A 57,671-nucleotide genomic window follows, 5' to 3' on the forward strand; every position below is an offset into this window, starting at 1 on the left:
AGTGATGTCAAGCCACTTTCAGGTGGCGTACTTTGCCCAGGAATTTTTGGCGACCTTTGCTCAGGAACACTGGCGTACTTTCGCAGGAATATCTAAAGGAATGAACGCGAGTAGCACAGACTTGTACTTAACCTTAAAGTTGGTTCATTAAAAAGCTAATATGGAAAAAACACGATTGATGGCCATGCTCATAGTGTAAGCTTTCCCGCATTTGTAAGCTTTCCCGATTTTGTAAGGCTTCAAAATTCCAAGAACACTTTTTACATTCGCGGCCGGGATCGTGATCTCACCGTCGCGACTGCGAGTGTTGTACGGAATTGAACGGTTCATCAAGAGGGACACTGAACCTGTTTGCTCCGGAATATGCAGTTACTTATTTAGCGGCAATAATAAGTTGAGGTTTCTAGGAATCTAAGATCGATTGTTGACATCCATCATCTTCCCCAGAAATGAATTCTCTTTCGAATGTTTTAGTGGCTGTACATGGTTATTCCATTCCCACATTTTATTCCAGAGGTGGACCCCATAAGTCCATTCAGTGAAAACCATGCCATCCTTCTCAGATAACTCTTTGTAATTCTCATAATCAATGGGACAAAACACTTCCGAGCTAACGATATAAGCTGTCAAACCAAGCGACGCAATGTGAGAGTCCAGAATCTTTGCCCCGATCTCGGTCCAAGGTATTTCTTCCGGGACGTCTCTCTCTAACCTTTCCAGAATATCCAACAAAACAAGCTCACCCAGCCGGCTTCCTTTCGGCATCTTTATGACAGCGTTGCATATCCGGAGATTTTTTTCCCCATAATAATCAAATACCTCGGTTGCAAAAACATAAGGTACATCAACATCGAATGGCCGAACACAAAATACGTCACAATCCACCCACCAACCTCCTTTTTCGTGTAATAGTTTTATTCTAAACCAATCGGAGAACGTAGCATAAGAATTTACAACATCCCTAAAAATGCAAGATCGGTCAACTATTTCATTTGCATCGAATACATCCACTCCATCAGGTAGATTCAAAATATTCGTGTAGGTGTACAGATGCACCTTAACACCCTTTTGAATAAAGGACGTCAGACACAACAATTGAAGATCACCAATCAGGGGCTCAATCCATAATGACTGAACAACAAGCTGCTTTACCATCGGTAATAAGTTATGATTATAATCAAGCTTTTTGAGGATGACATTTTTCACCTGTTTAGGTCAATATGGGCTTCGAGTCTATCCAGAACCTCACAATCAAGATTAACGTCAAATTTCCGAGCCCACAACTTATTGGAGCCAGTCAGCGATTCGAAATCAGACTCTACGAGGCATTCAGGGTGATCCTTCTCGTCTTCAAAGACTATGTATCTCAGATTGTCGTTGGTGACACAATCTTTGAATTCAGAATTTATGATAATTGTATGGAAGAACATTTCATCCGGTATCAAAGTCGTCTCAAAAAACTCTGAAAAAACAGGATTGTACTTTAAAAAACGCAGAATATATGCAATACATTCGGTTGTCAGGCACCACCACTGAGATCCTCCAAAGGGAGGGAAGTCATCAAAATAATTTCGAATCAAGCCATTCTCTTTCTGAAGAAAGTATAGGTTCCAACTTCTCTCAATTCCAATTTGGTCTACAAACCAAAAGTAACTGAATCTATCGACTCCTCCGTTATCCCATTTGTGATGCGGGATTTGCCAAAAGTGAAGATATTCGCTTCCATAATCCTTAGCGAGGCGGGTCCTTATGCTATCGTTATGCCGTAATGGGAAATCTTGACCACTCAACAGAACAACATATCCTTGTCTTCTTTCCGCAAGTGCCAGTCGCATTAAGTCAAGCGTAGCAGCTACAATGCTATAGCCACCCCAAGAAACATTTTTTCTGTTCTTAATAATTTTCACATCACTTCTGCGAAAGAAATCCGTTTTTTTTAATTCCCCGGCATTTATCTTTTTATCTACATGTACGTAGAAAGTTGTTTCTTTACCTTCCAACGCCCGTATCAGCCTGTCCGTCTGGTTTAAGTTTTTGTGGGCAAGGATAAGATAATGAATATGCATGGTGGACCAAATTTAAATTCTTGAGAAATTAATGGAGGCTGCTGCTCGCTGCCTGTATATTTTCAGATACTTTTCCCGTTCCGGATGTTCGAAATTAGCCGTTCCGTCAAACGTCTGTCAGAAGTAATGATCTCAGCAGTACCGGTCAGCCCGTTGCGGTATTCCAGCTTTTTTCCATAGAGCGTTGTTAAATTATTGGGCAACTGGACAAAACCCCAATAGACGCTATCGCTTCCCGGCACCACGGAGAGCTGAGACAAGACTCCCTCAACCATGCCGTACTCCCGAAACGGGAATCCATTTAATTTTATCATGACACGCTGTCCGCGTTGTAGTTTACCAACGCTTGCCTGAGCAATACGTACTAATCCCTGATACTGATTCCCTCCTGGTTCGATCGTTAAAAACTCCTGGCCAGCATGCAAATACTGCTGCTCTTGCCAGGGACCTGAAAATGAAACCTTTCCCGTGATTGGAGCGGAGACTACATATCTTTGTTTCCAGCTCTCAATTACACTCCTGAAAGTTTGAAGTGCATGTCGAAAACTCGCCTTTTGTTCGGCCACAACATTAGCCAATTCGAGTATTTCTCTGCTTTTTGCTGTTTGTACAGCTCGATTTTGGATTAACGCAGAGGTCGCATTTTTAAGTGGCATTTCCTTAGTGAGCAGTTTGGCCTTTTCACGATTAAATTCTAGTGGAGAAATAACTCTTTCATTCTGCAACTTTTCTTGTATACGGAATTCCTCCCTCGCCAATTTTAGATCTTCCGTCTGAAGACGGAGTTGCTCCTCTAAGTTATCCTCAAGTAGTTGCAGGTCAGCCAAATCTCGATCTAATAAAAGTCTCTTCTTTTCAAAAAGCCCCCCACGAAGCACTGTGGTAAGCTCTAGCATACGTTTCTGAAAGACTTCGTAGTCTTGCTGAATTTCACCCAACTCCTTGAACTTGTGAATACTTTGCCCTTCTAAGAACTTCCAATAATTGTTATCGACCGAACTTTCCAGTTTATCGATTAGCATAGCTAGCTCGAGTACCTGTACGTGGTCTGCTGTGCTTTCCAAGAAGGCTATGTTACTACCTCTAGTAACCACGTCATTATCCCTCACTAAAATTTTGGCTATCCTACCGTCCGACCTGACTATTACATGCCTTGGCGCATCTTTTGCAGTCAACGTGAAACTCGCATTTACCACATCGGGGAATTTGATCACCCAACTTCCAACAACCAAGAGAACGACGACTATGAAAAACATAGTCATTCCCCAGTTCAGCATCCAATGCGGCGGGCGGTCTATGATTTCATGTACCTCTTCACTACGAACTTCCTTGAATATTGTCTCTTTCATCCAGCACAGATATTTTGCTCCCCTATTTCACCCCCTTGCCAGTTCAAGCTGATTGCTCACCAACTCACGATATTTGCCGTTTAAACCCACCAAATCATTGTGAGTTCCGCTTTCCACTATTTCACCGTTCTCCAGCACGATAATCTGGTCGGCATTTCTTACAGTGCTAAGACGGTGTGCAACAACAACCACCGTCCTCCCCTGAAAAAAGTTTTCAAGGTTTTTTAGAATTACTGCCTCATTACTTGCGTCTAAGGCGTTTGTCGCTTCGTCAAAAAGAAGTAAGTCCGGGTTCTTGTACACTGCCCGGGCGATGAGTATACGTTGCTTTTGGCCTTGACTAATTCCATTTCCCTCCAACCCTATCTTCGTATTGTAACCAGCCGGCAGCGATTGGATAAAGTCATGAATGTTCGCAGTGACAGCCGCGTTGAATAGTCGTTGTTCACTGATAGTTTCCTCACCAACTGCTATGTTCCTAGCAATTGTATCCGAAAAAATGAATCCGTCTTGCATCACAACACCGGTCTTTTGTCTCCAAGCACTATGCGAAATAGTCTCCAATTGAAGATCATTCGTCCTAAACATCGCTAATCCTGCATTTGTTACGTCTCCCTTCGACAAAGAAATACCTCCCTCTTCCGGGCTATAAAACCTTAGCAGTAATTTCAGCAGAGTGGTTTTACCACTTCCACTTGTTCCTACTATAGCAGTTGTCTTTCCATGTGGTATGCGTAAATTAATATTTCGAAGCACGGCTTCATTTCCTGCGCCAGGATAAGTATAAGTTAGATTACTAATAACGATGTCTTGTCCAAAATCCCAATCGCTCCGATAGGTTGTGGTTGAAGGTTCTTCATTATCCAGCCGATGTATTTCATTAAGTCTTTCCATACTCATTTGTGCATCTTGCCATGATTGCAAAAAGCCTATGAGTTGCTCGATAGGTGCGTTGAACTGGCCTAGAATGTATTGGATAGACATCATTCCTCCTAATGTTATCTGCCCGTCCATTACAGCCTTTGCAGAGAGGAAGGTGATCAGAATATTTTTACCCTGATTTATCATTATTGCTCCAGCCTGTTGAATTTGCGATAGTGACAGACTTTTTATGTTCCATCTAAAAAGCTTAGCCTGAATTCGCTCCCATTCCCACCTCTTCGATGTTTCGGCTCCCGAAAGCTTGATATCTTGCATTCCGGTTATCAGTTGTACTAACTGACTTTGATTTCTTGATGAAACCTGAAACCGCTTAACGTCCAGTTTTCGACGTTGTGACAGAAACAAAAGGACCCAGATGCAATAAATACCCGAGGCAACGAGAGCGACAATGAAGATTGGAATACTATAAAAAGCAAGCACTAAACCAAAAATTCCAACATTAAATATCGAAAACATAATATTTAAAGTCGCACCAGTGAGGAAAGATTCAATTCGATGCTGATCCCCTATGCGCTGCATGATGTCACCAAACTGCTTAACATCGAAAAATGACACCGGCAATCGCATGAGTTTCCCAAGGAAGTCGGACAGAATTGTCAGATTCAATCTAGTACTAATATGTAGAAGAATCCAACTTCTTAGAAACTCGACAGATGTGGAACTCAACAATAAAACTACTTGAGCGGCGAGCACAATATTGATAAAAACCAAATTTTGCGTCCCAATGCCAACATCTACGATTGATTGTGTGAGGAAGGGTAAAATAAGGGAAAAGAGGGTACCTATCAACATTCCTAAACCTAACTGCAATATCAGCCGTTTGTACTGCCATAAATATTCAATAAGTTGCAAAAAGGTCGCCCCTTGACGAGCCTCGTCTTCCTCTTGATATAGTCTCGGTGTTGGCTCCAGCAGAAGTGCAACACCTTCCATTGTGTCGTCATTAAAGCCACTAAGCCAATTATCACAGAATTCTTCAAGATTGTATCTAAGCATACCTTGCGCCGGATCCGCGATACGAAAAGTTACTGTTTGCGAAAACGACGCGTTTTCCACCGATGCCGCATTGTTATTGGCTGATCGGCTACTAAGGAATGAATCAAGGTCCTCATTTTTTCTTCGACCTCCCCATATCCGGGCTAGCATTTGCCGAGGTATTGTATCCGAATTCTTCTCTATTTCATGTAGCACAACGAAATGATTCTGCCCCCAATGCAGAATACACGGTAGTGGCACATTCTTTAAAAGTTTGCTTAACGATAGCTTGACGCCGACTGTCTTGAAGCCGATTGACTCAGCGGCTTCTGCAATACCCAAGAGTGAAACCCCGTCTTTGCTTATTTTAGCCTTTTCTCGAAGCGTTTGGACGCTGAAATGCTTTCCATAGAATTTGGAAATCATTCTTAGGCAAGTCGGACCGCAATCCATCTGATCAGGCTGTGGATAAAAAGGAAACGCTTTCATAAAAACATGTTTCGACAAATTAGGATTACGCAGAAACGCTCATTTTCTGGCTGCCAGAATGATGCTCACAGTAGCCAAACGGCTCTCTTAACTAGTTTAACGCTGCAAGACTCTTCCTGAATTTTATTTCAGTCGCTATGGAATTTTGAAGGGCGATATCCCTTACTGCGTCATTGTTTTCATGAATCCTATAAACATAAACAATATCAGCGTTGAAGTATATTTTTTCGAACCCCGCAATTTCCATAAGCGGAGTCATCAGCGCCACATCATAGGTCATCTCAAAAAAACTCCCAGTAGAATTACGGAAACTATTCACTTCCGGATCCAGCTTAACAAATCGACTAAAAAGTGAGTACTTGAATGTTTTTAAATGCGACGCGCGCCAGTCCAGCTCTCTCAAATTTCCGAACTCTTCTTCGTTGTATGCCCGACAATGGCCGAGCTGGTTTGTAGTTGAACAATATTGACCATAAGTCAATAGGCACTGTTCGTGCTCGTAGATATAATTTATTTTCTTGAACACCTGATTATGTCTTAAAAAATCATCACCGTCGACAATAACTACGATGTCTTCGTCTTTAAAATCAAAGGAACACAATCCCATATATATGTTTGCCAAAGCATATGATCGCTGCGTTGATGTAATGAGACGGCAGTTTGGCAAATCAGGGATTTTAGAAATGCTATTGTCAGTGGAACTATCATCTAAAAAAATAACGGTAAAATCCGAATAATCCTGATTTACAATTGAATTGATACACTCATCCAAGTAGTTCTCAACATTGTAAAACGGAACTAGTACTACAATCCTATTGACTCGCTGCGCCGATGTAGCAGTTCCCAAATGGCTGATGAATTTAACATCCGAAACGGTCGCCTTCCCCATAGAGAGAAAGTGCTCTATCGCTCCAATATAATTCGGATATTCTCGGACATAGGTGTTGCTTAGTTCCGCGAGTTCACTGGCCTTCTTGCCGTCATAGTCCGGCAGGAACCTTTCTTTTACGAACTTGATTAGCTCAAAACGTTGTTTCGTCCCTCGCCTAATCCGTTCTAAAAGGCCGCCTCCCGGAACGGATTTCTCATCAGGATTGGAAATAAATGGATAGACGACGTGCATGTAGTCGGTCAGGGCAGAAATTTTGTCCTCAACGCGGTCTCCGGCATCTAATTCCGACGCTAAGATCCTGTCAAGTAATTCGCGGAAGACAACGACAAAGTCGAAACATATTAGGTGATTTATCCAAAAGATTGTGGAAGTGAGCGGGACTATCTGATCGAACGCGCCTATATTGAAAAAAATAGCTTCGGAACCTCTCTTGCGGCACTCTACAATTTTATCCAGAAAGGTTGCGGGAGCATAATGCTCCGAAAATCGATGTCGTTCACTACAAATTACAAACACGTCATCCTCGTTTTGAGCGGCGATTTTTGCTGCTTCTGTAATACCTGCCCACAAGGATTGTGCATTGACTTGCTGCCCGTTCAACGGGACATAGAATTGAGTAAATTCGGACCTATCCTCAAACTGAGCCCGAATTTCGTCCAGACGCACGCCATCCGGGTGAAGAATAAAAACAGGCATTTGAAATTCAAGCTCAGTATTGTCCATCTTTCTCAAAAGTAAGTTGATAGAAGTCAGAAACAGAGGCTAACTCTCTAAACGTTGCTTCGGCATTGTCAAACAAGGTCGTCACGGATTCAAGGCGTCGATATTCAGCAGGCAAAATATCCGAATAACCAAACTCTCGCTGCTTGGAAACAAAAGGGTAGACTAGCAAGGTGGTATCTGCCAAAGCCGACAGCTTCCCATCTGCTGAATCTATTTCTTGGAACTCTGCGTTAAGAATTCTAGTGTACATTGATCGGAAAACAACCAGGAACTGGGTTGCTCTAAACTGCTTTATCCAAAATAGTCCCGGCGCCACCTGAACGCCAAAATCGCAGAAGCTCACTCCCCCATGAAGGATATCCACATCCTGAAAAATGCAATAGTCGATATTGCTTTCAAAACTCTCACGATTATAGCTGTCGGTAAACACATGATCGTCCTCGCAGATTATCGCGTAGTCAAAATTGGAGGCCTGTGCTTGCTTTATTGCCAGTTTCATGCTCTCCCACAACCCAACCGCACCAGTTTTGTGCTCGACCGCCTCAATGAACGTAAGATAAAATTCTGATTTCGTTCCGAATTCTCTGATAATATGTTCCTTCCGGTCGGTCCTTGACCTTAAATTTATTACGTAGATTGGAATCAGAGAGCTGACTGAATTCATGACCTAGTCTTAAGAAAATGTTTACAAAAAAAATCATAAGATATCGCTTCATTCTTGCGAGGTCCTATGGGGAAAAGTCGGTTAAACGACATGTGAATAACGCTAAACACAACACTTTGATCGCATTCGATTCCCTCGATTTCCCTCCTGAGACGCACCTTCCGTTGATTCAATAGTTTACGAAGTGAAGCATAAGATTCATCGTTTTCATCCATAAATTTCTTAAACAACTCCTTCTTATCTGAAAAGAATTTATTTAACCTTTTAAACGAATCGATCGAGAAGTTGAACTCCGCTTTAAGCGAGTCCTTAATTCTAACGCAAAAATTCTCCCTTTCTTCATTCTCATGATTCGCAAAGAATAGTGAGGTGTACAAATCGATCGTCGCCATTCCTACCAACCAATTTAGTTCGTCATTCGGCCTGAACTGGTCAAACATTCTCCTAAATACCAAAACAAATTCGCTATCTATCTGAAAAATTTTTTCTATCGAGTCCATGTTTTGCATGCCGTAACGCTCCAGCTCAGGAACATACGAGTCATATAGTACTTTCCGAAGCAATCCCTGTTTCAACATTGGCCCAATCTCTTTGTTAATGATCCCAATTAGGCAGTTTAAAGAGTCATCAAACTTCTTCTTGACTCTGACCCTAATATGCGGTTCCGGATCCTCGTAGCGCATAAAGAACCACCTATCAATTAGGTTTTTCCTACGCCCTGCCTGGATCAAAGAATCCAGCATCTTCATGATCTGCTGTTCAGCTGCGGAAGAGCCGAAATAAAGCTTAAAGTAAACCCAATCATCTAGTGGAATATGGCTCGTATACCCAGCAGTAGCGAGCCTCTTTGGTAAAGTCGTTGCCTTTGGATGCGGGTTTTCAGTTGCGAACGAGAATAGAAATTCACTAGAATGAACCCCTCCCTTAGAGCCAACAAAGTTTCCACACTGCTGATGGATGTCTTCTATAAATAGTAGGTGCTCAGCACGCAATATATCTTTGTAGAGGATTTGAAGATACATAACGTTTTTAAGATCTAGCAGAAGAAGGTTGTCTGCGGCCCCATAGAGCACTCTTTGGACAACAGACTTGTTTTCGCAAAGCCGTTCAAAGCTCGTGACAAATGACGAAAAGCTTTTTACATCTAAGTCTCGCTTCCTAATTGTCCAGAAGGCGGGTGAAGCGACGACATTTCCATCAATCAAAACACGTGGCAAGTCGTCAAATTCCCGAAGCGGTCCCCAATCCCATAGTAGGTTATTTTGATTTCCCTGCTGTTGAAAATCCCCGATAAAACTCACAATAGGCAAATCATCTATACTGAAATTGTACGCAGACGTCATAAACGGAGAAATGTTCTCCTTCAACATTTTGGAATAAAGGAACAATCTGCCATCCATATGATGCAAATAAAGGTCGTCCAGCGGCAGGTAGTCATCGATCCGGTCTGGAACCGGACTGCAAGTGATATTTATTCTCTTCTTGCGAGAAATTCTTTTTAAGGCCACGTTGGCAGTTCTTACCTGGCCAATATGTTCGAATTCAACATCTATGTATTCCGAATCCTTCCGTTGCTCATTGATGAGCTGCCCTGCAAAGTCTTCAAAAGTCGTGTCCAAATGAGTAAATCGGGTATAGACATTTGCGGCAGAGGGTGCATGAGCATCAAACGCCTGGATCAAGTAATGTCCAAGATCCAGGTCCGACGCTGCAGAAGCGCTAAGTTTGCAAAGCACTGTAAAAGCTGGCGGAAGACTTTTTTTTCCTTCCACCTCAAAAGCCTTCAAATCGGCTAGCGAAAGTCGTATCTCATTTACCCTCATCAACTTGGCTTCCTGATACTTGCCAATAAGGAATCGGTGCCAGTCATTAAAGTAATATTGTAGAGTGTTTGAGCGATCCCTTGACGTACTGCTAACTATGGACAACAAAGGGTCATTCCCCTCATTTTGAATATTGTTGGCTACCGGATACCCTATGCCTATATCCGGATCCAATGCTTCCATTAGCTTTACCGGCTTACTATCGTATCGCTCGATGAACGAATTTTTAAACGCGTTAAAGTTTTCACTTTCGTAAAGTGGATTAATTTGGGAAACTGCATTCAAAACCGCCCCTAATCTATGTGGTATCTTTTTGCTAATTTTGGCGGAAAGGTTCTTAAACGTATCGACCTGAACAACAGATTTACTTGGATCAACGCGACCAAGAAGAGACGAAACAATCTCGCGTATAGCTTTGTAATTTGCTATCGCTTGAGTAGGAGAACAGGTTCGACTCGCCTCAGTAAGCTTTCGCAAGTTACTAATACTGTCCATCAAATAGGTATGAAAGTTAGTAGGCCTACCGTCATATCTAGCAAGAAAACTTTCAATCTTACAAAGAACGTCCGTATCCGAAACATTCAATCCAAAAGACGACACCAAAATATTATTGGCGATAATGTCTTCCAAGTAATCAGTAATATCCTCGGGATCTCCTTCGGGAAAGATATCATGAACGAATTGCCGCAGCGCACTTCGGTCCTTTCCCTTTTTGGCAAATTTCAGAATTCTCTTAACGACCGAATCAGAATCAACTGATGCAAGCTTATATTTGTTTGCCCCCCCGTTTCTAGTTGTCTCAACAAATCTCAATTTACCACCAATCTGATAAATCGAGTTGTTCGGGTAGAGAGGAATGGCATCAATATATTCAGGCTTCGCTTCAATCAAAGCCAACAGAGAAACAGCTATTTCACTGTCTAACCTGACAACTCGTTTTAACCCGTCAGTCTCAAGGTTAATATCACCAGAAGTATCCCCAAGGTCCAGAATAGATAGGTAAGCCATTGTACCAAATGGAGTTCCACGCTGGCACATCCGATTAACGTATTTCAGAACGCTCAACTTGATTTTCTCGTCACGGAAGATAAACCCGCTATCAAGGTCGTTCCTTATCAATTCATAGAACTCGGGCGAACCGATATACACCGCCTCCAACAAAGTATCCACCAGCTCAGAATCCAACGGTAGCTCATTTAAAATTCGATATTCCAAATCCTGCAGGCAACTCACAGGAAATATCGGTACACGTACAACCGATTTGCTAAACAATCTCATTTTTAAATTGATTTTGCAGTAACTCAATAATCATGCATTTTTCCGTATAGGTTCGGCCCAAATTCAAGAGAATAACCTCATCGAATTCCGCTTCTTCTTTCAGTTCTATAATATAATCTCTGGCTTCTTGGGGTGTCGCACAAAGCAAGTTTTTATGCACCACTCCTGGACGACTACGCAAGTCATTCTCAAAAGTGATATTTCGACCTCGATCCTCCGAACAGAAAAGAGCTATCGCCACGGCATTTCCACTCCCTCTACGGTTCCGAAGAATGTCGATCTCCGCCGGCCTTAAACGGCCCGAACTATGAAAAAGGCACCTGCAAAAGTTCAAACCCCTGTTAGGGTATTTGTTAATCTCCTCGAATGACGAATTAAGCATCCATAAAGAAGGCAATGCATGGCTCTGGAAAGGTGGTATTTTAACTGCCCCGTCTACTACAATAACACCTCTGTCATCTAGGTACATCTGCAGTTCGTCCAATTTCAAATCGAATTCCTCATTGTACTCATTAGATCCGCATCCCATCAAGATCCTAGCAAAATTGTTTGGAAGCGACGTCTTGCATAAACCAAGATCAATCCTATCTAGAAACATGTTAGCTAAAAGCTTGTAATGCGACGCGATACGATAAGGCGCATGATATTTTAGCAACATCCCACCTATGCCAAGCCTGATTCTTTCCGTGGCTACCGCTAGTGCTGGAAGCAATGGCTCGGGATTCGTAAAGGCCAGGTTGGATGAATAGTGTTCACCAAACCAAATTCGACTATAGCCGAGCGCATCCGCCCTTTTAACGTAGTCGAGTAAGCCATGATAATCGTAGCTCTGATCAATATCACCAAATTCAAGAAGTCCAAGTCTCACCTTCGAATTAGATAGAACGCCGTACATTTAAATATTGAATTAACTAGCTGAGCTTAAAGTAATATGATCTGACTCCAAGGGCGCGTCTCATTCGACAAATAGGATAGACCAGTAAGTCCGATTCCCGCATAACCATACAGTAATCCAAAGTCCTCAGAATTTCCAGACAGTTCGCTATATAAATTAGAATTGGTAAGTCGCTGTTTAACCTCCGCTTGTGTAAAATCTCTCCACCGCTCATAGGCTTCAAACAGAAAAGCGTCCTTATGGAACTCAAAAAGAGCTAAAAAAAGATATGAAATCCCACACGACCCGTGGCAAAATGACGGGTCAGAAGAACCATTTTCATTCATTACACCGGATTCCCAAAAATCGACTCTTGCAGCATTGAGAGCAATCTCCTTGGATTTATCAAATAGTACTTGCTGACCTAAAACCAAAGCAGCATTGTAAACAGCAATTGAAACAGCCAAATCACCATAACACCACGCAAGACGAGCATTGTACGGTCTACTTCCGGGGTCATCTGGATCGTCAAATTTCGCATATGGAAACATAAACAACCCATCATTTCGCTGCTGATCGAGAAGCCACAATGTAGACCGCTCAACCATCACTTTAACCAGCTCCCTCCGTTTCTGGTCTTCAATAACGCCATATAATCTTGCACAAAAAGTGATAATCCCGGAAACCCCATGGGCCAAACCGCAATCATAGACCACATGTGCTCTGCCACGCTCGTCAAGGTTACCGGCGTTTCTGACGTCCAACCATGTATAGTTGCCTTTTTTATCAACTATTTTCGTACGAAACAACGTATCAACTATCTGATTGAATGCTGTCTGCGCAAAAGGTTTTTCTTTCTTGCTTACAAAAAACAAACCCTTGCCAATATAACCGTAAAGTGGGTCATAATTCTCCGTTTCTATATCCATCCTCAGTGAATCAAGAATCAGTTTCTGAACCCTCTCATCTATAATTTCATCAAACTCTTCCTCGATAATTCGGCGTTCACATAAATGATTCAATGTCAACAGAAAACCCGATATACCACCACCATGACTAAAATCCATGAAACTTGAAGACTCAAGATGGGCTTCTATTTGATTTATTCCTTGCTCAACAAGTTCATATATTCTTTCATGATATTCATTATCACCAAACTCCTCATATAAATACGCATATAATAAAATCTGACCTGCTTTTCCTCCGAGAACATTTATCTGTTCCAGCCACCCATTTTGTGAAGCAATATGCGCTGCGACATCACGACTCATTCTTTCCATATTAATTATTTTCAATTAAGATAAAAGCTTCTGTTTCCTGTAGTCTTCTGAATGTGAATTAAATAATCAAAGTCTTCGAAAATATCTCCCCTAGTGAATTGATCTTGCGTATATCCATATACCATCATTTTATACTTACTCGGTCGCTCTTCCCTTCTCGTTTCCTTTAAAATTTTTGCGTTATTGACAAAAAAAACTTCAAATCCAATTTTCCCTGCATAATATTCGAAAGCATCAGGTTGGGGAGTAGCGATAGGATTAGTGTCAGTAATCTTACCATCGTTTTGATTAAAAGCAGTATATGTGCCCCGATATGTTGTTAATCCAATCGTTTGGTACTTTCCACCCAGACGCGTTCTTAAAAAAAATCCCATGGATTTCGAGAATACATTTTTTGTCTTTTGGACATGTCCATTGTGAGCAAGAACCACAACTTTTCCGCCACTAACTACTTCATTTTCAATATTTAGAGCCATAAGAGAATCTCTAATTTCCGATTGTATAGATCCATCATGATTTGTTATCGTTGGATCATTTAGGTGCAGAAATTGGTGATAATTTTTCACATATCGGAAAACCTTATTATCTCTTGAAGCGAGCTCTAAGCTAGAAAGTATCGGCTTACTAATATGTTTAAGTGAATCAAAGTCTTCCTCCGAGAAGTTATGAGAATATACCTGATCGTTAAGCATTGAATAATAATACAACAATTTCTTTATTGTGTCGGAAGGAATTTTATCCTTCTCAGACGACAGCTCATTTATTTTCTCTAACGACCGAAATGGACTCTGCATGTCGAACCCAAAAAAGGTAATTTTTTTCTTTCTTGATTGATTAATTTCTTTGACTTTGTTGATGAAATCTTTGAATTCTTCACATTCATAGCTGTATAGTCTCAGGCTTTTTAGAATTTTATCAACATTCCCCTGGCTTTCAAGTAGATAGAGGTTCAAGTCTTCAACCTCAGCCATAGGGGCCTCAAGACCAATTTTGGAAACTTGACTATCAGCGGAGAGCATCTCTATAAGCTGTGAACGTAACCGAAAAAACTCACTTGTACCATGAGACTGCTCTCCAATAGCAATCACACTAGCATCCAAAGTGATTAAAGTTCTTCTCATTTCATCTACACCACTGCTTTTGCTAGTTGATAGCAGTCCAGAGATATCCACAGAATTTTCTTTCAATGCGTAAAAGAATTTGTTATTGGATATCGAACAAAGAAAAATGGGTGCAATGAATAAGCACCAAAGTAATGATGTAGACCTCGAAAAATCATTCTTTTCTGCACCTGAATGAGCCATATCTTCCCTTATTTATGTTATGAGGCACCTGCCGTTAAAAACCAACGACAGGTGCTTATTAGTGCACTACGCTATTCGTAAGCCTACTATTAGCGAGGCTTACATGGACACCCGCTGGTGCAAGTTCCACAACCGGCAGGATTCGACGTGCAAAGTGTAATGGTTGAATTTGCAGTATTGCAACCACCACTACAGGTTCCAGTTATACCGCCTATCACATTCTTCATTATTTTTTTATCAAGGGTTTCAATAACCTCTTTGCTAATTGAAAGTTTTTTTAGCTTTTTCATCGTTTAAGTTTTAAAATTTCAAAATAACTAATTTCAAAGAGTCGTATTTCCTACCTGGAGGAAACTTGACATGGTTGGCTTTACTACTGTTTTTCCCGAAGTCAAGGTTTAAATGAATAAAAATTTACTACTGTACAGTTTCTTTGGAGTTTGCAGGACGACTTCCAATATCGTTACAAGAATGAGCCTTAGGGATCGGCGATTGACTAAAATCTTCGAGTTTCATTGCCATGGTTCTCCCGCCATTTAAACACGTGTCACCAAATTTTAGAGCTAACAGTCGTGTCGACTAGCGATGCGATTGATACTCCGATGTAACAAGCAGATTATTAAGCAAAAAGAATTTCTACTAGTTTGACGATTGTCAGACCAGAGTCAGCATTAACGAATTCCTAGTTTAGGTAGTTGATAGATTCCAAGAATACTTCAGGATCTATCGTTTGGGATTGTGAGTCGCAGAAAATAACGCTCACATATATACGAAATATAGTAACCCATAGAGGATTCGAACCTCTGTTTTAAGAATGAAATTCTTATGTCCTAACCCCTAGACGAATGGGCGATAACAAGTAACTGTGTGTGCAAATTTATTAATCAAATTTATAACAGCAAGTTTTGTAACTTTTTTTTTACAAAATATTGTGAATTTTATTTCTACATTTTGTAACGAACTATAAATCAATAATTATCTGATGAACACTTTAACTATTATACATTCACGTGATTTCCGCAACAGAGTTAAATAGTTTTGATTGATAAACTCTACTTCGTTCGAATATCGCAAGTTGTACTATATAATTAGTTTACAGTGGCTATAATTTGACAAATTCTTGCTCTATTTTTACTATCCACATGGAGAGGACAAACGAGTTATACTGAAATATCGGAAAAATTAAACAGTATCAGCCAACAAGAGCAGAATAGTAAGTCCCGGCTTTTAAAAATCTAATTAGCAATAATTTCCTTTCAAGAATGAAATAATATCGACAAAAGCTATATACTAAGAGTGTATTGGGAATTAGATTTGGCCTCCTTTCGGAATGCGCTGTAACATTAACTGAATATTGGCCAAATATAGCCAACTAACAGAAGAAGATACTGTGTACTCATAGTCTTTGACAACACGTTGGAAATAATTAGTCCAGGCAATTGTTCGCTCTACGACCCACCGCTCAGCTACTGGGACAAAGCCGCGAGATGATTCAGGCCGCGTCGCTTTTTTGAAATCGATACTCCATTTGGCCAACTCGCTAGCGAAGACCCCTTGTAGGCCTGATTACGAATTCGATTCGCGACGAAAATTGGTCAAAGTGCCTTTGCAGAGGAAAAATTGATCCAAAAGTGATACAGAAAGGTCTAAATGCGCTCCAAAGGAGTCTTTAAGGGGCATTAAGAGTCAAAAAGCGCTCCAAAGAGTCAAAAAGTAATCCAGAAAAATCATTTAAAGGAATATTTGAGCCAGAAACGGTCAGGAAAGATCCTGCGCGGTGGTTTTCTCCTTAGCCAGCTATCGCCGGTACGTCGCGAAATGCGACTCCCCGGCGGGAGCTGGCCATGGGAAAACCCCTGGACCCCTGCTATTCGCCCTGCGGCTCATAGCTTATCAAGAAAGACATATGGAAATGAGAACCCCAAAGCCAAGACCGCATAAGGAGAAAGGCACTGCCCAAAAAGATCATTTCACGGTCTGGGTAAGTGCTGACCAGAAAAGCCAGATCAACGAGCTTATCAAAAAGTGGGCTTTCAGCAAGCCAATTCTTTTTGACATTAGCACTGGACATGCGTTCAAACGGCCGGAGAAAAGGAGGCTTCCGAAGGCAACTGCTGACACGATCTAAATCCTTGAACAACTTGCAGGTGTCTTGTCGCTGGCAGCCCTAAAGACCAAAGGTCACCTGATGCTTTCGGCGCAGTGGGAGCATAGCAGTCGAGGCTTCAAGCTCCTTACAGGTTTAACCAGACTTTTGGTGTTTGAAAGTTTTGAGATACGAAGTTTACAAAAAACGCTTTCTCAGATTTGCCGATTGACTGGTGAGCTAGCAGTTTACTTAAACCATAACATGGGCGAACCAGGGAGCAAACAGCTAATACTGCAAAGAATTAAGTCGACACTCCATCATCAGACCTATCCGTAAATAAAAGCATAGGCCACTATAGCCTGTACGCCGGAGCAAAGGTCGTTGAGCTCCGGGAGATAATTTGCCAGTTTGCTCCTCAGCACTTCCCTAAAAGTGCTCAATGCCGTCGAAACCATCAAAGAAGTATTCAAAGCCCGCGGTTTGTGTGTTGGCGGCGATTGGTGGCATTGAGTGGCAGAATGTTGAAAGTCAAATGAACATGAATCGTATTTCAAGCCGTAGAAGTTGACCTTATTGCAAATTGCTATCTCCTTACACGTATCCTAGCTTCTGATCTCTCTCCGCATGAATAAGTAGTAAGAATAGGCAAAGCAAAGAAAAGTTGCGGCTAATAACCCGGATAATTGGGGGCAGACCACCATCAGGCTTTCCGTAAATGGAAGAGGTGAAGGAATAGCGCCCGCCATCTGCTCCATTGTCATCGGGCCGAGGCTTCGCACCGACGGCATCAGCAAGGTAGTCGTCGCATCGGAAAACAGCTGGCTTGGCGCCAGGCGGAGTATATTCAGTACCATTTCATTATAGCCGACCATTTCCGCTTCGGTTTGTATGGTTTGCCTGGGAATGAAAGCGGCGACTGCCAAATTGACAACAATCTGATAAAATACGGTAAAGAATAGCCACACGCCGATCGCTGCGAGTGCGGACGTGGCCGTTTGTTTGAACGCGATCGAAAACAATATCGACAAGCTCAGCCAAAATCCGACGTAGACGACAGCCACGACGGTGAAGGTGAAAATTCGGAGTACCTCGACCGGTTCGATCAAAACACCTGTGATATACAAGCCTGCGCCAATCATAAGCAAGACGAGCGTAAAAAACAGGGTGCCTACAAGGATTAACGCACTCGCAGATTTTGCCAGGATCAGGTTGTCGCGGTATACAGGCTGAGCCATTAGGCGAATCAAGGTGCCGTTATTCTGTTCGGAATTGATCGCATCGAAGCCCAGCGCTATCCCGAGCAATGGGCCGAGAAAATTCAGAAATACATGAAAGGGGGGCATCGCGCCGTCTGTACTGGTAAGCAGTTTTAGGTAAAGAAATGTGCTATCCGGGTCCTGAGCATTTGAAACTACGCTTCTGATATTGTTCAGTGAAACATACAAAGCCCCGAAAAATGTGAGCGCCAGCAAGGCCAGCAGTAGGATAAGCCGCCAGCTACGGATATGATCGGTCATTTCTTTGTCAACCACCACCCGAAAGGTGGTGGTTGAGTCCGCGGCCAGCTCACTTTTTATTGATGTACCTTTTGAAAATGCTGCGAGACTTTTCATCGGCATTGTGTTCAATTAAATGGTTGTCAAAGTATTTTTGATAAATCTCATCGAGTCCGAATTCCCGCTTATGGACACCCATTACATCCAGGCCCTTGGCGACAAAGAAGCGGACAATGTCGGGCGTAGCATCCGGACTGCACGCAATCTGCACGAGGTTTTCAGTAATGCGCAAACCTTGTACGTCCCGGATGTTTCGCAGTCCGTCACTATGCTCCCAAGAGGCTGGTAAAGGTTCTCTCACTGTGATGCTCACCGAGTAGGAGTCGTCGGCAAAAAGGGCCTGTGAAAGCTTGTGAATATTTCCCTCCATCTGCATTTTACCGGCAGCGAAGATACCCACACGGTCACAAACCATCTGCACCTGGTGCAAATGGTGGGAAGAAAGCAAGACGGTCAATCCCTGTTCCCTGCTCAACTGGCGTATCAGATCAAGGAATTCTTTAACGCCCGCTGGGTCTATCCCGAGCGTGGGCTCGTCGAGAATGATTACTTCTGGCCGCTTGATTAAAACTTCCGCGAGCCCCAGCCTTTGTTTCATGCCGCGGGAAAAAACGGACGTTCTTTTGTTGGCCGAATCGCCCAGGCCGACCAGATCCAGCAGATCCAGCCCGCGGCGGTGTGCCTCATTTCCAGGGACACCGTTGAGTTTTCCGGTGTATACCAGGTTCTCAAGGGCTGTCATGTTTTCGTAAAAGCCGACGCTGTCGGGCATGTAACCCACTTTACGTTTTACCAGGATGGGGTTGGTCGTTGCATCGATTCCGCAGACCAGCGCTTTGCCCGAAGTGGGTTCGGTAAGCCCGAGCATCATCAGGATGGTTGTAGTCTTTCCTGCTCCGTTTGGGCCTAGCAAACCGAATATCTCGCCTTTTTCGACTTTCAGGTTGAGATCATCGACTGCCTTCAGAGAACCATAACACTTAGTCAACCCCTTTAAATCAATGACAGGATTTTCCATACTGTTTATCGTCTGCCGTACTTTCTTATTAACCTGAATATTAGTCCAATAGCAAGTAAAATGACGAGAATGCCAAGCCAGCCGGATAGTAAGGAAGTCTTAACGGTGATCCGGAAAGCAGCATCGGCATTGGCGTTCTGGGTTTTAGCCGTAAAGGTGGAGACGTAATCCCCGGCAATTGTTTTGTCCGGAACATGCACCTTGGCCGTTACATCGATAGAACCGGAGGGGTCTATACGCTCCACTTTGGCCGGCTCAAAGGTGACCTGCCATTTCGGGGGTGTCTGGGCTGACAATTCCACATTAGTAAGCGGCAGGGTGCCCGTGTTCTTGATGGTGCATACGATCTGCTCTAGGCTACCTTCGGTAACATTTTCACTGAGTCGTCCCGAAGGGGTCGTTAGTTCCATCTTGTAAGCCCCTTTGAGAACTGCTTCAAGATTGAGCCTAAGCGTGTCGACCGGCGAAACAGCCGTTACGGGAATGGCATACTTTCCCGGCTTGGAATAAGGGCTTGCGCTCAGTTCCACGGATATCTCCTGCGTTGCGCCCGCTTCGAGACGGACCGAGGTGACGGGGCTGCCCAAGGTGCGAAAAGATGCTAGCCAGCCGGGGGGCACTTTCGCGTCCAAAGCATAGATCTTTGGCTGACCAGCCCCATTTTTTAGTGTTGCCGAATACCGGAATGGCTCATTGGCGCTGGCTTCCAGATTAAATAAGTTGGTTTGAAAAGAACTTCCGATAGGTTTACCCGAAGACTGTGCCTGTGCATTTGCCGTGAGTCCGGCCATGAAAAGTAAACCGCAAATGGAATAAGTGTTGTACTTTTTGAAAATTGGACAAAAAAGAGACATAATCTAACAAACAAAAGTTATCACTAAGTTTCATTTATTAAAGAATGGCTGCAATGCCTCATTCGGCCTACGCACTCTTCTTGCCGCGAAAATAAAAAATGAATGAATTTTTCAAAAACCTGTTTAACAAAAATTTCCGATACTGCCAAGTTTGTCAGTTTTCTGCAGTGTAAAAATGTCAGAACCCTGAAAGAATTTCCGCCAAATCCAGCTTGGAACACACTTTGAACTAGCAGGGTTAGGCGGGCGATCAACGCCGGCCGAAAGTTCATTACTCATTGTTTAACTTTTTAAAAAGGAGGTTGATTATGTCACTCATCAAAAGGAACGGGCTATTGCCCACAGCATTCCCGGCGCTGTTCGACGATTTCTTTGGCCGCGAACTTTTTAACTGGGGCAACAATAACTATTCAGCTACCAGTACAACGGTGCCTTTGGTAAACATCCGTGAGACAGGGGATAATTTCGATGTTGAAATGGCCGCTCCTGGAATGGACAAAAGCGACTTCAAGGTTGAGCTGGACGGCAACATGCTTTCTATCAGCTCTCAAAAAGAGCACCAGCAGGAGTCTGATCAGGATGGTTACAGTCGCAGGGAGTTCAGCTACCAGTCTTTCCAGAGAACCTTCGTTCTTCCCAAAGACGTGGTCGATGTCGAGAACATAGCGGCAAAATATGAAAACGGCTTGCTGCACCTGACGATTCCCAAGCAGGAAAAGGCGAAGCAAAAAGGCCCAAGGCTGATTGAGATAGGCTAGTAAATAAGAGGGCTTGCGTTTGGCAAGCCCTCTTATTTTTTATTGGCTTGAGGAATCTGACACAGCAAGAATCATCGCTATGACAGAAACATTTTTTGTGAAATATCGGTAAACGTGAAGGCGCCGGGTGGTAAGTAACCCTTTGGCTATTTCCACGGTCTACTCTTATGCCATTGGCAGCTTTGGACATAAGGCAAGAGAAAAGTACACAAAGTAAACCCGTTGTGCGGTTGAAATTTGAAAAGAAAAATATTGTTCATTTTTCTGAAATTCAGTAAATTATGTGAGCGCCAAACCGTATTGACAATGCACATAATCGGGGACCCTTTTCTCCCAATTCTGCGACGAAAATTACTCAAACGCAACTACGCTGAAACCTCGGAAGGGTTATTCGCCCGAACTGTCTCCCAAATAACTGTTGTTCCAATCCTGAAGGCGATCAATTTCCTTGTTCCAGCCGCCAATTCAGATCAGACGTTTTCGTTCGAAAAAAGTGGACGGGGACACGTAATTCCGCTTGCTGTTATATTGAAAAAAGGCGGAGTTGATTTTGAAAGCCAAAAGTTGATTTTTAAAATCTCGACATTTGATTTCGATCAATCTACCAAAGGATTCGAGCTGGCTATTGAGACAGAAGCACCAAAGCCTGAATACATGGGCAAGCCGCGCGGGAGAAAGCGTCGTCAGTAGGTAGATTCTCATCAATAACAAAAAAGCCGCGTTGATGCGGCGTCTTTGTTATTGCTTGTTTCTAAGTAGCTCAACTTTTTCTCGCTCGCTTTCGAGTAGTCTCTCATAGAGCTTTTTGTTTTCCTCGAAAAGTTCAACCAACTTATCTATCGGGTTGAACGTGGGGAAATAATTGAACAGTGAACCATTATCATGGTTGTTAACTGTATTGCCAATGATGTTAAACACAGCGTCTTCGCTAAAATTTTTGATTCCTTCAGCAGGAACCCCAAGGATCTTACCGATCTGTTCGAGCAATTCTTGATCAACAGTTTCACTCTGTTCGATCTTCGACACCGTTTGCTGACTGACCTTCAGTTCGTGTGCCACGAACTCCTGCTTCAGTCCGCGTAGTTCGCGGATGCGTGAGATCTTATGACCAATATGATTGGGTTTTGTTGCTGTGCTCATGGTTACAAATAAAGGAAATATCTGCGCGAAGGTCAACAGGCAATAGAAAGTGTTTTATCAATGACCATTGGTAGTATACAACTTGTTGTGGTTCGGTACGTGGAGTCGCGGCTTCTTTTTTGCCAAAAAAGAGAAACCTATGGAGACGGTAAACTTAGCAACAGACGAAAACCGAGGTTCGCGTGAGCAGAAGCTTGCCGGTGCTTGTATACGGATCTGCTGATTATGTTTGCCGATGATAGCCAAAAGCCCTTTAAAGAACACCAGTCCATAATTGAGCTATTTAGTATGAGTGATGAAAAGCTCTGCTGCTCAGTTCACAAACTGTTGGATATTTATCAGGCGCTAACCAGCGGAGAAGTATATTTCTCTTTGGCCTGTACGACCGAAAACCTGGTATACCAACGGAGCGCTAAGCCACTACCCAAAATGCTCCCCGAAACCCTCAGCCAATTCATCGAGAAATCAAAACACGCGTTTACAACCGGAATGAGCAAAGCCAGAAAGTTTTTTGACGGAGCAGCGTACTACTATCAAGTAAGTGAGTATGTGCTATCGATGTTTATGCTGCAGCAAGCTGCTGAAACGACATTTCGTAGCACTGCTATTGCGCTCTACGGAAGCGAACGGCGCACGCATTCCATCAGATCACTTAAAAGGTTTAATCATAGATTAGCACCTCAGCTAAATGATATCTTTCCTGGCGGCTCACTGGATGAGGAAAGGCTTTTAGAGCTTCTGGAAGACGCATATCTCGGGGCCAGATACAATCCGGACTATCGGACCAGCGAACAAGAAGTTCATTCAATTTCCTATCGGGTGTTACGCCTGTTGGAATCGGCTGAGGCGGTATTTGAAGAGCGGATGGCAACGATTAGAATTTAGCGGAAGACGCGACTAAATAGCCTATTGCGGGATGCCCAGACTGCTGGTAAGAATCACTAAAGGATGCGATCAGTTCAAACGAAATTTACAAAGCAAAAAATGACGATTGCAAGCCTGCACTTTCGTCATCCGGCTTTTTAGCTGAACCCGCATTAGCCAGCCGCACCTTAAACCGCCCGATGGGCTTGCAATCAAGGGGACGAGCCCCATCATTTTTTCATTGAGTGGAAGGCAGCGATTGCCCTGAGCACAAAGCCGGGCCAAAAGCACTTAAATGCCTTTCAATCATGAGAAATCTCGAAAATGCTCCAAGAATCTATGTTGGAACCTATGGCCAGTACAACAATGGCTCACTGTTTGGTAAATGGTTTGAGCTTTCATATTATGAAAACTTGAAAGAATTTCTGCAAGACTGCTACGAGTTCCACCGCAATGAATTTGATCCCGAGCTCATGTTCCAGGACTGGGAAAACATCCCGGATTTCTTGATATCGGAATGTAGCCTTCATAAAGAAGCGTTCGCTTATTTTGAAGCCACCGGTGAAATGGACGAAGAGACTGCCGAGGCATTCGAGATTTACTGTAAACAGATCAACTATTGGCCGTCCAACGGGTACGAGCTTGATGACCAGCTCGAAAGCTTCCAAGAAAGCTACCGGGGCTTCTTCGGCGGCTCAGGGAAAGACGCTACACTCGAATATGCTTATCAATATGTCGAAGACACGGGACTGCTGTCTGGCGTGCCATCTACGCTGGAAAAGTACTTTGACTACGAGGCTTTCGCCCGCGACCTGTTTTTAGATGGGTACAGCGAATATAATGGTCATGTGTTCGCGGACTATTAAGACTTCTCCTAAAGGGCTTCGATCTTTCAGGCCCTTTTCCTTCACAACCCTTTAAAGCATTCTTATTGTTCCGTAGGGAACGATAAGAACTTGCAAACAATCTATCATTACTAGCTTCCTGATTCACAAATAAGCAGGGAGGGGTATGGAGCAGAATGGTAAAAGTGGGATTTCCCTACAGAAGATAGTGCAGTTGTATAAACAGGAAGGTCTGGAAATTACAACTGAGCAGGCAGCGTTGATCTTGGATTTTTTAAGGAGAATGGCTAAAATAGCAGTAAGTCAGGTGCTTAAAAGGCATGGCTAATACGCACCAACCCATTAGAAGGAGGAGTTAATAACAACATTCATCGACAATGAAGGCATGAAAATAGCGGATCTTTATGTGCGGGTCAGTACCGACGAGCAGGCAGACAAAGGATATTCCCAAAGGGGCCAAGAGGAGGTACTTAGGAAATATTGTGAGATCAACCGGATAGATGTCAGAAAGGTCATTTACGAAGATCATTCGGCCAAGACCTTTGATCGCCCCCAGTGGTCAGCACTAATAGCGGAACTGAAAAAGTCGAAAGGTAAAACCGACTTGGTGCTTTTTACGAAATGGGACCGTTTTAGCCGGAATGCGGGCGACGCCTATCAAATGATCAGCATCTTGAGAAAAGTGGGTGTGGAGCCGCAGGCGATCGAACAGCCTCTTGATCTTTCGATCCCCGAAAATAAAATGATGCTGGCCTTTTACCTGGCTGCGCCCGAAGTAGAGAATGACCGCAGGGCTCTGAACACTTTTCATGGCATGCGGCGGGCCAGAAAGGAGGGAAGGTATATGGGTGTGGCACCAGTTGGTTACGTGAACAGGATCACCGAGAGCGGAAGAAAGTACATAGCGATCCATGAGCCATATGCTGGACTAATGAAATGGGCATTTGAAGAGGTAGCCAAGGGCATATATTCCGTGGAAGAAGTCAGAAGGCAAGCGCATAGAAAAGGGCTTAAATGCAGCAAAACCTGTTTCTGGCGAGCGCTAGAGAACCCGGTTTACTTTGGCAAGATCGAGGTGAAGGGCTATAAAGACGAAGAATACCGCTTGGCAGATGGCCAGCACGAACCGCTGATTTCGGAAACATTATTTTACGACGTGCAGGACGCAATCGATGGAAAACGGAAAAGGCACAGGCCGAACGTGAAAAAGCTGTCCAACGAAATGTTCCCGCTCAGGGGATTTTTGGGTTGCCCCAAATGCAGCCGTATGCTGACAGCCAGTGCTTCGAAAGGCCGGAACGGTCGTTACCACTACTACCACTGTGTCGCATCTTGTGGATGTCGTTATCCAGCCGAGCTCGTCAATGATGCCTTTGTTAGTGAACTACAAAAATTCACACCAAAAAAAGCGACGGCCGAAATATTCCGGCAACTGGTAACCGATGAGTTTTCAGATCAAGCAAAAACATCTCAAAATGAAAAGCGGCAACTGCTCGACAAAATTGATGCGCTTAATAACAGGCTCGCAAAAGCCAGAGAACTTTTGTTGTCCTCAGATATCGATCCCAAAGATTACAGAACGATCAAAACCGAGATTGAAGACAAGCTGCTGAGGTTGGAAGCAAGATTAACCGAGTTGACAAACAATGCAGGAGGTCTTCAGGGGTTGGAAAAGATGATTGAAAAGGTGCTGGCGGTGCTTTTCAGGCTTGATAAGACCTATACCGGAGCGGACATCAAATTGAAGCGGGAGATCATTGGTTCGATATTCCCTGAAAAGCTCATATTTTCAGAAAACGGCTATCGAACCGGAAAAATCAACGAGGTGGCCTCGTTTATCTATCAGTTAAACAGCGATTTAGCTAAAATAAAAAACGGAACTTCGGACGATTTCTCGCCAAAGTCCCGTTTAGTACCCAGAGCCGGAGTCGAACCGGCACGAGTGTTACCTCATTGGTGTTTGAGACCAACGCGTCTACCAATTCCGCCATCTGGGCATTGATCTTCTGGGTTGGGAGTGCAAAAGTAGGCAGAAAAAGAGATTAAGCAAGCCCTGGGTGCAAATTTTTGCAAGTTTTTTGTGATAAAATTCAGTGCCGTTTGCTAACCTGCTTATTCATAGCGCAATGCCTCGATCGGATCCAGGCGCGATGCCTTGATGGCCGGGTAAATGCCCGAAAGCACACCCACCATCACGCATATGGCAATACCGACAGCCATCCAGAGCCAAGGGACAACAAAGGTGGCGTTTTCACTGATGACGCCCGTAATGGAGTTGCCGACGATGATTCCGAGGATCAGCCCGCCGATGCCGCCGAGAATACAGACCACAATGGCTTCGATGAGAAATTGCATGCGGATTACACGTGGAGTGGCGCCGAGCGATTTGCGGATGCCGATTTCACGCGTCCGTTCGGTAACTGAGACCAGCATGATGTTCATCAACGCAATGGAAGCACCAAGCAGCGTTACAGTGCCGATTACAAAACCGCCGATACGCAGATAACCGGTGATGTTCGCGAAATCCTTCACCATGGCGTCGGCGCGGTCGATGGTAAACGAGTCTTCCTTACCCAGCTCGTCGTTGCGGATGCGGCGCATCATGCCGCGGGCTTCCTCCACGATCATATCGCCATCGGAAACATTGGGGGCTGAGGCGGTGATATTGTAAGTGAGCGTACGGTTAGCGGCGAGCCCGCGGCCGTCTTCGAGTGGAATGAGGATGAGCCGGTCGGAGTTGTTATTGCCTCCCAGAGAGCCCTTTTTGTCCAAAACTCCTATTACTTTATACCGGCTGCCCATGAAGGTGATCTCCTTGTTGAGCGGGTCCGCGCGTTCGAAAAGTTTGCGCGCAATTTCCTGGCCCAATACTGCAACATTCAGGGATTTTTCGAGGTCATTCCTATCCAGATTACGGCCGAGGCTGATCTTGTAGCCGTTAATGCCCAGGTACTGTTCGTCGGAGCCGACCACGTTGCTGTTCGGGTTGGTTTTGTTGCTCCGGTAGTTGACTTGTACCGCTCCGGCAATGTCGGCCGAAAGCGATGCGGTGGCCTGATAGGTAGTTTTGAATTTGTCGGCGAAGGTTTTGGCCTGGCGGTAGGTGACCGACGGATATTGTTTGCTGCGGCGACCTCCGCTGCGGAAATCGTCGTCCACGCGGTTGCGAACGGTGAATGTGTTGGCGCCTAAGTCGGCGAAGCTGCTGTTAACGGATCCCTGAATACCGTCGATGGCCGTGAGTATCCCCACGAGGGAGGTAATGCCGATGGCGATGATCATGGCTGTCAGCACAGTCCGGAGGAGGTTACTTTGGATCGAACGCAGGCCTTCTTCGATGTTTTCGCGTATAATCATGGCGTGTAAAGGTGGTGCACCAGAAACAGTGTTTGGTCGTTAGTAATAGTGTCTGTATGAATTCCGTACAGGAGCCGGAAATGTTACAGGGCGTTGGAAACCGGTACGAGTTTTGTGACTGATTTCGGAACGTGCCGGATTCTTTATTATATTTAATCTTTACCTGAATGTAAAACTGCGCATGAAAGTCGAAAGAATCAAACCAGTGATACGCCTGTATATCCCGCTCGTCATTTTTTTGATCGGCTCGCTGAATGCTATGGCAAACCGCCTGCTGATCCCGATGGACGAGTCACAAAAGAACCATTTGAAGGCTTACGGCATATCTTTCTGGATACTGAAAAACTATGAAATGGAAATGGACTGGCTCCTCAATTACAGGGGAGGCAGTTTTATGGTGGCTTACAATCAGCAGTTTGCATCTGAAATGACCGTGCGCGGCGTTAGCTTCGAGGTGATCTCCGAAGCCCAGGCCGGGCAGATATTGAACCAGATCAGTTCGCCGGATGTGAATATGGATGCGGTGAAACTGCAAAAGGCACCCCGTATTGCGGTGTATTCTCCCAAATCCAAGCTGCCCTGGGACGATGCGGTGACGCTCGTGCTTACCTATGCGGAGATTCCGTACGATGTGGTCTATGACGACGAAGTGTTGAATAACAAGTTACCCGAATACGACTGGCTGCATTTGCACCACGAGGATTTCACAGGTCAGTTCGGTAAGTTCTTCCAATACAAGGATTATCCCTGGTACCGCGAGCAAAAGAAGGAAGCAGAAGAGACCGCTACCAAGTTCCAGTTCAACAATGTGCCGCAAATGAAGCTGGCCGTTGCCAAAAAGATCGCCGAGTTCGTGACCGGGGGAGGCTATATGTTTGCGATGTGCAATGCAACGGATACTTTTGACATTGCGCTGGCCGCCGACGGGGTGGATATTGTGGACGCGATGTACGACGGAACTCCTGCCGACCCTTCGGCGAACACCAAGCTGAATTACAACAATTCCTTTGCATTCCAGGACTTCAAAACGATCCCGTATCCCTACGAAATCGAGTTTTCGGACATCGATAACCAGCCCGACGAACGAGGAATGATCGAATCGAACGATTTCTTCTCGCTCTTCCAGTTTTCGGCCAAATGGGATCCCGTGCCGAGTATGCTCACGCAAAATCACCAGACCATCATCAAAGGTTTTCTGGGACAGACCACTGCATTCAAAAACAGGCTGATCAAACCCGAGGTGATCATTCTGGCAGAGAACAAAAATGCCAAGGAAGCGCGCTACATTCACAGCACGCACGGCAAGGGCTTTTTCACATTCTACGGTGGCCACGACCCCGAGGATTATCAGCATCGCGTTGGTGAAGAACCTACGGATCTGAACCTGCACCCGAACTCGGCCGGCTATCGTTTGATCCTGAACAACATTCTTTTCCCAGCTGCTAAAAAGAAGAAGTTGAAGACCTGACCGGAAAGCTAACAGCGGAAGAAATACGTTTGAAATCACACCGACCGTGCGTTATCGCACGGTTTTTTGTTTTTGTATATTGATGTAATTGGTTGATTTGTAATCTGTTATGAATTGGCACGGATTTCGGATAAATGAAGGCGTATTAGCCATGAATTTTTTCACTGAAAACCTCCAATCAAACCCACATGGATCGGGAAATTGCACCGGAATATGTCAAGCAAACCAGGACCCGCCGATGGGTGATTATCGGTGCCGTAGGTATCGGGCTGACTGTTCTGTTTTACTTTTTTAAGGAATCGCTTTCCAGTACACTCGAAAGCGCCCGCGTGAGAACCGGTACTGTCGAAACCGGTGACGTCGAAAACACGCTTACCGCTTCGGGGGAGATTATCCCAGCCTACGAGCAGATCTTCACAAGTCCCATCCGCGCGAGCATCAAGCGCATACTGCTTACGCCCGGCACACGGGTGAAGCCCGGGCAGCCGATCGTTGAACTCGACAAATCATTGACCGAGATCGAGTTCGAGCGCTACGAAGACCAGCTCGAATTGAAAAAGAATGGTATCGATCAGCTGCGTATGAAGCTCAACAAGAATTTGTATGATGCCGAGATTAATGATGAGATCAAATCTTTGAATATCAATAAACTGAAAGCTGATTTTGAAGATGCGAAAAGGCTGCAAAAAGTGGGCGGCGGGACCATCGAGGACATTACCCGCGCCGAAAACGCATTGAAAATTGCCGAATTGGAAAAGAAACAGCTGGAAAACGACCTGAAATACAATCGCGAGTCAATGGGGGCCAGCTTGCGGGAGACCGAGCTCGGGGCCCGGATTGAAGGCAAAAACTTGCAGGAATTACAGCATAAGCTCAAAATGGCCGACATCGTCGCGGATCGCCCGGGCGTGCTCACGTGGGTGAACGAGAATATCGGCTCGTCGGTGAATGAAGGCGAAATGCTGGCCAAAGTGGCTGATCTGGGCAGTTTTCGGGTCGAGGGAAGCTGCTCGGATGTCTACGCGGATCAGGTGAAGGCAGGGCTCGGAGCCATTATCAAAATTAATGATGTACAACTGCGTGGGGTGATTACGCAGGTGAAACCGGCCGTGAAGGATGGCGTGATCGGCTTCACGATCCAGCTCGACAATGCTCGAAACGAGTCGCTCAGGCCCAATATGAAGGTGGAGGTGTATGTGGTCACGAGCAAGAGTGCCCAAACTCTGCGGGTAGCGAATGGCCCGGCGTTTACAGGTAAGCGGAAACAATATGTGTATATTCTCGAAAACGGCAAGGCACGCCGGAAGGAGATTGAAACCGGCCTTTCCAATTTTGATTATGTCGAAATTAAAAGCGGCCTGAAAGCAGGGGAGAAGGTGATCCTGACCAATATGAATGATTACGAACACCTGGAAGAGCTAACCATTCAATGATTATGAGAAAGCTTTTCCTCTGGGTTTTTGTTCTGCTTTCCGGCACTGTTTCTGCCCAAATCCGAAAATTGACGCTCGAAGATGTAGTGCAGCAGTCGAAAGAGCAATCGATCGCTTCCAAGCAGGCCGTGACGCAAAAGAAGACCAATTACTGGCAGTATCGGTCGTTCCAGGCCGACTACAAGCCGCAACTGAGCCTGCTGGGAACCCTGCCGGGTTTTACACGCTCGTACATTGAAGTCGTGCAGCCCGACGGAACGGTGTCGTTCCAGCCGGTTTCGAACAATAATTCCATGCTTAACCTGTCGCTCAGCCAGAGCATTGCCATGACAGGCGGTACCGTTTACATGCAGCAGCAAATGCAGCGTTTCGACGATTTCCAGCGCGATGTGACGCGTTACAATGGCATTCCGTTTGAAATAGGCATTAAACAGCCGCTGTTTCAGTTTAACCCGCTGAAATGGGACCGCAGGATTTCGCCTTTGAAATACCAGGAAGGCAACCAGCAATACATTCAGTCGTTGGAACAGGTGGCGCTGGATGCTACTGGTTATTATTTCGATCTGCTGGTATCGCAGGTGAACTTGCAGATCGCGGAGAAAAACCGGAGTAATAATGACACGCTCTTTAAAATCGCGAAGCATAAGCTGGAACTGGGCAAAATCTCCCAGAACGACCTTTTGCAGCTGCAAATGGGGCTGCTGACTGCCCAAAAAGACCTTGCTTCGGCGCAGCAGTCGGCGGCAGTGGCGTCGCTCAAACTGAAAATGTATATGGGCTCGCGCGACGAGCGCGAACTGGAACTGGGTATTCCGGCAGAAGCCAGCGAGTTTGCGATTGACCCCAGGGTTGCCCTCGACGAGGCATTTGCGAACCGCTCCGCCTCGGTGGCATTCCGGCGGAGGCTGCTCGAAGCCGAGCGGGACGTGCAGCAGGCGCGGAAAAACAACGGGCTGAACGCCACACTGAATGCTACTTTCGGATTGTCGAATCAAGGGAGCCTCCCGCGCGACGTGTACGTGAGCCCGCAGGACCGCGAATTTGTAGAGTTGCAACTCACGCTGCCTATCCTCACCTGGGGGCGAAACAAGGCCAGAACCGAGGTCGCCCGGGCCGCTCAGGAATTTGCGCAGCAATCGGTGGAGCAGGATAAGCTTACCTTTGAGCAGGAAATATTTACCCAGGTAACCCTTTTACAAATGCTGCAAAAGCAGGTAAAACTCACGCAAGTCGCCGACGGCATCGCCGCCGACCGCTACCAGATCGCGAAGGAGCGTTTCATCCTCAGCGACCTCAGCGTAACCGACCTCGGAATCGCCACGCAGGAAAAAGACATCGCCCGCCGCGACTTCATCCTCGCTTTAAGGGATTACTGGCAGGCGTATTACAGTTTGCGATTGCTGACGCTTTATGACTTTGAGCAGAATAGGAAGATTGCCTATTGACGACCGACCGCTGACCGCCGACTTTTGAGTTCGCTAATTTTGGTTTGTTAACCGAGAAACGGTGTTGGTGGGCTATTTAAGTGATTTTGAGTTAAATGTAAAATATACCAAGAGCAGAGCGCCAACAGCCACCATACCAAGCAGCCATTCGGCGGTCAGCGGTCGGCGGTCAGAAACCAAAACATCCAACATACCAGTACCAACGCCATGATCAAATTACAAAACGTAGAAAAAGTGTACCGCACCAGTTCGATTGAAACGCTGGCTTTGAACAACATCAATATCGATGTGAAGAAAGGGGAGTTCGTTTCGATCATGGGGCCTTCGGGTTGTGGGAAGAGTACATTGCTGAACATCATCGGGCTGCTCGATGCGCCTTCGAAGGGTCAGATCGAGATCGATGGCTCGCCGGTGGAGCGCTATACCGACAAGCACCTGGCCGAATTACGCAACCGCAAGCTGGGCTTCATTTTTCAGAGCTTTCACCTGATCAATGATCTATCGGTGATAGATAATGTCGAAATTCCGCTGCTTTACAGGAATACGTCGGCGAAGCAGCGTCGGGAGCTCGCACAGGCGGCATTGGAAAAGGTGGGGTTGAGTAACCGCATGAAGCATTTTCCCAAGCAACTTTCGGGCGGGCAGAAGCAGCGCGTCGCCATCGCGAGGGCGATTGTCGGTAACCCTGAAATCATCCTCGCCGACGAGCCTACCGGTAACCTCGATAGCGCCATGGGCAACGAAATCCTCGGTATCCTGCAAAAGCTGAACAGCGACGGTGCCACCATCGTAATGGTCACCCACGACGAAGCAATGGCAAAGAAGACCGACCGGTTGATACGCTTGTTTGACGGGACGCAGGTTAGTTGAAGAGGTAACGGAAAAGGTCAGGTGTTGTCAAGGGTGGTCACGCTTGGTTATGCGTAGTTTTTGTTTTGACAATTTCATGACCACGTCTGGCCACACCTGACTATACCTGACCACGCTTGACTTTTATTCGTTCATTCAAATCCATTACCAATGCTCTCAAACTACATAAAAATCGCCTGGAAGGTATTGCTGCGGCATCCTTTCTATACTTTCATTACGTTATTCGGCATAACGCTTACGCTGACGGTGCTCATGGTGGTGACTTCTTTCGTCGACCATCTTTTCGGGGCGCATTACCCGGAAAACAAGCGGGGCCGGTCGCTGTATATTGCCAACATTGTCCAAACCGATTCGGCCAACACCACGATGTCCTCGGGGCCCGCTTCTTTCGACTTTTTGACGAAATATGCCAAGTCGATCAAATCGGCTGAGCGCGTAGCTATCATGAGCAATTTCAGCTTCTCGAACGCTTACACGAATGGAAAGCGGATCAAGCTGAACACCAAATACACCGATGTCGATTTCTGGTCGGTAACCGACTTTGAGTTCCTGGAAGGAAAACCTTATGATGAAACGAACATTCGCAATGCCGACCACGTGGCGGTGATTACGGATGCGCTGCGTGAGCAGTATTTTGGAAATGACGCAGAAACGGTAGTGGGCAAAACGATCGATATCGAAAACATCAATTACCGGGTGATCGGCGTCGTGAAAGGGAGCCCGCCAACCAGGGTTTACACTTACTCGGATGTTTATTTTCCCTATACCGCCCCCAAAAGCAACTATGAGAACAAGGGAATCCGTGGGCGGTTTGCGGCCATTGTATTAACCAAAAGCCCGGCCGATCTTCCAGAGGTCCAGGCAGAGTTTGACAGTTACGTTGCCCGTATCCCGCGTTCGGAATACTCTGACAACAATCATTTCAACGTCCTGATCGTCAAAGCGGATACCTATTTCGATCATTTCCTCAACACTTTTGCAAGAAACGACAAGGACCGGATTACCCTTTACGTGATTGTGGGGCTGGTGTTCCTGATGATCATGGGGCTTCCGGCTGTGAATCTGGTGAATGTCAATGTAAGCCGCATTCTCGAGCGTGCCTCCGAAATCGGTGTCAGGAAGGCATTCGGGGCGCCTTCGAAAGCACTTTTGTGGCAGTTTATCATCGAAAATGTATTCATCACCTTCATCGGCGGCGCGTTTGCGCTGATCCTGACGCTGGTAGTCATCCATTTCATCAATTCCAGCGGATGGATCGCCTACGCCGACCTGACGATCAACCTGCCGGTGTTCCTGGTCAGCGTATTAGTCTGTCTCGTTTTCGGGCTGCTGTCGGGCGTGTTGCCGGCTTTCAGAATGTCGAAACTGAAAATAGCCGAAGCGCTGAAAGTTTGATTTACCTGTTCACTCATTCACTCATTCAATCATTCAGTCATTCAACATTGACTAGCCATGCTACGACATCTTTTCAAACTGATATGGAATAAAAAAGGCACGCATTCCCTCCTCATTATCGAGGTATGGGCTGCTTTTATGGTACTTTTCGGCGTGCTCACGCTCATTGTTTTCAACCTGCGCAACTACTTGCAGCCGATCGGCTTTCAATACGAACAGGTATGGAACCTGGAACTATCATCCAACCAGGACACCACCGAACTGGCCCCGAAATTGCAACGCGCCCTGCAACGCGTGCGCGCGTATCCTGAGGTAATTACCGCCAGCCGCATGAGCAGTAACACGCCCTTTTCGGCGAATCAGATTGGTAATTCCGTAACTTACAACAAGGTTAATGTAGGCGGAGACTTTTATTACACCGATACCGAACTGGCCAAAGTGCTTGATTTACCACTTAAAAAGGGCCGATGGTATGCTGAAAGCGACCTGGCGGGTAAGTTCATTCCGATTGTGATTAATCAGGCTATGGAGGATAAATTGTTTCAAAATGAATCCGGCCTGAACAAGGTCATCAAACGGGATGATAAGACGATGTATAAAGTCGTCGGCATTGTGGATAGGTTTAAGGCGAAAGGACAGTTTATGTCGGATACGCCGGGCCTGTTTCAGATCCTGGAAAAAAACGACCGTTGGAATTCGAACATTCTCATCAAAACCAAACCGGGTACCGATGCGCATTTTGAAGCACGCCTGGTGAAGGACATTGCGATGCTGCTGCCCGGCTGGGGTGTAGAAGTGGGGTATCTCAAAGATTCGCGTAAAAATCGTGAGAACCTGACCCTCGTTCCGGTGCTGATATTCCTGATTGTGAGCGGGTTTTTATTGACGAATGTCGCCTTGGGCCTTTTTGGTGTTTTGAATCTTAACATTGCTAAACGCAAGGGCGAAATTGGCCTGCGCCGTGCCATGGGTGCCACCGAATCCAAAGTTACCGGCCAGTTTCTCGGCGAAATATGGGTACTGGCTACATTCAGCCTCATTATCGGCCTTATTTTTGCTGTCCAGTTCCCGCTCATGAATGTTTTTGACCTGGATAAGGAAATTTACATCATCGCGATTTTGGCGGCCGTCGCCGTAATTTATATCATTGTAACAATATGCGCCTGGTTCCCCAGCAAGCAAGCCGCGACCATACATCCGGCTGTGGCGTTGCATGAGGAATGACGAATGACCGCCGAGTGGTTGTGCGCATAAGTCCGGTGTGGTCATTTATAGTCAGGTGTTGTCATGTATTGTCATTTTATAGAAGGTATTGTTGTTGATGACCCTACGACTAATCCTGACAACATCTGACCACCCCTGACAACACATGACAAAACGCTTGTCGGCCGTCAGCCGTCAGCGGTCCATGGTCAAAAAAACATCGCTCATAAAACTCCACCATGCTCCTAATCGTAGACGACGACCTGGCTATCCGTACCTCTCTCTTGCTCCTTTTGAAAAAGGAGGGGTTCGAGGTGCGTGGCGCAGGGTCGCCGGAGGAAACGTTTGAAATACTGAAAGCAGCGACGCCGGAGCTGATATTGCTCGACCTGAATTTTTCGATTGAAACTTCGGGGCGGGAGGGAATGCATTTGTTGCAGCGGATCAAAAAGCACAATGCGGCTATTCCGGTGATCCTGATTACCGGCTGGGGGACGATCGACCTTGCGGTGAGAGGGATGAAAGAAGGCGCTGCCGATTTCGTGACCAAGCCCTGGCAGAACGATTACCTGATCCAGTCCATTCGCACGATTCTGAACCTGGCCAAACCGGCCCAGCAGGCGGGAAGCCGGCGGAAGCTCGACCAGCAATATCATTTCGAAAACATCGTCGGCGCAGACCCTAAGCTGCTCGATATCCTGGAAACCATCGGCCGGGTAGCACCCACGGACGCGCCCGTGCTCATTACGGGCGAGAGCGGAACGGGTAAGGAGCTCATTGCCGAGGCAATTCACCTCAACAGCCGCCGTAAAATGCGGCCATTCGTGAAGGTGAACCTGGGCGGTATTTCTTCCACGCTATTCGAGAGTGAGCTGTTCGGGCATGTGCGGGGCGCATTTACCGACGCCAAAACCGACCGGATGGGCCGTTTCGAAATGGCACACCGGGGGACGATTTTTCTGGACGAAATCGGCGAGCTGGATCTGTCGAGCCAGGTGAAACTCCTGCGCGTATTGCAGGAGCGTACCTTCGAGCCGTTGGGTAGCAGTAAGAGCCGGACGGTGGATGTGCGGGTTATTTGCGCTACCAACCGGAATCTGGAAGAAATGGTAGCGCAGGGTACATTCCGCGAGGACCTCTACTACCGCATTAACCTCATCACCGTAAAGCTCCCCGCATTGCGCGAGCGGCCCGACGATATTCCGCTCCTCTCCACGTTTTTTGCAGATAACCTGAAAGCCATTTACAACCGGCCGGAACTGAAAATCAGCAATGCGGCTTTGAAATGGCTCAAAACGCAGCCGCTGCAAGGCAATATCCGGCAGTTGAAGAACCTCGTGGAGCGGACGGTACTTTTGGCGGGTAACAATGTGCTCGATATCGACGATTTTCAGCGTAACCTGCATGCCGGCAATGCGGTATCCGCACAAAAGCATGTGCCCGAAGTTGGCAGCATTACATTGGAGGAAATGGAGTACCAGATGATCGTCCGGGCCATGCAGCACCATCAGAACAAGGTAAGCAAGGTAGCCCGCTCTCTGGGAATCACCCGGTTTGCATTGTACCGGCGGTTGGAGAAATTTGGCATCTCGTTTGATTCGGAGGAAGTATGAGGTTGTCCACGAAGACGAAATACATTGCCTATATCGCGGCATTGCACCTGGTGCTGGTTCTGCTGGTTTACAAGCTGCTATTTGAGAATAAGGCCCTCTTTATCGCCTCGGAAGTGTTTCTGCTGCTGTCGGCCGGTATGTCTATCATTCTCTACAACAATTTTATGCAACCTATCCAATTTGTGAAGTCCGGAATCGAAGCCATTAAGGACAAGGATTTTTCGATCAAATTTGTCCCGACAGGTAAAGGGGAGGTCGATGTGCTGATAGAGGTTTATAATATGATGATCGATCAGCTCCGCGAGGAGCGTATCAAGCTGAACGAGCAGCATTTCTTTTTGGAAAAACTCATCGAAGCATCGCCCATTTCCATCATTATCCTCGACTACGACGACCGTATCGAATCACTCAATAGCAAGGCGAAAAGTCAGTTTGGGCAAGACCATGGCACGCTAATTGGCAAAAAGCCGGAGGAAACTGACCTGCCGCTGCTCGGTGAGCTGGCCGGCCTGCTGGACGGGGAATCCAGAATGATCAAAACCAATGGCATTGCAACGTTCAAGGCGCAGCGTTCGCATTTCATGGACCGCGGTTTCCGGCGTTCGTTTCTGATGATCGAGGAGCTGACCAACGAAATTCTCGAATCGGAGAAGAATGCTTATGGTAAGGTGATCAGGATGATGGCCCATGAAGTGAATAACACCCTGGGCGCCACTGATTCGATCTTGCAGACCACCACGCATTTGCTGCCGGATACCGACTATGGCGATATCAAGGACGCATTGCATATCGCGTCGGAGCGCAACCAGCAACTCACGCGCTTCATGCGCAATTTCGCGGATGTGGTGCGCTTGCCCGCGCCTGTGCAGGTGCGTACGGATATGGGCGCGCTCATGCGTGATGTGGCTGTGTTTATGCAGAATGCGGCGTCTACCCGGAATGTTAAAGTGATGAGTGAATCGCAGGAAAACGTGTTCTGGAATGTAGATAAGGGGCAAATGGAACAGGTGCTGATCAATGTGATCAAGAATGCCGTGGAAGCTTGTGAGAGCGGGCAGGAGGTGCGGATCAGCGCGACGAACGACCGTCTGGTTATTCGTAATAACGGAAAGCCGATCGATCCGGAAGTGGGCAGCCAGTTATTCAACCCGTTTTTCAGCACTAAAAGAGACGGGCAGGGTATAGGCCTCACATTAACCCGCGAAATACTGGGCAATCACGGCTTCGATTTTGCTTTGGAGACACGGCCTGATGGCTGGACTGAGTTCAGGATAGAGAAATAAGACCCGTTAACCTTTGCGAACGCTTATTGCAAATGCTTTGGCAGGGTTGGTGACCATCAATGTGCGGATATCGGCTTCGGTAAAGCTATTTGTTTTCAATGCAGGAATGAGCTTGTCGGAAATGGCTGTGTAGCCTCGAAACTCGCCTCCGCCAGGCTCTCCTGGCCGGTACCAGCCGGCATCGTGCGAAATCAGCACCTGGGCGAGGCGTCCTTTGTTTTTCAAAAAAGTAAGCAACTCAACATGCTTGGCGATATTGTCGGTGTTAACGCCATCCAGGCTGATCCAGCAGCCGCTTTGGCCTACACTGTCCAGCTCCTCCGCGCTCCCGCTTGCGTGTACCCATACGAATGCAGACGGGTGCACGCCCGATTGTTTCAATATTTCAATTTCCTCGCGCGCAGGCAATGCAGGTCCCGTGTGAGCGCAGATGGTAAGTCCGGTTTTCAAATGCGTGAAGGCTGCCGCTTCGATCAGCTTTTGATGAAGTTCGGACAATGCACCGCTATTGACACCGGTCTTGATAAATCCCGGCCGAATGCCGGTACCTTCGATGCCATGCTCGAACTCGGTAATCCAGCGGTTTGCCAACTGTTCGGCAGTTTCAGTGAATGCCCATTTGGGTAAATACTTATTGTCCGACGCGCCGTAATACCCGGTATTGGTCAGGATATTCAGGCCCGATTGCTCGGAGAGCTTCTTTAACAAAACCACATCCCTGCCAATGAATGCAGGCGTGCATTCTACCAGGGTTTGAATGCCCCGCTGTTTGATTTCAAGCAAGTAGGGCAGGACTTTCCGGATTACTTCATCATGCTTCCAGCGATCCGGTGAAATCTTTTCAGCCCCGATAAAATCGACGAGGACGTGCTCATGAATAAGCGATGTCCCCAGTTCAGAAGTGAGGATTTTTCCTTTGACTGAATAGGTGTATAGTGGATCGGCGAGCGTGGCAGACCCCATGAAAGGAATCGCGCCAAATGTCGCCAGGAAGTGTCTGCGGGAAATTTGTATTGCCATATTCAGCCTTTTTCAAAAAGTAAAAGGGTTGAACGGGGCTTATCTCCTTTACTCGATGATAATAAACGGCGTGGGGCTAAACGAGATCACGAAAATCACGAAGGCGACAATACCAAGGATAAACCGCGGGGTGTCGAGTGGCGTGTTATCCTCCGTTTCGGGGTGGCGGATGCCGAGAAAACGGCCCAGGATGAATACAAACGGCAGTAAATTGACCGAACCGTCCCAATCCGGGCGAATGTAGGTGACGGCAAACTGGCCAACGACGATCAGCAGACTGGTCATCAACGCTGTCGACGGGTTATCGAATGCGCGTTTGAAACAGATATAAAGGAAATAGACGTAAATGGCAAGGTAGAACAGCCGTTCGTAAAACACGGCATCGCTGCCAGTCGCAAAGGACTCCGTGCGGAACACGCCCAAACCCGCATAGAATGCGAAAATACCGAACAGAACCGGTGCCACAACATTGAAACGCTTCTTGCCGATCATACCATAGAGAATATGGCCGCCATCGAGCTGGCCGATCGGGATGAGGTTCAGGGAAGTGAAGAACAATGCCAGATATCCCGCAAAAAGATAGGGGTAATGGATGATCTCATACGCATGCGGTAGGCGCGCAGGATCGGCCACGTAGTTTTTGAAAAACCAGAACAGGATATTATCCCCAAGCATCAGGTTACCGGCCGGGTTTTCGTAAGCGAATTGGGGGTAATTCAGCCCGAAACGCTCGTATTCGGGGTGGATTTTGAAAATGTAATCCGGCGGCGGCAAATGGGTGAATCCATACCAAAGCACTACCAATGCAGCCACAAAGCCAGCCAGCGGCCCTGCGATACCTATATCGAAGAACTTGACCCGCGATTTCACCACTTCCTTGATACGGATGAATGCACCGAGCGTACCAATGCTTTGCGAGATGCCGAACCACAGCGGAATGTAGTAGGGCAGTGTAACTCTCACTTTATGGGCTTTGGCAACGAAATAGTGGCCGAATTCATGGATCGTAAGGATCAGTAGGAATGGTATCGAAAAATGGAAGCCCTGCACAAATTCCGCCCAACCCATGGGTTTGGTAGGAATGGGCACTTCCTTCCCATCCGGTTTGCCGATCAGGAAAAAAAGCATGTCATAAACGAATCCGAATATGTTACCGAACATCCATTCGGCACCAGCCATCGTCGTGGTGATGATGGTGATGATAAAAAGGGCTGCCTGGATGACGTGGGTTCGTGTGTTAGACTGCATAGTCTTGAAGGTATTCCAGAATAGTGACCGGCTTTTGGACGTGGATGGTTTCGATGCCGAGCTCGCCTGCGCTGCGGATGTTGTCCGCATTGTCGTCGAGGAAAAGCGTTTCTTCCGCTTTCAGGCCGGCTTTTTCGAGCACTTCCTGGTAAATACGGGGATCGGGCTTCATCAGGCCCATTTCGTAGGAAAGAAAAACGATTTCGAACAAATCTTCCAGCTTTTCAACACCCGTCGATGCTTCCAGGATCTTGTTGACCTGTGTAATGTGGATCGAGCTGGTGTTGCTGAGCAGGAACAGCCGGTATTTCGTCGCCAGCTTTTTCAGCAGCTCCACGCGCTCGGGCGGAAGATCGAGCAGCAGGCTGTTCCAGGCGGTGTCGATGGCTTCGTCCGACAGATCAGGAAAATTCAGGATTTCACGCACGTAGTTCCGGAACGTCGGTTCGTCCATCAGGCCGGTTTCAAACTGGCGGAAAATTTCGCTCTCTTTGAAAATCGTCAGGATCTCGTGCTGCTCGCGCCCGCTCAGATCGGCAAATGATTTGGAAGCAATGGGGACGTCGATGTTGAGAATGACGTCACCGAGGTCGAAAATGATGTTCCTGATTTGGTCGTTTTTCATGGATACGCTTACGCTTCTACTACCACGCCCATTGCACAGAATTTATCGATACGCTGGTCGATACGGTCCTGCTCGCTGATGGCGCCGAGTTCGGCAATATTTTCGAGAATTGTTCTTTTCAGCTCTTCGGCCATCCATTTGTGGTCGAGGTGTGCCCCCCCCAGCGGTTCGGCGATAATGCCGTCTACCAGCTTATAGTTGGTCATATCCTTGGCTGTGATTTTCATCGCCTCGGCCGCCTGCTCCTTGAAATCCCAGCTTCTCCAAAGGATCGCCGAGCAGTTTTCAGGGGAAATTACCGAGTACCAGGTGTTTTCGAGCATCAATACGCGGTCGCCGATGGCAATACCCAATGCACCCCCGGAAGCACCTTCGCCGATCACGATACAGATCACCGGTACTTTCAGCATGAACATCTCTTTCAGGTTGCGTGCAATCGCCTCGCCCTGTCCGCGCTCTTCGGCTTCCATACCCGGGAATGCACCCGGTGTGTCGATCAGCGTCACGATAGGCTTGTTGAATTTCTCGGCCAGTTTCATCAGGCGCAATGCCTTGCGGTAACCTTCCGGGTTCGGCATACCGAAGTTCCGGTGCTGGCGCTGCTTGGTATTACGGCCTTTTTGCTGCCCGATGAGCATGAACGATTGCCCGCCGACGTTCGCCAGACCACCGATAATAGCCGGATCGTCGCGCACCTGGCGGTCTCCGTGCAATTCGATGAACTCATCGCAGATCAGTTCGATGTAGTCAAGCGTGTAGGGGCGATCGGGGTGGCGGGAGAGCTGCACACGCTGCCAGCGCGTGAGGTTTTCAAATATTTCTTTTCGAAGGTTGGTGATGTTGCCTTCCAGCAACGCAATGGCGTCCGAAAAATCCACATTGTTTTCATTCGCCAACGCTTTCATTTCTTCGAGCTTGCGTTCGAGCTCGGCCATAGGCTTTTCAAAATCGAGGTATGTTCTCATAATTCAGGTTCTGTGATTAGTGGGCGGGATCGGGGGCGGTCAGAGTTCGTAAGTAGTGCCCCTTAACGGCGTTTCCACCGAATGATAGCCGATTTCCTGGATTTTACTCTGGAATTCAGCCATGCTTTGCTGCTCTCCGTGGACGAGGAAAACGCGTTTCAGTTTTTCCGGATCCTGCATTTTTACAAAATTAATTAAGTCGTTTTGGTCTCCGTGGCCGCTAAATACGTCAATTTTTTCAATATTAGCCAAGACCGGGTACTGCTTTCCGCGAATCGAGATCGTATCCTGCCCATTCAAAAGCCGCCATCCGAGCGTACCTTCCGAGGCATAACCGATCATCAGGATCGTCGCATAAGGATTGCCGATATTGGCCTCCACGTGCGCTTCCACGCGCCCGCCCTGTACCATTCCCGACGATGAAATGATAATGCAAGGCTCGTTATAGTTCGAAACCGCGCGGCTCGCGTCGGCACTTTCGAGGTAGATCAGATTTTCGAAATCGAAGAGCATGTCATTCTCTTCTTTAAAGTCGCGCGCCTCCTTGTTCAGCATCCGGGAATGTTTTTGGTACACCTTGGTGCTGCTGTGGGCCAATGGGCTGTCGGAGAATACTTTAATGAAGGGGAAAGAGCGGTCGAGATAGAGCTTGTTGAGCGTGTAAAGCAATGCCTGGGTTCTGCCGACGCTAAAAGACGGGATAATAAGCCTGCCAGGAATATCGATGCAGGTCCGTTTGATCACATCCGCCAGCGTTTCTACTGTGCCACGCTTGTCTTCGTGCAATCTGTTTCCGTAAGTCGATTCACAGATCAGGTAATCCACCTGCGGAATTTCCTGCGGGTCGATCAGCAGCGGATAGTTCTTCCGGCCGATGTCGCCCGAAAAGCATAGCCGTTTTTTCTCGCCATCCTCATACACTTCCAGTACAATATGCGCTGCACCCAGCAAATGACCAGCGGCATAGTAGGTTACCGTCACATTGTCGGCAATGCGGTAGCGCTGCCCGAAAGCAACGGGCACAAAATTGTCCATGGCCTCGATCACATGTTTTTCAACATAATAATCCATAGGCACTTCACGCTTCTTCTTGCCGCTTCTTTTCTTGGAGTTAACCCGTGAGTTGAGTCGTTTCTGGTGCAGATTGGCCGCGTCTTTCAGCAAAAGCGAGGTTAGAGCCATGGTAGGCTCGGTGCAAACGACCCGGCCTTCGAAACCCTCCTTATACAGGTTGGGAATGTTACCCGAGTGATCAATGTGCGCGTGTGTGAGCAGTACGGTGTTGATCAGACTGGGTTCAAACGGGAAAACGCTCTTCTGCTGTTCATATCTTGTTTTCTTGCCGATCTCATCCAGATCAAAATCGGAGCCGCAGTCGATCAGGATGCGGTAGTCGTCCGATTCCAAAAGGAACATACTACCTGTGACCTGCTGCGAAGCCCCCCAAAATGTCAATTTCATATAAATAGTATGGGGTGAAAGCTATATTGCATTTTTCATCTGGCGGAAAAATCAATATCACTATTGTATCTTTTCTTTGTAAACTACTAATCGTTTGTCTAATATCTTACAAAAGTACCAAAAAACAGCCTGAGATGCGGACATTAGTTGCTAGATTAGACAAAGCGGCATCATTTTTGTGTCCGGCGAATATTTAATATGATGAGAACCACCCTTCTTTTGTTTTACATACTCCTGGCGTGCCGCGCTGTATCGGCACAAGTCATCGACAGTACCGGACTGGTCCGATTCAGCGATGCCGTGCTTGAACTGCAAAACAGCGAGTTCATGCGGAGCGGCTCGCTGGCAGTGAGCGTAAAGGCTGTAAAAGAGGGTAAAAATTTATTTGCATTGAATGCGGAGCGTTCGCTGCCTTCCGCATCTACCTTGAAGCTCGTCTCTACCGCAACAGTTCTGGCGCTGTTCGGAGGTGATTTCAGATTCCAGACTTTCCTCGAACACGACGGTATTCTGCGCGGCGATACGCTTGTCGGCAACATTTACATGCATGGAACCGGCGATCCGTCACTCGGAAGTGACCGGTTTAAAGGTTATCCTACGGCGCCCGAAATGATCAGCCGGTGGGTGGCGGCAGTGAAAAAAGCGGGTATAAAGTACATCAAAGGCAAAGTCATTGCCGATGCCTCTTTTTTTGACAAAGAAGCTGTCGCCAGTACTTGGATATGGGGCGATATGGGGAATTATTATGGAGCTGGCGTACAGGGGCTCAATTTTAATGAAAACCTCTACCGTGTCAAATTTAAACCGGGCGTAGATCCGGGTGACCCAACGACCGTACTCGGTACGGAACCGGCGATTCCATATTTGTCATTTACAAATCAGGTGACGACCGGCGAACGCGGTTCGGGCGACCAGACGATCATTTACAGCAGTCCGCTGGGAAACAATGTGCTGCTTACGGGTACAGTGCCGGCCGGTAATGCGGTCTTTACGGTAAAAGGCTCCATTCCCGATCCGGCATGGTACACGGCTTATGCATTGAAAAATGCATTGGCTGGCAGCGGCGTGGTTGTGGCGGAAGCTGAGGATCTTCCCGGAAATCCGAATCTCCTGACTCCCAACCCCAAGAAAATCATCGATGAATATAAGTCGCCGCCCCTGCGCGAACTTTGTCAACAGGCCAATTTTTGGAGCATTAACCTCTTTGCCGATGTGTTTTTCAAGCAATCGGGCAAACGGCTCTCGGGCAGTTCCGGGTTCGACGATGCCGCTACGGCCATTACCGGCTACTGGTCGGGCAGGGGAGCGGATTTGAGGGGTTTTTACATTAAAGACGGAAGCGGATTGTCACCTTCCGGTTCCATTACCGCGGGTAGTCTGACGGATATTCTAAATCTGGCCAATAAAGATGTCAGCTTCAAGGATTTCTACCAAAGTATCGCTGTTCTGGGGCAGAACGGTACTGTTCGTAATCTTGGTAAGGGCTCACACGCAGCGGGTAATATGCGTGTGAAGAGCGGGTCCATCGAAGGTACGCGGGCGTTTGCGGGGTATGTAAATGCAAAATCGGGGGCATTGCTGAGCTTTACCATCATCGCGCACAAGTACGTACCGGGTAGTAACCGGGTCATTTCCGATTCGCTGGTGAAGCTGATGACGCTGATGGCGGAGCTTTGAAGGATTGTAGTTGTTGTTACATCCCTAACGGGATTCAAATTGAATTCTGATTACACCGTTTTTCTACCAATGTTACGTGCCTAACGGCACTTGCAATGAAAAATGCAAAGTCGCGTTAGCGACGTAATATTGGTAGCAAAATGGTATTGCGTATCGATTCGCCAATGCCGTTTGGCATGCAACAACAATTGTGAAGACGATGGCGCGAAACTCCTGCTTCGCGCACGCTATTATGCAGCCTCTGGCTGCCTTGCAGGATGTTCCGACCGGCCGGAGGCCTGCGAATAGTGGGCACGAAGCCAGAGCTTCGCGCCATTCGTTTCACTACTGCACGACTTTCTCTATCACGAGATTATGATTGGTATAAATGCAAAGATCCGCCGCGATCGTCAACCCTTCCCGCACCATTTCCTCCGCACTTAAATGCGTAGCATGTTTTTTCAACGCCTGCGCTGCCGATAATGCAAAGTTCCCGCCCGAGCCGATGGAGGCAATGCCGTTTTCTGGCTCCAAAACGTCACCCGTTCCTGAAATGACGAGAATTTCATCCTTATTGGCGGTAATCATCATCGCTTCCAACTTGCGGAGATAGCGGTCCGTACGCCAGTCTTTCGCCAGTTCAATGGCTGCGCGTTTCATGTTGCCGCCGTAGCCGTTCAGTTTTTCTTCAAATCGGTCCAGCAGCGTGAATGCATCGGCCGTGGATCCGGCGAAGCCGACGAGGATTTTGCCGCCTTGCAGCGTGCGGATCTTTTTTACATTACTCTTGGCAACCGTATTGCCCATTGTAGCCTGGCCGTCCGCGCCGAGGGCGACAGTTCCGTTGTGCAGCACCCCGAGGACGGTAGTAGCGTGTATTTTCTCCATATTAATATTTAAATGCAAATGTTAGTCGCGTTTGAAACAAAAACCCTCTGAAAACAAAAGTGCCAGACCTTGCGGGCCTGACACTTTTTCATGCATTTGTATTTTCGTTAAACCAGCATGCTCATTGGTTCTTCCAACAGTTTCTTCACTGTCAGCAAGAATTGAGCTGCGGTTGCGCCGTCTACCACGCGGTGGTCGGCCGAAAGCGTAACCTTCATGATGTTGGTCGGGTAAACCGTTCCATCTTCCTTGAAAGCAGCTACTTTCTTGATTGCACCGATCGCCAGGATGCAGGAATCCGGCGGGTTGATGATCGCTGTAAATTCGTCTACGCCGAACATACCGAGATTCGATACCGAGAATGTATTGCCTTCCCAGTCTTTCGGTTGCAGTTTTTTATCTTTCGCTTTGCCGGCCAGGTCTTTTACTTCACCTGAAATGGCAGAAAGCGTTTTCTTGTCAGCCTCGCGGATCACCGGCACGAGCAGACCTTCGTCTACCGCCACAGCTACACCGATATTGACATAATTGTATTTCCGGATCTTGTCACCCAGCCATGCGGAGTTTACAGCAGGGTGCTGCTTCAACGCCACTGCGCAAGCTTTGATCACCATGTCGTTGAATGATATCTTCGCGGTAGCCACTTCGTTCAGCTGCGGGCGCAATGCCATTGCCTTGTCCATGTTGATTTCCATGGTCACGTAGAAGTGAGGCGCAGTGAACAAGCTTTCGCTCAGGCGGCGCGCAATGGTTTTGCGCATTTGCGAGATTGGAGTATCCACAAAATCGCCCGTTGCAGGTACAGCAGCCGCAGGAGCCGCTTCTGCTTTGGCAGCCGGTGCAGACTGAGCGGCAGGGGCCGCAGCCGGTGCAGGTTGTGCAGAAGGTTTGAACTCGTCCACATCGCGTTTCACGATGCGTCCGTTGTCGCCGCTTCCTGAAACTTCGCTCAGGTTAATGCCTTTTTCGTCGGCCAGGCGTTTCGCCAATGGAGATGCTTTCACGCGCTCGTTCGAATCCGCTACCGAAACGGCTTTCTCAGAGCCATTTACAGCGGGTGCGGGAGCCGCAGCCTGCGCTGGAGCAGCAGTTTCAGCGGGAGCTTCGCCGTTTTCACGTGCCAGCAATGCTTCCACATTCGATCCTTCCTCACCGATTACGGCGATGATTGCGTCCACAGGTACAGCGTCGCCTTCTTTAATACCTACGTAAAGTAGTGTACCGTCTTCGTATGCTTCCAGTTCCATCGTAGCCTTGTCGGTTTCAACTTCGGCCAGGATATCTCCTGATTTTACTTTATCACCTACTTTTTTCTGCCAGGAAACCAGCGTACCCTCTTCCATGGTATCGCTCATTTTAGGCATGCGAACCACCGCAGCATTGATTTTTTCGGTAGAAGCGGCAGCCGTAGCAGGTTTCGCAGCGGGTGCACTTACAGTTTCAACCGCAGGGGCCGGAGCTTCTGCTTTCGGTGCTTCGGGAGCAGGAGCCGCAGCAGCACCATTTGAGCCGGCACCGTCGAGCAGCGATTGGTAATCCTCACCCTCAGCGCCAACGACCGCCATGATACCGTCGATAGGTACTGCGTCGCCTTTTTTTACGCCGATATATAGAAGGGTACCGTCCCAGTAAGATTCAAGGTCCATGGTTGCTTTGTCGGTTTCTACCTCAGCAATCACTTCACCGGATTTAATTTTATCACCTACTTTTTTGTGCCATTCCGCGATAACACCTTCTTCCATGGTGTCGCTCATCTTGGGCATACGAATTACTTCTGCCATATCGCTTGTTAAGGTATTTTTGTTCTTGGTCGAAATTCAGACTTTGGTCAAAATTACAATAAAAGGTGAATAGGAGAGATGTTTGACATTATAAAATTGCCCCTGTTGGTCGTTGAAGTCCTCTCTCAGGAAATTCATCTTTCTTGTAATGCTTGATAATCAGTGTGGTATGGCTATTTAATGCGGTTTTACCAATTAGTCACGCCACAAACGGCATGTCAGCAACCCGCTTTCACTGGTTTCGGGCGATATATAAATGATCGGCCAAAAGATGTGAATTTAGCCATTCAAGGCGTTCTGCACCCGGTTTGGGAGTTGGAAGCCGAAGCGTACGGAAAAAACTGCGGGCTACGCGCATGCGCTTCCGGAATGTGTAGGAAGTCTCACCGAATGCATTCCCTGGGCGCTCCACCGTTATCGTGGTGCATCGCAAACTTGCCCGGGCGACCAGCCCGATGAGGTACGGCGAGTAGGGCAGGTATGAAGTGAAATCCCCGACGGCATCTTTCCGCAGCACCATAAAAAGTCCCGCGTTCATCGGTATTTTCCTGCCTGAAAACCAATGCACCATTCCTTTGAAAAAAAAGGAGGTCAGCAGCCGTCCGGGAGACTCATATTTCCCATGGCGTTTGGCAAACACAACATCTAACCCCGGCTTTAATGCGTCGATCAACGCCGGAAGGTTCTCGGGTTCGTCCTGCAAATCGGCATCCATGGTGGCGATGATCTTTCCCTGTGCAAATGCCATTCCGGCAATCAATGCGCTGCTCTGGCCAGCATTTCTTTTCAGATTAATGATATGAAAGGAAATCGTCGCCGGCAACTGTTGTAGAATGCCCAGTGAGTGGTCCGGCGAAGCGTCATTGACATACACAATCTCACAGGGAACCGGGAGCAAGGCAGCCATCCGGCTGATCCGGTCGTGCAGGGTAGCCAACGTCGAAGCACTTTTGTATACGGGAATAACAATGCTGATCATCAATAACCCTTTTCGTAGTTGACGACATTCAGCAACGTTTCCCCGCGCATGTAGCGTGCGAGGTTTTCTTCAAAAAGCGGCTGCCATTTGAATTCCGGCCCTTCGAGACTGCGGCCTACATGCGGGGTGATCAGTATCCGGGGCTCCGTCCACATCGGGTGCGAGGCAGGTAAGGGCTCCTCTTCGAATACATCCAGCGCGGCGCCGGCCAATTTCCCTGCTTGCACGCTTTCGAGTAATGCCTGGTCGTCGAGCGTTCCGCCTCTGCCGATGTTGATCACGAATGCCCGTTCAGGCAGCTGGTTCAGGATAGCCGGGTTTACAAAATGATGCGTACCAGGCGTTTTTGGAAGACAAACGATCAGCGCATCTGTATAGGCCAACTGCATCTGCCAGTTTTGTTGCCCAAATATCGAAATACCCTGCTCTTCCGAATTTCCGGGTTGGTTTCTTACCGCGGCAACATGCCCGCCGATGGCGGTAATCAGTCGTGCGATCTCCTGCGCGAGGCTGCCCCAGCCGAGAATGAGGCAGCGACTGCCATGCAGCGTGCGTAACCTATGCCGCTGCCAGGAGTGTGCTACCTGCTCGTCGCGAAGCAAATGGATATTTCGGAACAGCGCCAGTAATAGCGTGAGCGTATGTTCGGCCAGTTCGGCATCGTACACGCCGCGTGCGCAGGTGAGGGTAACACCTCTTTCCAGAAGCAGTTGCTTTTCGGTTAAAATAATGTCAACTCCCACCGAGTTGGATTGCATCCAGCGGAGCTTACGGGCGAAGGGGAGACTTTGGATAAAGTAACGGTTGCCGAGCACAATTTCAGCATTTTCGATGAGCGCCCGCGCTTCTGCGAGTGAATGTGCAATGGCTATTTCCTGATCCGGCGCGGCTTGTTGCAGGCGCTGTAAATGTGCCTGTACCGGGTCATACATCAGAAGGATCATGCGTGATGCGGATTGGTGGTCCAGCTTTCGACCTGCTCGCGGAATGCCTGGAAATCCGCAGACACTTGTTCGCCGGATCGGCTTCGTGCTTCATCGTACGCATTTCTGATGTGGTGGATCATATGTTCCATGCTGTGATGGGCGTAGTCCTTGATGAATGTACGGCGCAGGAAACTGAAATCGATGCCCAAACGCGCGTATTCATTGATCAGGTATTTGCTGGCGATCGGTTGGCCGTTTGGCGGGTAAGTTACGCCTCCCGCACCAAGGGGTATTTCGAATTGCCGGCGAATGTCGGTTACCGTGCCATTCATGAGCGGAACGAAAATGTTCCGGCTGTTTTGCTGAATATGCAGGTCGTTGAGTCCTATATAGGCCCTGCGGAGAGGCAGTTTGCTAAGTTCGGTGACGCAGTCGAGCGCCGAGGTTGTTTCGATCAGAATATTAAATCCGGCCCGCCCACCGATCATTTGTAGTGTGTCGCGTGCTTCTGCGACGGTCCTTACCATCGGCAGGAAGATTTCGTCAGCTCCCGCACGCAACGCGAGCTCGACTTCCTCATAGGTATACTCGGGCGAGAAGCCGTTGATCCTGCAAATCAGTTTGCCTCCCGGAGTTACTTCCCGCACGCGGCACAGATCTTCATAAGTGTCATAATTGATCTGTGTGTCGAAATTCTCCTGCCGCAGCTTCTTTCCCTGATTCTCCCAATCGACGATGATGCCATCCACGCCCGCTGCGATGGCCGTTCGGACGGTCGCCGGGTCGGTCGAGAATAAAAAGAGCTGGAAATGGTTGGGTAAATTTTGGTTCACAAGGATCTTGTTTTCTGTGCAACGATCAGGCAACTGGTACCAAATGGGATTCTTGTTTTGCTTCGGATGGCATTTGCCTCCCAGCCGAGCAAACGCCTTAGCAGACGTGCGGTGGCAGGGCGGCCGGCCATATGTTCGTTTCGTTTCTTTTCAGGGGTGTTATCTTTTTTTATCCCGAACTTCTCGGGCAATACCCGCGCAAGCCACATCGGCGCCCACACCAGCGAAAAGAAATAGGTGGCATAAGTCACCTTGAACCCCGCCTCCGCAAGCAATGTGGAGAGTTGTCCGAGGGTATACCGCCGGAAATGCCCGAGTTGGACGTCGTTTTCGGACCATAAGCTCTGGAATGCGGGTACTGTGAGCATGATCTGTCCGTCGGGAGTGAGCAGTCGGTTGATATTTTCGAGGAAGGATTTATCATCACTGATATGCTCCATTACATCGAAGAATCCCGCCGCAGGAGCAGTTCCATTAGCTTTGGTCACATATTCCTCCAGTGTATTCTGGATAGTGGACCGGATTCCCCGCTTCCGCGCATTCTCGACCCCGGTAGCATAAGGCTCCACCAGCGTTACGTTGTAGCCCGCATTCTGCATGGCCAGTGCGGTAATGCCGTTCCCGCCTCCGATATCAAGGAAATCTTTGGGAAAACCATTTGCCTTCATAGCCTCTACAAGGCAGCCATTCCGGTGCTGATACCAAAACGACATGTCTTCCATTTCGAAACACACCGAGTTGCCGTCGTCCGGGTAGGACACAAGCCACTTTTCTCTTTTTTCTTCAATCATCTTTTTTCTGCTGTGATGATCTGGAAAGGCAGAAAAGTGTTCAATCCCGGAATTTTTTCCAGGACGGGTTCGCTTTTCTGGCCCAATGCGGTATTGGAGAGGAAGGGTGGGTAAAAGCCAAATCTTTTAATATTCAAATTCTTCCAGCCGGCGTAATCCATCGCCTCGAAGAGCTTCTTTTTAGTCATGTCTGCCACGCCCTTATCGCCTTCCCACGACATCCCCGGGGTCAATGCGATTTGCAGGTAGTACAGCGGGTTGTAGGCGTTCGGTTCGAGAAATACCAGTTTTCCGCCCGGTTTGCATATGCGGTACATGGCCTGGAAACAAGCATGCAGGCTATGGAAATGGTGAAGGGCCATGAAACCCATAACCACATCAAACTGGTCGTTCAGCTCCTCGGGCGCGTCTAGAATGTCGGCGGCGTGGAGTTTGACGGGAAACTTGTTGTCGTTGTAAACCAATAGCTGCTGCAAAAGGAACGGCGATAAGTCGAGCCCCTCCACCCGGTAGCCCTGAGCCAGGAAGTTGAGCGTGTATTTCCCCATTCCACAAGCCACGTCGATAATCCGGTCGGATTTTTTGATCCCCGCAAAGTCGATCACTTCTTTCACATGCCTGCGCACGTAGGGCGAAGAAACCGGGATCATTGTTTTTTTGATCTTGTGCCCGAAATAATCGAGCTGCTGGTTGTTGTGAAATTTGATGTTGGAGACTACGATGCTCATAAAGAATGGGGATCTTTTGGTGTGGTGAATATACGCAAAAATGTCCCCAATGGGCAACCGGTGAGCTATGACTTTTTAACCGGTGATAAATAATTTTCGGTTACATATACGTCACTGAGTGTTAATGACTTCATAAAGACTCACATGCCAAATCGCCGAACGGAATATCGCCAGTTTGCGCAAACCCGACTTTTCGGGATCGCTGATGTTTTCCGCGGACAAAATGTAGTTGCATCCCAGCTTTCGCAGCGCCTCATGCGAGAGCGTGACCGGGCGCTCGGAAGGGGCCATGCCGCGCGTCATATGGGTTTCAAAATAGGGCAGCCCCTGATCGTAAACCACGATGCTCTGACTGCCCCAGAAATCGAAGAAACCCCGATTGTTACCGTTCTTTTCGAGCTCGTCGGCGATGATGTCCCGGAACTGGTGTTTGTAGGGAAGGGGATAATTGCTCGAATATCCGTCGATCGTCCACATCCCATTGTATTGGGCTACTGCCGGCGGGATGCCGATGCTGGCCACGCGGTAGGTCTGCACCGGTCTGCCGATCGCCGTTTTGATATTTTCAAACATCCTTTCGGCATAATAGTCTTCGTAAGTGAAGATATAATGATAGGGGACGATGGAAATGAATTTTTTGACAAAACGCTCGTAATAGGTCGGCTGATAGGCGAAACAAACCGCAAGCTGCATGGCCGCTACCACGATCAGAATGCGGCCCTGGTACCTGGGAACAACCAATAGCAATGCCTGCGCGGCGGCAATGTGCCAGAGCAATTGCAGGAATATATGAAACCTTTCGAGGCTGAACATCCGCAGCAGGTCAGAGCTGTTGCGAAGCTCCACCAGCGGTTCCCAGTTCAGAATGGCAATGTAAAAGCAGATCAGCGTAATAATGCCCAGCGTGATCGTGAGGTTCAGCGGCAGTTCTCTCTTCCGAACGACATGCACCACATAAACCAGGCACACAAACGGTAGGAGCACGAATGTGTGCAGCGACAATGCCACATCCACATTGCCCAGCAGGAAGTACCGGGCAAATATTTTCATGCAAATGCCCAATGACACCGGAAACCGCCGCATCTCCATCCGGTGGGAAACAAATCCTTCGCCTCCGAGCAGATTCTGGATCAGGTCGATCTTCGTGACCAGATATACTGCCAAAAGGATAGCAAATGCCAGAAATAGCCGTTTAACCGGATGTTTCTGAACAATATCATAGCCAATCAATACCCCGAATGCGAACAGGATGAATACCCCGGCAGACTGGAAATTGGAGGTAAATGGAAATGCGGCCAGGATCAGCCAGTTCCAGATGGCTGGTCTTTCTTTGCGGATATTCAGGATGACAAACAGCAGCAGCGGTTGGCCTGCAATGCTCAGCCCCCATGTTGGCAGGAAAGGCGTAAATGCAAAGGATAAAGCCAGAAATGCCGAGGCTGGCTCATTAACCTTCAAATGTCGTCTGCACAGCAGCCACATGCCGATCAGCGCGACACCGCTGATGAAGACATTGTAGAATTGAAATGCGGTAAAAGTCGGCAGCAGAAGATTCAGCCAGTAATACACATTATAGGTACTGACCAGCGTGAATTTTGGCACACCATTCATAAAAGGCTCGATGATCGCATATGGGGGCGCCCATGCGTAGGCGCTCTGCGTGGCGAGGCGGTACCAAACCACAAACGAGTCGAGCGAGTCGAAAGCATTGAAGAATGCTCCGGGGCCCAGGAAAATCGTGGGCGCATGATAAAGCAAAAATACCAGCAACAACCCTCTGAGGTAGTATTGCTGGTATTTTGCTTTCATAATTGAGGAAATACTAGTTGATCTTCAAAACAGCCATAAATGCTTCCTGCGGAATTTCTACACTGCCCACCTGGCGCATCCGCTTCTTACCTTTCTTCTGTTTTTCGAGGAGCTTGCGCTTACGGGAAATATCACCACCGTAACATTTAGCCAAAACGTCCTTCCGCATGGCTTTCACGGTTTCGCGGGCGATGATCTTCTGTCCGATGGCTGCCTGAATCGCGATTTCGAACATTTGGCGCGGGATCAGTTCACGCAGCTTTTCGCAAAGCTTCTTGCCCCATTCGTAAGATTTCGAACGGTGTACAATGGCCGACAATGCATCCACCGCCTCGCCGTTCAACATCACGTCGAGTTTCACCATGTCCGACTCCTGGTAACCTGCCAGCTCATAGTCGAGTGAGGCGTAGCCGCGGGAGATTGTTTTCAATTTATCGAAGAAATCAAAAACCACCTCGGCCAGCGGGATGAGGAATTGCAGCTCCACACGCTCGGCCGTGAGGTAAATCTGGTTTTTAAGGATACCCCGCTTGTCCATACACAGGTTCAGGATCGGGCCGATGTAGTCCGATTTTGTGATGATCTGCGCGTTGATGTAAGGCTCCTCGATGTATTTAATATGGTTAGGCTCAGGCATTTCTGACGGAGCGCTGATATTGAGTAGCTTATCCTTCGTGGTCAGAACCCGGAACTGTACCGATGGCACCGTCGTGATCACGGTCATGTCGAACTCGCGTTCCAGGCGTTCCTGAACGATCTCCATGTGCAGCATTCCCAGGAAGCCGCAACGGAAACCGAAGCCAAGCGCCGCCGATGTTTCCGGTTCCCAAACCAGGGCTGCGTCGTTCAGCTGCAACTTTTCCATGGCCTCGCGAAGCTCTTCGAACTCGCTGGTGTCAACCGGGTAAATACCGGCGAAAACCATCGGTTTCACCTCGGAGAATCCTACGATCGCTTCACTGGCAGGACGGTCTATGTGCGTGAAAGTGTCACCCACCTTCACCTCTTTGGCCACTTTGATACCTGAAATTAGGTAACCTACGTCGCCGCATTCCACAACTTGCTTGGGTATTTGCTGCAAACCGAGCGTCCCGATTTCGTCGGCAATATATTCCTTGCCGGTCGCCATGAACTTCACTTTATCACCCTTCTTAATGCTGCCGTTTTTCACACGGAAGATTACCTCGATACCACGGTAAGAGTTGAAAACCGAGTCGAAGATCAATGCTTGCAGCGGGCCTTCCGGATCGCCGACAGGCGCTGGGATGCGTTCTACAATGGCATTCAGAATGTCCTCGATGCCGATACCTTCCTTACCGCTGGCAGGGATAATGTCGGAACGTTCGCAACCCAGCAGATCCACCATTTCATCCTTGATCTCCTCGGGCATTGCACCGGGAAGGTCGATCTTGTTCAAAACGGGGATAATCACCAGGTCATGGTTGATCGCCAGGTAGAGGTTGGAGATCGTCTGAGCTTCGGTACCTTGTGAGGCATCTACGAGCAGCAACGCGCCTTCGCAAGCAGCGATCGAGCGGGAAACTTCGTAGGAAAAGTCCACGTGGCCCGGGGTGTCGATCAGGTTAAGTATATATTCTTCTCCTTTATAAACATAGTTCATCTGGATCGCGTGGCTCTTGATGGTGATGCCGCGTTCGCGTTCCAGATCCATATTGTCGAGCAATTGCGCCTGCATTTCGCGCTGCGATACAGTTTTGGTAAATTCCAGCAGACGGTCCGCCAGGGTACTTTTCCCGTGGTCAATATGGGCAATAATGCAAAAATTACGGATTTTCTTCATGAAAGTTGTTCCTATTCCAATGCTTTGAATATATAGTTCAGGTCAAAGCAATCACAAAATTACGAGGGTAATTAATATTTCAAGATGTTTTCAAACAGAAGTTCAAACTAAAAATGACAAGCGTGCTCACAGGCCCGCAGGCAAGGGCGCCTGTATTGCACGCTTCCGCTGCGGCCAGGCGTAGAGCCAGTATGCCGCGACGACGAGCAATGTCAGCGGGATTAGTTTGCCGTAACGTACCATAGCGGCGGTGAGGACGGTCATGGACAGCAACATAGCAGGGTGTGCCATGTAGTGCACCCCGGTCCTCAGCCAGCGAATCGGCGATTCCCTTGTGTTGCCTGTGCAAGGGCTCATTTGCTCATTAGAGCCCAGCCGTATCAGCCATTTCACAAGCACGCTACTGTGCAAACGGCTATCGCAAACCAGGCGTCGCGGCCATGTGAGCAGCGAACCATAAGCAGTAACAAGCGCGAAAAGAAACGGCCCGAATGTCATTTGCATTAACAATACCATCGGCAAATGCAAAAGCAGCGCCAGGAACATTGCGTAAATGACCGACGCGCGGCGGAGCAAGAGGATAGCAATACTGATTTGTAACACAATAACCCCTATGCCCATCATTTGAGACAAAAGGCCTTTTGGAAACACGCTGGCCGCTTTCATGTAGGAGGTTATCTGATGTTTGGTCACCAAAAGTGTTTCCATGCTCGCACCGTCCCACCAGTCCGGATCGAAAACTTTGTTCAAGTCGGCGCCGAGATAGAGTACCGCCAGCTGAAAACGGATCAGGTCCGTTCCTGTGACCCGATTGCTGAGCGCTGTGCACAGGAACACGCAACCTGTAAAAAGGTGCGCTACTGAAATGCATATCTGGCAGGAGAGCAGCCCGGTTACGAATGCCACGCCGACGAACAGTGAGCCAAGACGTACAAAGCGCGAAAACAGGAGCATGCCGATGCCGCTCAGAAACAGTAACCTGACGCCCAGGTTGAACTGTGCGTCGGTACCGATTTGGCCCAGCAGTTCGATGAGCGGATAAAACCTGCCCCCGCCCTGGTTGCCATTGAAAGGAAACTCGCCCGTCAAAAGCAGATAGATTGCTAACATCCGCACTGCGAGCACCAGCTCGGGAACGACGGCCTTTCCGTTGACATAGAAAGGATTAAGATGGCGCATAGGGTTCAACGGCTGGCTTTCCACAGGTAGGTTTGTTCAGGCGCTCCATTGCGGCGATAGGAGATTACGACGCTGTCGGGATGGGTGGGGGCGTGTGCTTCCACCGAGGCAACAAGTCGTCGGAGGTTACCGGGTGCGTGCGCTTCCCACTGGGTTTGTGCCAGGCCATAACGGGCCTCAAGGGTGTGCTGGTCCCAGGTAACGCCATTCTGAAATGCGTCGATCCGGTAAAAGACCTGCGTGGTATGCGGTGCCCAGGAGATCGTCCGGGTGTCCTGCGTGAGTTCATACAGTGTGTTGATCACCTGGGCCGACAGGAAGAGTATTCCGGGAAGCCATTTTTTGAGGGATGATGAAGTCATAAGTGCGCGGTAGAGTTACAGATCATAGAGCAACTTAAGGGTTTCAGGATTTTTTTGTAAAAGTTAATAAAAGAGTATTAACCAAAATATTTAATCATTTGATTAAATATTTTGGTTAAACCGAAAATCGCTTTTACCTTTGGTGCATCAAATGGAAATTGACTGATGGCGAAAGCAAAAAAGGCAGAGTTGGACCTGAGCACGGAAGAAAAGATCAAGGAGGCGGCGAGCATTGTATTCACCAAAAAGGGGTACGGTAATGCGCGAACGAGGGATATTGCGGAAGAGGCAGGTATTAATCTGGCGCTGCTGAACTACTATTTCCGCAGTAAGGAAAAGCTTTTCCAGATTGTGATGGCTGAGCGGATCGATAAGCTTTTCGGCGTACTGACCCCGGTTCTCAATGATGAGTCGACGACATTGGAGGAGAAACTGGAAAAGATTACGGAGAGCTATATTAATATGCTCCTCGAAAATCCCGATCTGCCGATTTTTGTACTGAGTGAAATTCGTAACAACCCGGATCAGCTTTCAAACCGTTTTCAGGCCCGCAAGCATCTCACAGAATCGGTTTTTGTCAAACAGCTTATGGCCCGCAGAAGTGACCTCAATCCGTTTCATTTTTTGATGAACTTGCTGGGAATGAATTTGTTTCCCTTTGTTGCGAAGCCGGTTTTGCAACCGATCGTAGGTAATGAAGAGATGTACCGGCAGTTGATGGAGCAACGTAAAAAGCTCGTTCCGGCATGGATGAAGCTGATATTGGATC

General features: G+C 47.6%; 47 protein-coding genes, 2 tRNA genes and 2 pseudogenes (1 of these 51 running past the window's edge). 17 read left to right on the forward strand and 34 right to left on the reverse strand.

Annotated features, from left to right (window positions below; genetic code table 11):
- Positions 1–411 precede the first annotated feature (411 nt).
- From CLV60_RS30460 to CLV60_RS30515, 12 genes are all read right to left on the reverse strand, one after another.
- Positions 412–1,206, reverse strand: coding sequence for a capsular polysaccharide synthesis protein (locus CLV60_RS30460; RefSeq protein ID WP_146151625.1), 795 nt, complete (start codon positions 1,204–1,206; stop codon positions 412–414).
- On the reverse strand, positions 1,203–2,066 hold the full coding sequence (locus CLV60_RS30465; RefSeq protein WP_106599196.1) for a beta-1,6-N-acetylglucosaminyltransferase: 864 nt from the start codon (positions 2,064–2,066) through the stop codon (positions 1,203–1,205). Before CLV60_RS30465 ends, CLV60_RS30460 begins: the two co-directional genes overlap by 4 nt.
- A gap of 62 nt (positions 2,067–2,128) precedes the next feature.
- Positions 2,129–3,415 carry an HlyD family secretion protein gene (locus CLV60_RS30470; RefSeq protein ID WP_106599197.1) on the reverse strand — a complete coding sequence of 429 codons (1,287 nt, stop codon included), beginning with the start codon at positions 3,413–3,415 and terminating at the stop codon, positions 2,129–2,131.
- A gap of 27 nt (positions 3,416–3,442) precedes the next feature.
- On the reverse strand, positions 3,443–5,821 hold the full coding sequence (locus CLV60_RS30475) for a peptidase domain-containing ABC transporter (protein ID WP_106599198.1): 2,379 nt from the start codon (positions 5,819–5,821) through the stop codon (positions 3,443–3,445).
- Between the two features lie 91 nt (positions 5,822–5,912).
- Positions 5,913–7,436 carry a glycosyltransferase family 2 protein gene (locus tag CLV60_RS30480; protein ID WP_106599199.1) on the reverse strand — a complete coding sequence of 508 codons (1,524 nt, stop codon included), beginning with the start codon at positions 7,434–7,436 and terminating at the stop codon, positions 5,913–5,915.
- On the reverse strand, positions 7,423–8,100 hold the full coding sequence (locus CLV60_RS30485) for a glycosyltransferase family protein (protein WP_106599200.1): 678 nt from the start codon (positions 8,098–8,100) through the stop codon (positions 7,423–7,425). The genes CLV60_RS30480 and CLV60_RS30485 overlap by 14 nt, the downstream gene beginning before the upstream one ends.
- The gene (locus CLV60_RS30490; RefSeq protein ID WP_106599201.1) at positions 8,097–11,201 is read right to left on the reverse strand and encodes a lantibiotic dehydratase; all 3,105 of its coding nucleotides are present in this window, start codon (positions 11,199–11,201) and stop codon (positions 8,097–8,099) included. The genes CLV60_RS30485 and CLV60_RS30490 overlap by 4 nt, the downstream gene beginning before the upstream one ends.
- Positions 11,188–12,096, reverse strand: a complete 909-nt coding sequence (locus tag CLV60_RS30495; protein ID WP_106599202.1) for an LLM class flavin-dependent oxidoreductase — start codon at positions 12,094–12,096, stop codon at positions 11,188–11,190. The genes CLV60_RS30490 and CLV60_RS30495 overlap by 14 nt, the downstream gene beginning before the upstream one ends.
- A 26-nt stretch (positions 12,097–12,122) precedes the next feature.
- Positions 12,123–13,355, reverse strand: coding sequence for a lanthionine synthetase LanC family protein (locus CLV60_RS30500; RefSeq protein ID WP_106599203.1), 1,233 nt, complete (start codon positions 13,353–13,355; stop codon positions 12,123–12,125).
- Positions 13,356–13,366: 11 nt separating this feature from the next.
- Complete coding sequence (locus CLV60_RS30505) at positions 13,367–14,542, reverse strand: erythromycin esterase family protein (RefSeq protein ID WP_170118908.1); 1,176 nt, start codon at positions 14,540–14,542, stop codon at positions 13,367–13,369.
- A gap of 206 nt (positions 14,543–14,748) precedes the next feature.
- Positions 14,749–14,949, reverse strand: a complete 201-nt coding sequence (locus CLV60_RS35090; protein ID WP_106599205.1) for a TIGR04149 family rSAM-modified RiPP — start codon at positions 14,947–14,949, stop codon at positions 14,749–14,751.
- Positions 14,950–15,439: 490 nt separating this feature from the next.
- Positions 15,440–15,511, reverse strand: a tRNA-Glu gene (locus CLV60_RS30515).
- A 1,060-nt stretch (positions 15,512–16,571) separates the two neighbouring features.
- Between CLV60_RS30515 and CLV60_RS34170 the strand changes: the two genes are divergently transcribed.
- Positions 16,572–16,787, forward strand: coding sequence for a hypothetical protein (locus tag CLV60_RS34170; protein ID WP_146151626.1), 216 nt, complete (start codon positions 16,572–16,574; stop codon positions 16,785–16,787).
- A gap of 563 nt (positions 16,788–17,350) precedes the next feature.
- On the opposite strand, the gene CLV60_RS30535 is transcribed toward CLV60_RS34170, so the two are convergent.
- Genes CLV60_RS30535 through CLV60_RS30545 form a run of 3 tightly spaced genes read right to left on the reverse strand, consistent with a single transcriptional unit; the run spans position 17,351 to position 20,176 of the window.
- Entirely contained in the window at positions 17,351–18,361 is a 1,011-nt protein-coding gene (locus CLV60_RS30535; RefSeq protein WP_106599261.1) for an ABC transporter permease, read from the reverse strand.
- Complete coding sequence (locus CLV60_RS30540; RefSeq protein ID WP_106599208.1) at positions 18,315–19,322, reverse strand: ABC transporter ATP-binding protein; 1,008 nt, start codon at positions 19,320–19,322, stop codon at positions 18,315–18,317. Before CLV60_RS30540 ends, CLV60_RS30535 begins: the two co-directional genes overlap by 47 nt.
- Positions 19,323–19,327: 5 nt before the next feature.
- A complete protein-coding gene (locus tag CLV60_RS30545) occupies positions 19,328–20,176 on the reverse strand; it encodes a COG1470 family protein (RefSeq protein ID WP_106599209.1) in 849 nt (282 codons plus the stop codon).
- A gap of 308 nt (positions 20,177–20,484) precedes the next feature.
- Here CLV60_RS30545 and CLV60_RS30550 point away from each other — a divergent pair, with 308 nt between their 5' ends.
- The 3 genes and pseudogenes from CLV60_RS30550 (at position 20,485) to CLV60_RS35170 (ending at position 21,624) form a co-directional block, all read left to right on the forward strand.
- Entirely contained in the window at positions 20,485–20,934 is a 450-nt protein-coding gene (locus CLV60_RS30550; RefSeq protein ID WP_106599210.1) for an Hsp20/alpha crystallin family protein, read from the forward strand.
- A 322-nt stretch (positions 20,935–21,256) separates the two neighbouring features.
- Positions 21,257–21,384 (forward strand): annotated as a pseudogene (locus CLV60_RS35165) (IS982 family transposase); the annotation flags it as partial.
- A gap of 78 nt (positions 21,385–21,462) precedes the next feature.
- A complete protein-coding gene (locus CLV60_RS35170) occupies positions 21,463–21,624 on the forward strand; it encodes a hypothetical protein (protein ID WP_445438696.1) in 162 nt (53 codons plus the stop codon).
- Between the two features lie 48 nt (positions 21,625–21,672).
- On the opposite strand, the gene CLV60_RS30560 is transcribed toward CLV60_RS35170, so the two are convergent.
- Positions 21,673–22,074 (reverse strand): helix-turn-helix domain-containing protein, encoded by a 402-nt coding sequence (locus tag CLV60_RS30560; RefSeq protein ID WP_106599262.1) that lies wholly within the window; start codon positions 22,072–22,074, stop codon positions 21,673–21,675.
- Between the two features lie 204 nt (positions 22,075–22,278).
- Here CLV60_RS30560 and CLV60_RS30565 point away from each other — a divergent pair, with 204 nt between their 5' ends.
- From CLV60_RS30565 to CLV60_RS35095, 3 genes and pseudogenes are all read left to right on the forward strand, one after another.
- Complete coding sequence (locus CLV60_RS30565) at positions 22,279–22,959, forward strand: HEPN domain-containing protein (RefSeq protein WP_229211202.1); 681 nt, start codon at positions 22,279–22,281, stop codon at positions 22,957–22,959.
- Positions 22,960–23,246: 287 nt separating this feature from the next.
- The gene (locus CLV60_RS30570; protein ID WP_106599211.1) at positions 23,247–23,804 is read left to right on the forward strand and encodes an antirestriction protein ArdA; all 558 of its coding nucleotides are present in this window, start codon (positions 23,247–23,249) and stop codon (positions 23,802–23,804) included.
- Positions 23,805–24,168: 364 nt separating this feature from the next.
- Positions 24,169–24,948 (forward strand): annotated as a pseudogene (locus CLV60_RS35095) (recombinase family protein); the annotation flags it as partial.
- Between the two features lie 748 nt (positions 24,949–25,696).
- On the opposite strand, the gene CLV60_RS30580 reads toward CLV60_RS35095, so the two are convergent.
- Together CLV60_RS30580 and CLV60_RS30585 are read right to left on the reverse strand one after the other, a co-directional pair.
- A tRNA-Leu gene (locus tag CLV60_RS30580) sits at positions 25,697–25,780 on the reverse strand.
- Positions 25,781–25,895: 115 nt separating this feature from the next.
- Positions 25,896–27,140, reverse strand: coding sequence for an ABC transporter permease (locus CLV60_RS30585; protein WP_106599212.1), 1,245 nt, complete (start codon positions 27,138–27,140; stop codon positions 25,896–25,898).
- 205 nt (positions 27,141–27,345) lie between these two features.
- On the opposite strand from CLV60_RS30585, the gene CLV60_RS30590 reads away from it, so the two are divergent.
- From CLV60_RS30590 to CLV60_RS30625, 8 genes are all read left to right on the forward strand, one after another.
- The gene (locus CLV60_RS30590; protein WP_106599264.1) at positions 27,346–28,608 is read left to right on the forward strand and encodes an asparagine synthetase B; all 1,263 of its coding nucleotides are present in this window, start codon (positions 27,346–27,348) and stop codon (positions 28,606–28,608) included.
- Positions 28,609–28,796: 188 nt separating this feature from the next.
- On the forward strand, positions 28,797–30,041 hold the full coding sequence (locus tag CLV60_RS30595) for an efflux RND transporter periplasmic adaptor subunit (RefSeq protein WP_106599213.1): 1,245 nt from the start codon (positions 28,797–28,799) through the stop codon (positions 30,039–30,041).
- Complete coding sequence (locus CLV60_RS30600; protein ID WP_106599214.1) at positions 30,038–31,486, forward strand: TolC family protein; 1,449 nt, start codon at positions 30,038–30,040, stop codon at positions 31,484–31,486. Before CLV60_RS30595 ends, CLV60_RS30600 begins: the two co-directional genes overlap by 4 nt.
- A gap of 207 nt (positions 31,487–31,693) precedes the next feature.
- Positions 31,694–32,356, forward strand: coding sequence for an ABC transporter ATP-binding protein (locus tag CLV60_RS30605; RefSeq protein ID WP_106599215.1), 663 nt, complete (start codon positions 31,694–31,696; stop codon positions 32,354–32,356).
- Positions 32,357–32,506: 150 nt separating this feature from the next.
- Positions 32,507–33,751 (forward strand): ABC transporter permease, encoded by a 1,245-nt coding sequence (locus CLV60_RS30610; RefSeq protein WP_106599216.1) that lies wholly within the window; start codon positions 32,507–32,509, stop codon positions 33,749–33,751.
- Between the two features lie 57 nt (positions 33,752–33,808).
- Entirely contained in the window at positions 33,809–34,975 is a 1,167-nt protein-coding gene (locus CLV60_RS30615) for an ABC transporter permease (RefSeq protein ID WP_106599217.1), read from the forward strand.
- A 218-nt stretch (positions 34,976–35,193) separates the two neighbouring features.
- Positions 35,194–36,567, forward strand: a complete 1,374-nt coding sequence (locus tag CLV60_RS30620; protein WP_106599218.1) for a sigma-54-dependent transcriptional regulator — start codon at positions 35,194–35,196, stop codon at positions 36,565–36,567.
- Complete coding sequence (locus CLV60_RS30625) at positions 36,564–37,850, forward strand: sensor histidine kinase (protein WP_106599219.1); 1,287 nt, start codon at positions 36,564–36,566, stop codon at positions 37,848–37,850. Before CLV60_RS30620 ends, CLV60_RS30625 begins: the two co-directional genes overlap by 4 nt.
- Positions 37,851–37,856: 6 nt before the next feature.
- Here CLV60_RS30625 and CLV60_RS30630 read toward each other — a convergent pair whose 3' ends face one another.
- From CLV60_RS30630 to CLV60_RS30650, 5 genes are read right to left on the reverse strand one after another with little or no spacing between them, the layout of a single operon-like run.
- On the reverse strand, positions 37,857–38,870 hold the full coding sequence (locus CLV60_RS30630) for a phosphotriesterase family protein (protein WP_106599220.1): 1,014 nt from the start codon (positions 38,868–38,870) through the stop codon (positions 37,857–37,859).
- A 48-nt stretch (positions 38,871–38,918) separates the two neighbouring features.
- The gene (locus CLV60_RS30635) at positions 38,919–40,118 is read right to left on the reverse strand and encodes a site-2 protease family protein (RefSeq protein WP_106599221.1); all 1,200 of its coding nucleotides are present in this window, start codon (positions 40,116–40,118) and stop codon (positions 38,919–38,921) included.
- Positions 40,108–40,743: an HAD family hydrolase gene (locus tag CLV60_RS30640; protein WP_106599222.1), complete on the reverse strand. Its 636-nt coding sequence runs from the start codon at positions 40,741–40,743 to the stop codon at positions 40,108–40,110. Before CLV60_RS30640 ends, CLV60_RS30635 begins: the two co-directional genes overlap by 11 nt.
- A gap of 8 nt (positions 40,744–40,751) precedes the next feature.
- A complete protein-coding gene (locus tag CLV60_RS30645; RefSeq protein ID WP_106599223.1) occupies positions 40,752–41,708 on the reverse strand; it encodes an acetyl-CoA carboxylase carboxyltransferase subunit alpha in 957 nt (318 codons plus the stop codon).
- A 39-nt stretch (positions 41,709–41,747) separates the two neighbouring features.
- Complete coding sequence (locus CLV60_RS30650; protein WP_106599224.1) at positions 41,748–43,169, reverse strand: MBL fold metallo-hydrolase RNA specificity domain-containing protein; 1,422 nt, start codon at positions 43,167–43,169, stop codon at positions 41,748–41,750.
- 219 nt (positions 43,170–43,388) lie between these two features.
- On the opposite strand from CLV60_RS30650, the gene dacB reads away from it, so the two are divergent.
- Positions 43,389–44,846: a D-alanyl-D-alanine carboxypeptidase/D-alanyl-D-alanine endopeptidase gene (gene dacB, locus CLV60_RS30655; protein WP_229211205.1), complete on the forward strand. Its 1,458-nt coding sequence runs from the start codon at positions 43,389–43,391 to the stop codon at positions 44,844–44,846.
- A 324-nt stretch (positions 44,847–45,170) separates the two neighbouring features.
- Here dacB and hslV read toward each other — a convergent pair whose 3' ends face one another.
- The 11 genes from hslV to CLV60_RS30710 all read right to left on the reverse strand — a co-directional run bounded on the left by hslV (position 45,171) and on the right by CLV60_RS30710 (position 56,902).
- Positions 45,171–45,713 (reverse strand): ATP-dependent protease subunit HslV, encoded by a 543-nt coding sequence (gene hslV, locus CLV60_RS30660; RefSeq protein ID WP_015815054.1) that lies wholly within the window; start codon positions 45,711–45,713, stop codon positions 45,171–45,173.
- Positions 45,714–45,820: 107 nt separating this feature from the next.
- Positions 45,821–47,494: a pyruvate dehydrogenase complex dihydrolipoamide acetyltransferase gene (locus tag CLV60_RS30665; protein WP_106599226.1), complete on the reverse strand. Its 1,674-nt coding sequence runs from the start codon at positions 47,492–47,494 to the stop codon at positions 45,821–45,823.
- A 232-nt stretch (positions 47,495–47,726) separates the two neighbouring features.
- Complete coding sequence (locus CLV60_RS30670; RefSeq protein WP_106599227.1) at positions 47,727–48,473, reverse strand: glycosyltransferase family 2 protein; 747 nt, start codon at positions 48,471–48,473, stop codon at positions 47,727–47,729.
- Positions 48,473–49,417, reverse strand: coding sequence for a D-2-hydroxyacid dehydrogenase (locus tag CLV60_RS30675; RefSeq protein ID WP_106599228.1), 945 nt, complete (start codon positions 49,415–49,417; stop codon positions 48,473–48,475). The genes CLV60_RS30670 and CLV60_RS30675 overlap by 1 nt, the downstream gene beginning before the upstream one ends.
- Positions 49,414–50,232, reverse strand: coding sequence for an aldolase/citrate lyase family protein (locus CLV60_RS30680; protein ID WP_170118909.1), 819 nt, complete (start codon positions 50,230–50,232; stop codon positions 49,414–49,416). Before CLV60_RS30680 ends, CLV60_RS30675 begins: the two co-directional genes overlap by 4 nt.
- Positions 50,229–51,023 carry a class I SAM-dependent methyltransferase gene (locus tag CLV60_RS30685; RefSeq protein ID WP_106599230.1) on the reverse strand — a complete coding sequence of 265 codons (795 nt, stop codon included), beginning with the start codon at positions 51,021–51,023 and terminating at the stop codon, positions 50,229–50,231. Before CLV60_RS30685 ends, CLV60_RS30680 begins: the two co-directional genes overlap by 4 nt.
- Entirely contained in the window at positions 51,020–51,751 is a 732-nt protein-coding gene (locus CLV60_RS30690) for a class I SAM-dependent methyltransferase (protein WP_106599231.1), read from the reverse strand. The genes CLV60_RS30685 and CLV60_RS30690 overlap by 4 nt, the downstream gene beginning before the upstream one ends.
- Before the next feature lie 111 nt (positions 51,752–51,862).
- Positions 51,863–53,560 (reverse strand): DUF6044 family protein, encoded by a 1,698-nt coding sequence (locus tag CLV60_RS30695; RefSeq protein WP_106599232.1) that lies wholly within the window; start codon positions 53,558–53,560, stop codon positions 51,863–51,865.
- Positions 53,561–53,573: 13 nt separating this feature from the next.
- Complete coding sequence (gene lepA / locus CLV60_RS30700; RefSeq protein ID WP_106599233.1) at positions 53,574–55,361, reverse strand: translation elongation factor 4; 1,788 nt, start codon at positions 55,359–55,361, stop codon at positions 53,574–53,576.
- Positions 55,362–55,487: 126 nt separating this feature from the next.
- Positions 55,488–56,540 (reverse strand): HTTM domain-containing protein, encoded by a 1,053-nt coding sequence (locus CLV60_RS30705; protein WP_106599234.1) that lies wholly within the window; start codon positions 56,538–56,540, stop codon positions 55,488–55,490.
- A gap of 5 nt (positions 56,541–56,545) precedes the next feature.
- Complete coding sequence (locus CLV60_RS30710; RefSeq protein WP_106599235.1) at positions 56,546–56,902, reverse strand: hypothetical protein; 357 nt, start codon at positions 56,900–56,902, stop codon at positions 56,546–56,548.
- Between the two features lie 165 nt (positions 56,903–57,067).
- On the opposite strand from CLV60_RS30710, the gene CLV60_RS30715 reads away from it, so the two are divergent.
- Positions 57,068–57,671: the 5' portion of a TetR/AcrR family transcriptional regulator gene (locus tag CLV60_RS30715; protein WP_106599236.1), read on the forward strand. Its footprint extends 8 nt past the window's final position; only the first 604 of its 612 coding nucleotides appear in the window; its start codon is at positions 57,068–57,070; the stop codon falls past the right edge of the window.

It is taken from the genome of Dyadobacter jiangsuensis (genome assembly GCF_003014695.1).
In the GTDB taxonomy this organism is placed as follows: Bacteria; Bacteroidota; Bacteroidia; order Cytophagales; family Spirosomataceae; genus Dyadobacter; species Dyadobacter jiangsuensis.

What these genes read in the sequence shown, in the direction of transcription:
- CLV60_RS30650 (WP_106599224.1), bottom strand. Translation starts at nt 43,169, where the DNA reads ATGAAATTGACATTTTGGGGGGCTTCGCAGCAGGTCACAGGTAGTATG.
- CLV60_RS30485 (WP_106599200.1), bottom strand. Translation starts at nt 8,100, where the DNA reads ATGAATTCAGTCAGCTCTCTGATTCCAATCTACGTAATAAATTTAAGG.
- CLV60_RS30495 (WP_106599202.1), bottom strand. Translation starts at nt 12,096, where the DNA reads ATGTACGGCGTTCTATCTAATTCGAAGGTGAGACTTGGACTTCTTGAA.
- lepA (WP_106599233.1), bottom strand. Translation starts at nt 55,361, where the DNA reads ATGAAGAAAATCCGTAATTTTTGCATTATTGCCCATATTGACCACGGG.
- CLV60_RS30705 (WP_106599234.1), bottom strand. Translation starts at nt 56,540, where the DNA reads ATGCGCCATCTTAATCCTTTCTATGTCAACGGAAAGGCCGTCGTTCCC.
- CLV60_RS30550 (WP_106599210.1), top strand. Translation starts at nt 20,485, where the DNA reads ATGTCACTCATCAAAAGGAACGGGCTATTGCCCACAGCATTCCCGGCG.
- CLV60_RS30710 (WP_106599235.1), bottom strand. Translation starts at nt 56,902, where the DNA reads ATGACTTCATCATCCCTCAAAAAATGGCTTCCCGGAATACTCTTCCTG.
- CLV60_RS30465 (WP_106599196.1), bottom strand. Translation starts at nt 2,066, where the DNA reads ATGCATATTCATTATCTTATCCTTGCCCACAAAAACTTAAACCAGACG.
- CLV60_RS30635 (WP_106599221.1), bottom strand. Translation starts at nt 40,118, where the DNA reads ATGCAGTCTAACACACGAACCCACGTCATCCAGGCAGCCCTTTTTATC.
- CLV60_RS30540 (WP_106599208.1), bottom strand. Translation starts at nt 19,322, where the DNA reads ATGGAAAATCCTGTCATTGATTTAAAGGGGTTGACTAAGTGTTATGGT.
- CLV60_RS30585 (WP_106599212.1), bottom strand. Translation starts at nt 27,140, where the DNA reads ATGATTATACGCGAAAACATCGAAGAAGGCCTGCGTTCGATCCAAAGT.
- CLV60_RS30670 (WP_106599227.1), bottom strand. Translation starts at nt 48,473, where the DNA reads ATGATCAGCATTGTTATTCCCGTATACAAAAGTGCTTCGACGTTGGCT.
- CLV60_RS30595 (WP_106599213.1), top strand. Translation starts at nt 28,797, where the DNA reads ATGGATCGGGAAATTGCACCGGAATATGTCAAGCAAACCAGGACCCGC.
- CLV60_RS30645 (WP_106599223.1), bottom strand. Translation starts at nt 41,708, where the DNA reads ATGAGAACATACCTCGATTTTGAAAAGCCTATGGCCGAGCTCGAACGC.
- CLV60_RS30470 (WP_106599197.1), bottom strand. Translation starts at nt 3,415, where the DNA reads ATGAAAGAGACAATATTCAAGGAAGTTCGTAGTGAAGAGGTACATGAA.
- CLV60_RS30500 (WP_106599203.1), bottom strand. Translation starts at nt 13,355, where the DNA reads ATGGAAAGAATGAGTCGTGATGTCGCAGCGCATATTGCTTCACAAAAT.
- CLV60_RS30545 (WP_106599209.1), bottom strand. Translation starts at nt 20,176, where the DNA reads ATGTCTCTTTTTTGTCCAATTTTCAAAAAGTACAACACTTATTCCATT.
- CLV60_RS30475 (WP_106599198.1), bottom strand. Translation starts at nt 5,821, where the DNA reads ATGAAAGCGTTTCCTTTTTATCCACAGCCTGATCAGATGGATTGCGGT.
- CLV60_RS30675 (WP_106599228.1), bottom strand. Translation starts at nt 49,417, where the DNA reads ATGATCCTTCTGATGTATGACCCGGTACAGGCACATTTACAGCGCCTG.
- CLV60_RS30490 (WP_106599201.1), bottom strand. Translation starts at nt 11,201, where the DNA reads ATGAGATTGTTTAGCAAATCGGTTGTACGTGTACCGATATTTCCTGTG.
- CLV60_RS30480 (WP_106599199.1), bottom strand. Translation starts at nt 7,436, where the DNA reads ATGGACAATACTGAGCTTGAATTTCAAATGCCTGTTTTTATTCTTCAC.
- CLV60_RS30560 (WP_106599262.1), bottom strand. Translation starts at nt 22,074, where the DNA reads ATGAGCACAGCAACAAAACCCAATCATATTGGTCATAAGATCTCACGC.
- CLV60_RS30615 (WP_106599217.1), top strand. Translation starts at nt 33,809, where the DNA reads ATGCTACGACATCTTTTCAAACTGATATGGAATAAAAAAGGCACGCAT.
- CLV60_RS30685 (WP_106599230.1), bottom strand. Translation starts at nt 51,023, where the DNA reads ATGATTGAAGAAAAAAGAGAAAAGTGGCTTGTGTCCTACCCGGACGAC.
- CLV60_RS30535 (WP_106599261.1), bottom strand. Translation starts at nt 18,361, where the DNA reads ATGAAAAGTCTCGCAGCATTTTCAAAAGGTACATCAATAAAAAGTGAG.
- CLV60_RS35090 (WP_106599205.1), bottom strand. Translation starts at nt 14,949, where the DNA reads ATGAAAAAGCTAAAAAAACTTTCAATTAGCAAAGAGGTTATTGAAACC.
- CLV60_RS30605 (WP_106599215.1), top strand. Translation starts at nt 31,694, where the DNA reads ATGATCAAATTACAAAACGTAGAAAAAGTGTACCGCACCAGTTCGATT.
- CLV60_RS30600 (WP_106599214.1), top strand. Translation starts at nt 30,038, where the DNA reads ATGATTATGAGAAAGCTTTTCCTCTGGGTTTTTGTTCTGCTTTCCGGC.
- CLV60_RS30690 (WP_106599231.1), bottom strand. Translation starts at nt 51,751, where the DNA reads ATGAGCATCGTAGTCTCCAACATCAAATTTCACAACAACCAGCAGCTC.
- CLV60_RS30665 (WP_106599226.1), bottom strand. Translation starts at nt 47,494, where the DNA reads ATGGCAGAAGTAATTCGTATGCCCAAGATGAGCGACACCATGGAAGAA.
- CLV60_RS34170 (WP_146151626.1), top strand. Translation starts at nt 16,572, where the DNA reads ATGAGAACCCCAAAGCCAAGACCGCATAAGGAGAAAGGCACTGCCCAA.
- CLV60_RS30620 (WP_106599218.1), top strand. Translation starts at nt 35,194, where the DNA reads ATGCTCCTAATCGTAGACGACGACCTGGCTATCCGTACCTCTCTCTTG.
- CLV60_RS30640 (WP_106599222.1), bottom strand. Translation starts at nt 40,743, where the DNA reads ATGAAAAACGACCAAATCAGGAACATCATTTTCGACCTCGGTGACGTC.
- hslV (WP_015815054.1), bottom strand. Translation starts at nt 45,713, where the DNA reads ATGGAGAAAATACACGCTACTACCGTCCTCGGGGTGCTGCACAACGGA.
- CLV60_RS30570 (WP_106599211.1), top strand. Translation starts at nt 23,247, where the DNA reads ATGAGAAATCTCGAAAATGCTCCAAGAATCTATGTTGGAACCTATGGC.
- CLV60_RS30625 (WP_106599219.1), top strand. Translation starts at nt 36,564, where the DNA reads ATGAGGTTGTCCACGAAGACGAAATACATTGCCTATATCGCGGCATTG.
- CLV60_RS30630 (WP_106599220.1), bottom strand. Translation starts at nt 38,870, where the DNA reads ATGGCAATACAAATTTCCCGCAGACACTTCCTGGCGACATTTGGCGCG.
- CLV60_RS30695 (WP_106599232.1), bottom strand. Translation starts at nt 53,560, where the DNA reads ATGAAAGCAAAATACCAGCAATACTACCTCAGAGGGTTGTTGCTGGTA.
- CLV60_RS30610 (WP_106599216.1), top strand. Translation starts at nt 32,507, where the DNA reads ATGCTCTCAAACTACATAAAAATCGCCTGGAAGGTATTGCTGCGGCAT.